54 protein-coding genes and 2 riboswitches (1 of these 56 only partly in view) are annotated in these 57,671 nt (G+C 31.5%); of the genes, 2 read left to right on the top strand and 52 right to left on the bottom strand.

Going from position 1 to position 57,671, the window contains the following annotated elements; genetic code table 11:
• The 37 genes from B5D41_RS06910 to B5D41_RS06730 all read right to left on the bottom strand — a co-directional run.
• Window positions 1-1,480, bottom strand: partial view of a flagellar hook-length control protein FliK gene (locus B5D41_RS06910; protein ID WP_078809893.1) — the 5' portion only. It extends 107 nt beyond the left edge of the window; 1,480 of the gene's 1,587 nt are visible here — the first part of the coding sequence; it begins with the start codon at window positions 1,478-1,480; its stop codon lies beyond the left edge, outside the window.
• A 32-nt stretch (window positions 1,481-1,512) separates the two neighbouring features.
• A complete protein-coding gene (locus tag B5D41_RS06905; RefSeq protein ID WP_078809892.1) occupies window positions 1,513-2,046 on the bottom strand; it encodes a MotE family protein in 534 nt (177 codons plus the stop codon).
• Window positions 2,047-2,064: 18 nt separating this feature from the next.
• Window positions 2,065-2,529: a flagellar export protein FliJ gene (gene fliJ / locus B5D41_RS06900; RefSeq protein ID WP_078809891.1), complete on the bottom strand. Its 465-nt coding sequence runs from the start codon at window positions 2,527-2,529 to the stop codon at window positions 2,065-2,067.
• A 30-nt stretch (window positions 2,530-2,559) separates the two neighbouring features.
• Window positions 2,560-3,876: a flagellar protein export ATPase FliI gene (gene fliI, locus B5D41_RS06895; protein WP_078809890.1), complete on the bottom strand. Its 1,317-nt coding sequence runs from the start codon at window positions 3,874-3,876 to the stop codon at window positions 2,560-2,562.
• Window positions 3,869-4,645 carry a FliH/SctL family protein gene (locus B5D41_RS06890; RefSeq protein WP_078809889.1) on the bottom strand — a complete coding sequence of 259 codons (777 nt, stop codon included), beginning with the start codon at window positions 4,643-4,645 and terminating at the stop codon, window positions 3,869-3,871. Before B5D41_RS06890 ends, fliI begins: the two co-directional genes overlap by 8 nt.
• Window positions 4,638-5,648, bottom strand: a complete 1,011-nt coding sequence (gene fliG / locus B5D41_RS06885) for a flagellar motor switch protein FliG (RefSeq protein WP_078809888.1) — start codon at window positions 5,646-5,648, stop codon at window positions 4,638-4,640. The genes B5D41_RS06890 and fliG overlap by 8 nt, the downstream gene beginning before the upstream one ends.
• A 22-nt stretch (window positions 5,649-5,670) precedes the next feature.
• The gene (fliF, locus tag B5D41_RS06880; protein ID WP_078809887.1) at window positions 5,671-7,224 is read right to left on the bottom strand and encodes a flagellar basal-body MS-ring/collar protein FliF; all 1,554 of its coding nucleotides are present in this window, start codon (window positions 7,222-7,224) and stop codon (window positions 5,671-5,673) included.
• 28 nt (window positions 7,225-7,252) lie between these two features.
• Window positions 7,253-7,549: a flagellar hook-basal body complex protein FliE gene (gene fliE / locus B5D41_RS06875; RefSeq protein ID WP_078809886.1), complete on the bottom strand. Its 297-nt coding sequence runs from the start codon at window positions 7,547-7,549 to the stop codon at window positions 7,253-7,255.
• 17 nt (window positions 7,550-7,566) lie between these two features.
• Complete coding sequence (gene flgC, locus B5D41_RS06870; RefSeq protein ID WP_078809885.1) at window positions 7,567-8,004, bottom strand: flagellar basal body rod protein FlgC; 438 nt, start codon at window positions 8,002-8,004, stop codon at window positions 7,567-7,569.
• A gap of 20 nt (window positions 8,005-8,024) precedes the next feature.
• The gene (flgB, locus tag B5D41_RS06865; RefSeq protein ID WP_078809884.1) at window positions 8,025-8,438 is read right to left on the bottom strand and encodes a flagellar basal body rod protein FlgB; all 414 of its coding nucleotides are present in this window, start codon (window positions 8,436-8,438) and stop codon (window positions 8,025-8,027) included.
• A gap of 342 nt (window positions 8,439-8,780) precedes the next feature.
• A riboswitch (cyclic di-GMP riboswitch) is annotated at window positions 8,781-8,870 on the bottom strand.
• A gap of 209 nt (window positions 8,871-9,079) precedes the next feature.
• Entirely contained in the window at window positions 9,080-9,865 is a 786-nt protein-coding gene (gene codY, locus B5D41_RS06860) for a GTP-sensing pleiotropic transcriptional regulator CodY (RefSeq protein WP_078809883.1), read from the bottom strand.
• A gap of 206 nt (window positions 9,866-10,071) precedes the next feature.
• Complete coding sequence (gene hslU / locus B5D41_RS06855; RefSeq protein WP_078809882.1) at window positions 10,072-11,475, bottom strand: ATP-dependent protease ATPase subunit HslU; 1,404 nt, start codon at window positions 11,473-11,475, stop codon at window positions 10,072-10,074.
• 23 nt (window positions 11,476-11,498) lie between these two features.
• Window positions 11,499-12,026, bottom strand: coding sequence for an ATP-dependent protease subunit HslV (hslV, locus tag B5D41_RS06850; RefSeq protein WP_078809881.1), 528 nt, complete (start codon window positions 12,024-12,026; stop codon window positions 11,499-11,501).
• A gap of 146 nt (window positions 12,027-12,172) precedes the next feature.
• Window positions 12,173-14,257 carry a type I DNA topoisomerase gene (gene topA / locus B5D41_RS06845; RefSeq protein ID WP_078809880.1) on the bottom strand — a complete coding sequence of 695 codons (2,085 nt, stop codon included), beginning with the start codon at window positions 14,255-14,257 and terminating at the stop codon, window positions 12,173-12,175.
• 24 nt (window positions 14,258-14,281) lie between these two features.
• The gene (locus B5D41_RS06840; RefSeq protein WP_078809879.1) at window positions 14,282-14,767 is read right to left on the bottom strand and encodes a DUF494 family protein; all 486 of its coding nucleotides are present in this window, start codon (window positions 14,765-14,767) and stop codon (window positions 14,282-14,284) included.
• Between the two features lie 159 nt (window positions 14,768-14,926).
• Entirely contained in the window at window positions 14,927-16,030 is a 1,104-nt protein-coding gene (dprA, locus tag B5D41_RS06835) for a DNA-processing protein DprA (RefSeq protein ID WP_078809878.1), read from the bottom strand.
• Window positions 16,031-16,152: 122 nt separating this feature from the next.
• On the bottom strand, window positions 16,153-17,682 hold the full coding sequence (locus B5D41_RS06830; protein WP_078809877.1) for a YifB family Mg chelatase-like AAA ATPase: 1,530 nt from the start codon (window positions 17,680-17,682) through the stop codon (window positions 16,153-16,155).
• Window positions 17,683-17,714: 32 nt separating this feature from the next.
• Entirely contained in the window at window positions 17,715-18,083 is a 369-nt protein-coding gene (locus tag B5D41_RS06825; protein ID WP_078809876.1) for a YraN family protein, read from the bottom strand.
• A gap of 54 nt (window positions 18,084-18,137) precedes the next feature.
• The gene (locus B5D41_RS06820; protein ID WP_159442913.1) at window positions 18,138-19,277 is read right to left on the bottom strand and encodes an LptF/LptG family permease; all 1,140 of its coding nucleotides are present in this window, start codon (window positions 19,275-19,277) and stop codon (window positions 18,138-18,140) included.
• A 148-nt stretch (window positions 19,278-19,425) separates the two neighbouring features.
• Window positions 19,426-19,662: a hypothetical protein gene (locus B5D41_RS06815; protein ID WP_078809874.1), complete on the bottom strand. Its 237-nt coding sequence runs from the start codon at window positions 19,660-19,662 to the stop codon at window positions 19,426-19,428.
• A 5-nt stretch (window positions 19,663-19,667) separates the two neighbouring features.
• Window positions 19,668-20,615, bottom strand: coding sequence for a ribonuclease HII (locus B5D41_RS06810; protein ID WP_078809873.1), 948 nt, complete (start codon window positions 20,613-20,615; stop codon window positions 19,668-19,670).
• A gap of 13 nt (window positions 20,616-20,628) precedes the next feature.
• Complete coding sequence (gene ylqF / locus B5D41_RS06805) at window positions 20,629-21,474, bottom strand: ribosome biogenesis GTPase YlqF (RefSeq protein WP_078809872.1); 846 nt, start codon at window positions 21,472-21,474, stop codon at window positions 20,629-20,631.
• A 24-nt stretch (window positions 21,475-21,498) separates the two neighbouring features.
• Complete coding sequence (lepB, locus tag B5D41_RS06800; RefSeq protein WP_078809871.1) at window positions 21,499-22,014, bottom strand: signal peptidase I; 516 nt, start codon at window positions 22,012-22,014, stop codon at window positions 21,499-21,501.
• 90 nt (window positions 22,015-22,104) lie between these two features.
• On the bottom strand, window positions 22,105-22,455 hold the full coding sequence (rplS, locus tag B5D41_RS06795) for a 50S ribosomal protein L19 (RefSeq protein WP_078809870.1): 351 nt from the start codon (window positions 22,453-22,455) through the stop codon (window positions 22,105-22,107).
• A gap of 118 nt (window positions 22,456-22,573) precedes the next feature.
• Window positions 22,574-23,143: an RNA methyltransferase gene (locus tag B5D41_RS06790; protein ID WP_078809869.1), complete on the bottom strand. Its 570-nt coding sequence runs from the start codon at window positions 23,141-23,143 to the stop codon at window positions 22,574-22,576.
• 18 nt (window positions 23,144-23,161) lie between these two features.
• Window positions 23,162-23,893: a tRNA (guanosine(37)-N1)-methyltransferase TrmD gene (gene trmD / locus B5D41_RS06785; protein WP_078809939.1), complete on the bottom strand. Its 732-nt coding sequence runs from the start codon at window positions 23,891-23,893 to the stop codon at window positions 23,162-23,164.
• Window positions 23,894-23,907: 14 nt separating this feature from the next.
• Window positions 23,908-24,414 (bottom strand): ribosome maturation factor RimM, encoded by a 507-nt coding sequence (gene rimM, locus B5D41_RS06780; protein ID WP_078809868.1) that lies wholly within the window; start codon window positions 24,412-24,414, stop codon window positions 23,908-23,910.
• A 127-nt stretch (window positions 24,415-24,541) separates the two neighbouring features.
• Window positions 24,542-24,772: a KH domain-containing protein gene (locus B5D41_RS06775; RefSeq protein WP_078809867.1), complete on the bottom strand. Its 231-nt coding sequence runs from the start codon at window positions 24,770-24,772 to the stop codon at window positions 24,542-24,544.
• Between the two features lie 34 nt (window positions 24,773-24,806).
• On the bottom strand, window positions 24,807-25,076 hold the full coding sequence (gene rpsP, locus B5D41_RS06770; protein ID WP_078809866.1) for a 30S ribosomal protein S16: 270 nt from the start codon (window positions 25,074-25,076) through the stop codon (window positions 24,807-24,809).
• Between the two features lie 75 nt (window positions 25,077-25,151).
• Window positions 25,152-26,498 carry a signal recognition particle protein gene (ffh, locus tag B5D41_RS06765; protein ID WP_078809865.1) on the bottom strand — a complete coding sequence of 449 codons (1,347 nt, stop codon included), beginning with the start codon at window positions 26,496-26,498 and terminating at the stop codon, window positions 25,152-25,154.
• Between the two features lie 25 nt (window positions 26,499-26,523).
• Entirely contained in the window at window positions 26,524-26,865 is a 342-nt protein-coding gene (ylxM, locus tag B5D41_RS06760) for a YlxM family DNA-binding protein (protein WP_078809864.1), read from the bottom strand.
• A gap of 92 nt (window positions 26,866-26,957) precedes the next feature.
• Window positions 26,958-28,067, bottom strand: coding sequence for a signal recognition particle-docking protein FtsY (gene ftsY, locus B5D41_RS06755; RefSeq protein WP_078809863.1), 1,110 nt, complete (start codon window positions 28,065-28,067; stop codon window positions 26,958-26,960).
• Window positions 28,068-28,091: 24 nt separating this feature from the next.
• Window positions 28,092-29,225, bottom strand: a complete 1,134-nt coding sequence (locus tag B5D41_RS06750; protein WP_078809862.1) for a peptidase S7 — start codon at window positions 29,223-29,225, stop codon at window positions 28,092-28,094.
• Between the two features lie 83 nt (window positions 29,226-29,308).
• The gene (smc, locus tag B5D41_RS06745; RefSeq protein ID WP_078809861.1) at window positions 29,309-32,875 is read right to left on the bottom strand and encodes a chromosome segregation protein SMC; all 3,567 of its coding nucleotides are present in this window, start codon (window positions 32,873-32,875) and stop codon (window positions 29,309-29,311) included.
• A gap of 238 nt (window positions 32,876-33,113) precedes the next feature.
• Window positions 33,114-33,374 carry a stage V sporulation protein S gene (locus tag B5D41_RS06740; RefSeq protein ID WP_078809860.1) on the bottom strand — a complete coding sequence of 87 codons (261 nt, stop codon included), beginning with the start codon at window positions 33,372-33,374 and terminating at the stop codon, window positions 33,114-33,116.
• Between the two features lie 308 nt (window positions 33,375-33,682).
• Window positions 33,683-34,717 (bottom strand): elongator complex protein 3, encoded by a 1,035-nt coding sequence (locus B5D41_RS06735; RefSeq protein WP_078809859.1) that lies wholly within the window; start codon window positions 34,715-34,717, stop codon window positions 33,683-33,685.
• The gene (locus tag B5D41_RS06730; protein ID WP_078809858.1) at window positions 34,707-35,441 is read right to left on the bottom strand and encodes a pseudouridine synthase; all 735 of its coding nucleotides are present in this window, start codon (window positions 35,439-35,441) and stop codon (window positions 34,707-34,709) included. Before B5D41_RS06730 ends, B5D41_RS06735 begins: the two co-directional genes overlap by 11 nt.
• Before the next feature lie 185 nt (window positions 35,442-35,626).
• On the opposite strand from B5D41_RS06730, the gene B5D41_RS06725 reads away from it, so the two are divergent.
• Window positions 35,627-36,322: a 4Fe-4S binding protein gene (locus B5D41_RS06725; RefSeq protein WP_078809857.1), complete on the top strand. Its 696-nt coding sequence runs from the start codon at window positions 35,627-35,629 to the stop codon at window positions 36,320-36,322.
• On the opposite strand, the gene B5D41_RS06720 is transcribed toward B5D41_RS06725, so the two are convergent.
• From B5D41_RS06720 to B5D41_RS06660, 13 genes are all read right to left on the bottom strand, one after another.
• Window positions 36,309-37,433, bottom strand: coding sequence for a D-alanyl-D-alanine carboxypeptidase family protein (locus B5D41_RS06720; protein WP_078809856.1), 1,125 nt, complete (start codon window positions 37,431-37,433; stop codon window positions 36,309-36,311). The genes B5D41_RS06725 and B5D41_RS06720 overlap by 14 nt on opposite strands.
• Before the next feature lie 57 nt (window positions 37,434-37,490).
• Window positions 37,491-37,895, bottom strand: a complete 405-nt coding sequence (gene ytfJ / locus B5D41_RS06715) for a GerW family sporulation protein (protein ID WP_078809855.1) — start codon at window positions 37,893-37,895, stop codon at window positions 37,491-37,493.
• Complete coding sequence (locus B5D41_RS06710) at window positions 37,868-38,635, bottom strand: DUF2953 domain-containing protein (RefSeq protein ID WP_078809854.1); 768 nt, start codon at window positions 38,633-38,635, stop codon at window positions 37,868-37,870. The genes ytfJ and B5D41_RS06710 overlap by 28 nt, the downstream gene beginning before the upstream one ends.
• A gap of 110 nt (window positions 38,636-38,745) precedes the next feature.
• A complete protein-coding gene (gene scpB, locus B5D41_RS06705; RefSeq protein ID WP_078809853.1) occupies window positions 38,746-39,315 on the bottom strand; it encodes an SMC-Scp complex subunit ScpB in 570 nt (189 codons plus the stop codon).
• Window positions 39,316-39,329: 14 nt separating this feature from the next.
• On the bottom strand, window positions 39,330-40,091 hold the full coding sequence (locus B5D41_RS06700) for a segregation and condensation protein A (protein WP_078809852.1): 762 nt from the start codon (window positions 40,089-40,091) through the stop codon (window positions 39,330-39,332).
• 18 nt (window positions 40,092-40,109) lie between these two features.
• Window positions 40,110-41,093, bottom strand: coding sequence for a tryptophan--tRNA ligase (trpS, locus tag B5D41_RS06695; RefSeq protein WP_078809851.1), 984 nt, complete (start codon window positions 41,091-41,093; stop codon window positions 40,110-40,112).
• 67 nt (window positions 41,094-41,160) lie between these two features.
• Window positions 41,161-41,766 (bottom strand): site-2 protease family protein, encoded by a 606-nt coding sequence (locus B5D41_RS06690; protein ID WP_234983908.1) that lies wholly within the window; start codon window positions 41,764-41,766, stop codon window positions 41,161-41,163.
• Complete coding sequence (locus B5D41_RS06685) at window positions 41,767-44,436, bottom strand: CBS domain-containing protein (protein WP_078809850.1); 2,670 nt, start codon at window positions 44,434-44,436, stop codon at window positions 41,767-41,769.
• 84 nt (window positions 44,437-44,520) lie between these two features.
• Window positions 44,521-45,210, bottom strand: a complete 690-nt coding sequence (locus tag B5D41_RS06680; protein ID WP_078809849.1) for a Crp/Fnr family transcriptional regulator — start codon at window positions 45,208-45,210, stop codon at window positions 44,521-44,523.
• 131 nt (window positions 45,211-45,341) lie between these two features.
• Entirely contained in the window at window positions 45,342-45,557 is a 216-nt protein-coding gene (locus B5D41_RS06675) for a cation transporter (RefSeq protein ID WP_078809848.1), read from the bottom strand.
• Between the two features lie 24 nt (window positions 45,558-45,581).
• A complete protein-coding gene (locus B5D41_RS06670; protein ID WP_078809847.1) occupies window positions 45,582-47,414 on the bottom strand; it encodes a heavy metal translocating P-type ATPase in 1,833 nt (610 codons plus the stop codon).
• Between the two features lie 179 nt (window positions 47,415-47,593).
• Entirely contained in the window at window positions 47,594-48,913 is a 1,320-nt protein-coding gene (gene lysA / locus B5D41_RS06665) for a diaminopimelate decarboxylase (protein ID WP_078809846.1), read from the bottom strand.
• A 125-nt stretch (window positions 48,914-49,038) separates the two neighbouring features.
• Window positions 49,039-49,212: riboswitch (Lysine riboswitch) on the bottom strand.
• Between the two features lie 113 nt (window positions 49,213-49,325).
• Window positions 49,326-50,273, bottom strand: a complete 948-nt coding sequence (locus B5D41_RS06660; protein ID WP_234983907.1) for a DMT family transporter — start codon at window positions 50,271-50,273, stop codon at window positions 49,326-49,328.
• A 387-nt stretch (window positions 50,274-50,660) separates the two neighbouring features.
• On the opposite strand from B5D41_RS06660, the gene B5D41_RS06655 reads away from it, so the two are divergent.
• Window positions 50,661-52,022 (top strand): tetrathionate reductase family octaheme c-type cytochrome, encoded by a 1,362-nt coding sequence (locus B5D41_RS06655; RefSeq protein WP_078809845.1) that lies wholly within the window; start codon window positions 50,661-50,663, stop codon window positions 52,020-52,022.
• A 64-nt stretch (window positions 52,023-52,086) separates the two neighbouring features.
• Here the strand turns inward: B5D41_RS06655 and B5D41_RS06650 are convergent, their stop codons facing one another.
• Both B5D41_RS06650 and B5D41_RS06645 read right to left on the bottom strand, forming a co-directional pair.
• Window positions 52,087-55,860 carry a DUF4280 domain-containing protein gene (locus tag B5D41_RS06650; RefSeq protein ID WP_078809844.1) on the bottom strand — a complete coding sequence of 1,258 codons (3,774 nt, stop codon included), beginning with the start codon at window positions 55,858-55,860 and terminating at the stop codon, window positions 52,087-52,089.
• Window positions 55,860-56,978 (bottom strand): hypothetical protein, encoded by a 1,119-nt coding sequence (locus B5D41_RS06645; RefSeq protein ID WP_078809843.1) that lies wholly within the window; start codon window positions 56,976-56,978, stop codon window positions 55,860-55,862. The genes B5D41_RS06650 and B5D41_RS06645 overlap by 1 nt, the downstream gene beginning before the upstream one ends.
• Window positions 56,979-57,671 lie beyond the last annotated feature (693 nt).

The following is a 57,671-nucleotide window of genomic DNA, read 5'->3' as shown; positions in this document are numbered from 1 at the left end:
GTTGATTCCCATTATTCCCTTTAGAAAAATTTCTCTCATTAAAGTAATTACTATTCTGTGAATTGCTAAAATCATCTTCTGTTCCTACATCTACCACTACTTCCCCTAGTTCAATATTCTTGGCTGATAATTCATTTCTCAGCCGTGGCAATTGAGCTTCAATTATCTTCTTTACTTGATAATTCTCTGCCATTAATTTAGTTGTCATTATTCCATCTTCCATTGCCATTTTAAGATTTAATTTCCCTAAAAATTCTGGCTCTAATTTTAATGTCAATTCATTTTTGCCTAATGACTTTAACTGCTCTAATTGCTCGTTGATTTGATTAATAATTTTAGTTTGATCCACTCGATTAACCATATCATTATTAGTACTCATAGACATTCTATTAAGTTTACTACTCTTAATTCCAATCTGCTCCTCAATATTAACTCTATTATCGTTTGAAGACTCTAATTCAGAATCTATTTTCATTTTCAGATTAAGTCCTTCTTTACCTAATTTAAATTCAGAGCTATCTTTTGGAACTAAATTTTGATTAAAATCTACAGTTTGATTCTTAAACTGCTGATTAGATTTTATATTTTGGCTCGTAGATGCCTGTTGTGGATCATTAAATTGTATATTAGTACTAGTCTTATTAGTATTAGTAGTACTAGTCTTATTACTAACTTGAGCCTTTAACTTTTTATTTGAACTGGAACTAGAATTACCTTTAGCATTCTGTTCTTTTGCTATATTTTCTTTATTTTTAAATAAAATTTTCCCATCATGTTTTTTTTGCTTAGTAAACTTAATTTGTTCCTTAGTAATTCCGTGTTTTTGAAGTAATTTACTTAATTTTTGACTTGTTTCTTTAAAGTTATTACTTAACTTAGAATTAGTTTTTAATATTTGATCTAGTTTTTCTTTATCTAAATTATTAAGAATCTCTTTTAAATCAACTAACTTAGACATTAAATCACTTATTTGACTTTTAGTTTGCTTGTGTTGTGAAGCTAGAGAATTAGTTTCTTTAATATCACCGAAATTTTTAATTAAATTAGATAGTTTTGTCTTAATAGCCTCAAATTTATTATAATTAGTTGTCGATTCAAATGATACTTCATTAACTTCTAAATTAACTAACTGTTGGTACATATCTCCTATAGAAGCTAATAATTCTTCTATTTCTGTAGTAGATAAATCAAACCCAGACTGAGTCAAAAATTTCTTTAATTTTTCAATCTCTTCTTTCTTTAAATTCAAGTTTATACTTTCATCTGTTATTTTATTACCAGGTAACTCTTTAGAAATTGATTTGTTATTTGAATTCTTATTCTTTCCAGCAACCACTTGCTTTAACTTTGTCAAAAATAATTCATTACTTACTTTGTCTTTGCTTCCATCAATGGTGTAATCATTATTCTCAAATGTATTGTTTTTTCTGTTACTAGCTTCTAAAATATTATTTGATTGTATAAATGATGCTTGTAACACCTATTACCTCACCTCCTTTCTAAGAATATTATTTATTTTGATAAAATTTTTGTATACTCAGCAGACTTTTTAGGGTCAAGCTGACTTAAAATTTCTCCTGCTTTCACTGAATCTAATCTTACTAAAATTTGAACTGCCAAATCATCATCTAATTCAGCAATCACTGGTGCAGCCTTTCTAGCTTCCATAGCTTCATAAATTCCAGCTAGCTGCTTAACTCTATTTTCCTGTTTCTTCTTCTGACTTTTTAACTTAGTGAGCTCCTTTTTTAAATCTTCTATTTTTTGAGAGCGAACCTTTAATTCTTCTTCTCGACGTTCAAATTTAGCTTGAAGATCTTCTTTTTGATTTTTTAATTTATTTATAGCTGACTCTTTCTTGCTAAGCTTGTCTTTTAAACCTTTTTGAATCTCCTGACTAGCTACTACATCTTTGACTACTGGCATTCTTTTAACCTTATTAAAAACCAAAGTTTTCAAATCTAGAATACCAAATGTCTGTAATCCAAACCCTACAGCAACTACTATTATAATTAATATTACTATCGCTAAATATAATTTCTTCACCTGAAAACTCCTCCTGATCTAAATAACTGCTTCTATCTCTTCTCTCTGACGATTAAAGTTATTAGTAGCTAATTCATCAATCTGTTTCTGCTCTTTTCTTAAAAATCCCTTTTGATATTCTGAAATTTTTCTCTCTTTTAGCTTAGTTAGCATTTTACACTCTTTACGCTTCTCTAATAACTTCCGTCTACACTTAGTAGATCTTTCCCTAATCTCTGTAACAGTTTGCTGCTGGTTTGTAATCTTCACCTTTAAAGTCTCAATATAATTCCTATACACCATAGCTTGTTGGACATCAATCCCTTTTATTTCCTTTTCTTTTAATTCAGCCTGGTTTTGCTTTTTATTATTAACTAAATTATTTAATTGAGTTTCTGCCTTATTTAATTCTTCTTTTATTTTAGCTAATTTTTGCTGAATCATATCTTCCTCTTGCTGACGATAATCTAAAATTTTTTCTAACTTAAATTTAAACTTTTTCATTTTTTATCAACCCCTCAATTTAGAAGGACACTAATTAAATATTGATACCAATCGCTGAACAGTTTCTTGATATTGATCCCTATCTTCAATACCCTGTTGCAAAAAGTCATGTGCTTCGTTTAATTTATTAAGAGCATAATCTAATTGTGTATTAGCTCCCTCTTCATAAGCACCAATGTTAACTAAATCTTTAGATTCTTCATATGTCGCCAATACCTCTCTTAATTGTTTCGCGGCTTCCTTATGTTCTTCCCCAACAATATCATTCATTACACGACTGACACTTTCTAAAACATCAATAGCTGGATAATGATTTTGAGCAGCCAAATCTCGACTTAAAGTAATATGTCCATCTAAAATACCTCTTACAGCATCTGCTATGGGTTCATTCATATCATCACCTTCAACCAAAACTGTATAGAGTCCAGTAATTGTTCCTACTTCATTATTCCCTGCTCTTTCTAATAACTTTGGTAAGATAGCAAAAACCGATGGAGTATAACCTCTTGTTGCTGGAGGTTCTCCTACAGCTAAACCAACTTCTCTTTGAGCCATAGCAAATCTAGTTACCGAATCCATCATTAACATTACATCTTTTCCTTGATCCCGAAAGTACTCTGCAATAGCTGTTGCTACTAAAGCTCCTTTTAATCTAACTAATGCTGGTTGATCTGAAGTAGCTACTACTACTACTGAACGTTTTAAGCCTTCTGGCCCCAAATCTCTTTCAATAAATTCTCTAACTTCTCTTCCTCTTTCTCCAATTAAACCAATTACATTTATATCAGCTGCAGTATTTCGAGCTATCATCCCTAAAAGTGTACTCTTTCCAACACCACTCCCAGCAAAGATACCTAACCTTTGTCCACGGCCACAGGTTAATAACCCATCTATACTCCTAACACCAACTGACAAAGGTTCAGTAATCCGTTTTCTGGTCAAAGGATTTGGTGGAGTATTATGTACCGCATATTCTCGACCTAATTGATTTAACTCTAAATCTGTTAAAGGATTTCCTAATCCATCTAAGACATGTCCTAATAAATCTTCACCGACTTTGACTTTAAGAGAAGTACCCGTAGCCTCTACTCTACAACCCGGCCCAATGCCTTCCATTTCTCCTAAAGGCATTAGTAGTACCTTATTATCTTTAAAGCCGACTACTTCTGCCTGGATTGGCTTAGAACTTGTTTGAGATTTAATCAAACATATTTCACCTAAAGTAACGTTAGGACCTTCAGATTCAATAATCAAACCTACTACTTGTCTTATTTTACCAAAGTTAGTGATCGGCGACATTGAATCCAACTTAGCCGCTAACTTCGTTCCATCTAAAATCTCACTCATTCTTATTCACTTCCAATAATTTATCGGCTATTTTCTCTAATTGAGAGGTAACTGTAGCATCTAACCCACCAAAATCTGCCTCTACTATGCAACCTCCAATCTCTATTTCATCATCCATAATAAATTTAATATTATTTAAATTAGAATTCAAATCTAAGAACCTTTCTTTATATCCTCTAACAACGTCTAAATCACGCAAGTTAACTCTAACAACTACTTCGTCTTCACCATTTAATAACTGTAAAGCATCTTCAATCAAACTATAAATTACGGTTTGATCAGACTTTAATTCCTGCTTAATTATCTTTTTAACGATGGCTATGGTCAATTCTAAAACTTCATTATTCAATTCAGCCAGTTTTTCTTCATAGTCTTGATTCAAGCCAGTTATAGACTGGTTTAATCTATCTATTACAGTCTCAACTTCTTGCCAACCTTTATCCTTAATTTCACTTTTACCTTGAGCTAGTCCTGTCTGATATGCCTCTTCTTTTATCTCTTCTGCCTCTTGCCTAGCTGACTCTTTGATCTGTTCTGATTCTTGCTGAGCATTGGTAATTATCTTTTCTGCTTCTACTTTAGCTTCAGTTAGTATCTTTGATTTTATCTTTGATACTTTATCTGTTTTTTGTTTAGATCTCTCTCTTTGTTCAGAAATATCGTTAGAATTTTTTTGATTATTATCTTCCTGCTTAATTTCTTTGTCCTTATTAAATAATTCAACCGTCTTTTTTTGATTAACCTGGAAAGATTTGATTACATTAGACAATTAACTCATCCTCCCCACCACGATCAATCACAATATCACCCATATCTTCTAACCTTCTAATCTCGGAAACTATTCGCTGTTGAGCTTCTTCTACATCACGAATTCTAACAGGTCCCATGAATTCCATATCTTCTTTTAACATGTCAGCTGCTCGATTGGATAAATTACTGAATATCTTTTCACTTACTTCATCATTAACTGTCTTTAAAGCTAATCCTAAATCCTCCATATCTATTTCTCTTAATACCATCTGAATTGCTTGATCTGTAAGTAAAACTATATCTTCAAATACAAACATTCGCTGCTTAATATCTTCGGCTAATTCTGGATCATCTTCATCTAAGTCCTCTAGAATAGTCTTCTCAGTTCCACGATCTACTAAATTCAAGATATCAACTATTGAATCTAATCCTCCAGCAGAAGAATATTCATTAGTCATTAATGAAGCTAATTTCTGTTCTAAGACTTTTTCAACCTCCTTAATTACTTCTGGAGATGTACGGTCCATAATAGCAATTCTTTTAGCTACTTCGCTTTGTTGTTCTGGTGAAAGTGCTGAAAGAATACTAGATGCTTGTTCAGGATTAAGATAAGCCATAATTAAAGCAATAGTTTGTGGATGCTCATTCTGAATAAAATTTAAAAGCTGAGCTGGATCTGTTTTCCGCAACTGATCAAAAGGTCTCACCTGTAAGGATGCAGTTAAACGATTAATTACACTATCTGCTTGTTGTTTCCCTAAAGCTTTTTCTAATACTTCTTTGGCATAACCAATTCCACCTTGATTTAAATAATCATATGCTACACACATTTGATGGAATTCATCTAAGATATCATCTTTAACATCAGAGGAAACTTTATTTAAATTAGCAATTTCTAAAGTTAATTCTTCAATATCTTCCTCATCTAAATGTTTCATTACTTCTGCGGAAAGATCAGGCCCCATTGAAACTAATAAAACTGCCGCTTTCTTCTTCCCAGATAATTTATTAACCTGTGCCAAGGCCAATTCCCTCCCTTTTAGATCAATCCTCAGTTAACCATGTCTTTAATAACCTAGCTACTTCTTCAGGCTGATTCCTAATTAACTGAGACACTTCATCTTTCATTTCTTTTCTCATCTCTTCTTCTGGAGATAATTCCTCTTTAGTTGCTGCTGCTTCTCCTGTGTCATCATCAACTACTACGTCTAAGCCCGGTTCTTCAACAGATTCAGAATCACTCATAATTCTACGTATGATTAAACCACCAATAATAATTATTAATAAAGTTATAATTCCTGCTATTATCCATTTCTTCTGTCTAGCTGCTTTCTCAGACGCCATTTTTGAATTTATCTCTTTTTCTAAACTTTTATCAAATTTAAAGCTACTAATGGTAATCTGGTCACCACGTGATTGATCGTATCCGACTGTTGCTGCTACAGATTGTCGAATTGAGTCTTTTTCATTCGATGATAAATCTTTATTAACCATAACTGCTACCGAAACTTTTTCTACATCTCCAGCAGCTTGGATATAATTTTCTACTTTCTTATTAATTTCATAATTAGTAGTAACTTCTTTCTGACTATAATTTGATGCTTGATCTTCACTGGATTGATATTGAGGAATATTTGACTCTGTACCAGGTATTCCCTGAGGAGATTCACCATTAGACTGATAATTAACTTTCTTAGATTGCTCACTCCTCACAATTCCTTCATCATCAGTAATAGGTTCATAAATTTCACTCTGAATCTTTCTTTGATCAAAATTAAGTTTAGCATTAACCCTCACAACTACATTATCAGGCCCTAATACCCTAGATAACATGGTATTTAAAGTCATCTGTAAATCATTCTCAAATTCCTCTTCAACCTCTAACTGTTTTGGGTTAAATTCTGTAGTTCCTAGGTTGTCCTTTTTATTAAGTTTAGCAGTTAATAGATTCCCTTTAGTATCTACTACAGTTACATTCTTTGCTGACAACCCTTCTACACTACTAGCAACTAAATTAGTAATCGCTTTCACCTGTTTTAAACCTAAATCTGCATATGGCTTTATTTTAAGTAATACAGACGCCTTAGCCACTTTTGCTTTATCGACATATAAGCTCTCTCTTGGAGCACTAATTTGGACTTTAGCAAACTCAACATCTTGCAACTGCATAATAGTTCTAGTTAATTCTCCAGAAAGTGCTCGATAAAAATTAACTTGTTGCTCAAAATCAGTACTGCCTATGCGAGTTTTATCAAATAATTCAAACCCTACTGTTCCTCCCTTAGGCAAACCTTCACTAGCTAAATTTAGTCTAACTTGATGAACGTCTTTAGCAGGCACTAGAATCCTAGTACCATCATTAGCTAACTTATAATCAATCTGTTTTTCTTTTAATTGATTAGTAATTGCACTAGCATCCTTAACTGTTAAATTATTAAATAAAGTAACATAATTAGGTTGACTAGCCCAATTAGTAAGCAATAATAGAGCAATTATTGACACTACTGCTGAAGAAATAATTATTATCCTAGCTTTAGTGTCTAAACTTTCCCACAATTTTTCTCCTTGCTCTCTAATTTGCATTAAATTTTCAATCATATTCACACCTCAATTTCCCAACAAAATATCAGATCTGCATTCTCATTATATCTTTATATGCTTCTACAACTTTATTTCTTACCTCTAATGTTAAATCCAAAGAAAGTTTAGCCTTTGTAGAAGCAATCATCACTTCATGAATATTATCGGCTTCTCCTACTGCTAATTTTTCAGCCATCAAATCTGCATCTTTCTGTAAATTATTAACTTTATGTAATGAATTGCTAAGCAAATCCTTAAATGATTCCTTGCTCTTTCCTTCACTAACACTGTCAGTTTTATAACTTTGAGCTAACTTATTTAACTGTAGAGTATCTATTTTCATCTATTAAACATCCTCCTTTATCCTTCAATCTTTAAAGCACTTTTAAACATCTTCTTAGAAGCATTTAAAGCTGTAACATTTGCTTCATACGCTCTACTAGCTGAAATCATATTAACCATTTCAGAAGCTATATCTATATTAGGCATCTTAACATATCCTTCTTGATTAGCATCAGGATGATTAGGATTATAGACTAATCTCGGTGGCTTATTACTCTCTTTAATAGAGGTTACTTCTACACCTTGTCCCATTTGTCCCTTATTAGAAGCAACATCAGGTAAACTAAATTTAGCTTGACCTTTAGCTTTGAAAACTGGCGATTTTTTCTTATAAGGCCCACCATCTTCAGTCCTAGTTGTATTTATATTAGCGATATTATTAGAAATTAAATCCATTCTTAACCGTTGAGCTGTCATTCCTGAAGCACTAATGTTCATCCCACCAAATAACCCCATATATTAAATCCTCCTTAATCTTATTTTATCCTATTAATTACATTACCAACTTTCTTAAATTTAGTTGATAACAATTTAGTAACAGATTGATATTTTAATGTGTTTTTAGCTAAAGCTGTCATCTCATAATCTATATCAACATTATTCTTATCATTTCTCATACTAGTATTATTGTCAGATCTAATTTTTGGTGCAAAAGCTTGATGTTTACCATTTATAGAGAAGTGTTCATTATCTGTTCTACTTAAATTAATACTCTGTCTTTTATAATTATATCTAGCTTGTTGTAATTGGGATTCGAAATTTACATCCTTACGTTTGTAATTAGGGGTATCTACATTTGCAATATTATTAGAAATTGCTTGCTTTCTTAGACTTAATCCATCTAGAGCACTACTTAATATTGATGTAGTCTGATCACCTAAAAAGGCCACTATAAATTTACCTCCTTTACTTTTTATCAATAATATTAGTTTTATTTTCAATACTTAACTGAATCATTAATATTCTATTTTATTATAATTTTATTCCCATTTGGTTATCACTTTTTATATTTCTGTCTATTATCCTCTAACTCCTCCTTAAATCATAAAAAAACATAAAATAAACCATATAATCCTATTTCCAGCCTTAACCTTTATTCGACAAAATCAGCATGTTTTCCTGCCTTACTTGAGTAATTTACCTTATTAAGCAAAAAAACTCCTAATCCCTCAAAATCATAAAGGAACTGGAGTTGATTATATTGACAAATATCTGCTATAATTAATTGTTTAGTAGGTAGCCTAGCAATCATAGTATACTTGTATACCATAGACCTAGTAGCTTTGCGTCCCTGCCTTTCGACAAGTTTGCCTTTATCGAGAGATGACATAAATATTCAGTTTTTGAATTTTCTTTACCTATTTTAAATATTCGTTAATTATTAGTTGTTCTCCTTTATTTTTTTTGAGTAATTTGTAAAAAAGACTTAAAAAATAAAACTTTTTATATTTATATAATATATAATTAATAAAACTAAAAAAACTAACCCACAAAAACATTTTTGTGGGTTAGTTTCTAAAGGTTTAATTTTTTAAGTCTTTAATTTTTCTAATTCTTCTAATAGCCTCTCATTTAATATTTTAATATATGTACCTTTCATCCCTAATGAACGTGATTCGATTACTCCAGCACTTTCAAATTTGCGTAATGCATTAACGATTACTGAACGAGTAATTCCTACTCTATCTGCTACTTTACTTGCTACTAATAACCCTTCTATACCATCTAATTCTTCAAAAATATGCTCTATAGCTTCTAATTCAGAATAAGATAATGTTTCTAATGCTACATGAACAGCTGCTTTCTTACGGGCTTCTGCTTCTATCTTATCACTTCTTGATCGTAAAATTTCCATTCCTACAACTGTAGCTCCATATTCTCCTAAGATGAGATCATTAGAAGTAAATTCTTCGTCAAATCTAGCAACAATTAATGTCCCTAATCTCTCACCACCACCATTAATAGGTATGATAGTAGTCAATTTTTGAGTAAACATACATTCTTCATCATCTATTGTAAAGACACATTGGCCATCCTTCTGCTCATAATTAGCCCGAGTTTCATTAATATCTAATATCCACTCATTATAATCTTGTGGAAACCAACCTTCATTTATTACTTCGTCAATCATAAGATCACATTCAAATTTATTAATTAATTGATAACCTAAAATCTTTCCTTTTCTACTAACTACATATATATTGGCCTTAATTGCACTACTTAATACTTTAGCCATTTCTGTAAAATCTACTGGATGTCCTGCAGACTTTTGTAATAGTCTATTAATCTTGCGTGTCTCTTCCAATAATGCTTTCATTATAGTATCCTCCCTTTAAGCTTTTACTTACTTTTTAAGATATTATTTTCAAAATAAATTTTAGATTAGTTTGTACATTTATTATAACCAAAGATATCTGGCTTTACTATTTTTCTATAAAAAATTCCCATAATTTTTAATGAGAAATACTTCACAATTATTTAAAATACATGTATCACATATAATATGCACATGTCAAACATGATTTAAAGTATATACTTACTTAAATCTTTATCTTCTACTACATCATCTAACTTCTCTCTTACATAATCAATACTAATTTCAAAATAATCCTCCGACATATCTGGAGCTTCAAAAGAAATATCTTCTAACAACTTCTCTAAAACAGTATGTAATCTTCGTGCTCCAATATTCTCAGTCTCTTCATTAACTTTAAAAGCTATTCTAGCTAGTTCTTTAATAGCATTTTCAGCAAACTCTATCTCTAGGCCTTCAGTCTTTAATAAAGCTTCATATTGCTTTGTTAACGCATTTTCTGGTTCAGTTAAAATAGCATTAAAGTTCTCTTCTGTTAAACTTTCTAATTCTACTCGAATTGGGAAACGACCTTGCAGTTCAGGAATTAAATCAGTTGGCTTCGAAACATGAAAAGCACCAGCAGCAATAAAGAAAATATAATCAGTCTTAACTGGCCCATACTTAGTCATGATAGTTGAACCTTCAACAATAGGTAAAATGTCTCTTTGTACACCCTCCCTAGAAACCTCTGGGCTAGAATTAGCATTATTACCTGCAATTTTATCAATTTCATCTAAAAAGATGATTCCTGATTCTTCAACTCGCTCAATAGCTTCTGAAGAAACCTCATCCATATCTATTAGTTTCTGTGCTTCTTGTTGTTTTAAAATTTCTCTAGCTTCTTTTATAGTTGCTTTTCTTTCTTTCTTTTGGTTAGGAAGAACCCCACCAAATATATCTTGGAAATTAATTCCCATTTCCTCAACTCCAGAACCGGAAAAAATTTCAATCATCTGAGAATTGTTCTCCTCAACCTCAATTTCAATCATTCTATCCTCAAGTTCACCTGCTCTTAACTCTTCTCTTAATTGTTCACGTCTATTCTTTAATCTCTTTAAATGTTGCTTATCCTCTTCTAATTCTACTTCTTCTTCCTCTTGCGCTCCAAAACTTCCAAATAAAGCTCCTAAAGGATTATTACTACTATCCTTATTAGGCATAGGCAATAATTTATCTAATATCCTATCTTCTACTAATTTTCCTGCTTTATCTTCAACTTCTTTTATCTTTTCTTTCTTTACCATACGAATAGCAGTCTCAACTAAATCACGAATCATAGACTCTACATCACGACCTACATATCCCACTTCTGTAAATTTAGTAACCTCTATTTTAATGAAAGGAGCTTTAGCTAACTTTGCTAACCTTCTAGCAATCTCAGTCTTTCCAACTCCAGTCGGACCCATCATCAAAATGTTTTTTGGCATAATTTCTTCTCTAAAATCATCGGGAAGCTGCCGTCTACGATATCTATTCCTTAAAGCTACTGCTACTGACTTTTTGGCTTCATTCTGACCAATAATATATTTGTCTAACTCCTTTACTATCCTTTTAGGAGTTAATTTTTTCATTAAAATCTAACCCCCTTTAAAGACTAAACTTCCTCTACAGTAATTTGATCATTGGTATAGATACAAATATCCGAAGCAATACTTAAAGCTTCTTTAACAATCTCTGTCAATTCTAATTCGGAATATTTCATCAATGCTTTAGCAGCTGCTAAAGCATATGACCCTCCTGAACCTATAGCAATAATGTCATCATCTGGCTCTATTACATCTCCAGTACCAGAAATGACCAATAAATGTTCTTCATTAGCAACAATTAGTAAAGCTTCTAACTTCCTTAAAATTTTATCTGTTCGCCACTCTTTAGCTAATTCTACTGCAGCTCTTTGTAAATTACCATGAAACTCTTCAATTTTGGCTTCAAATTTTTCAAATAAAGTGAATCCATCAGCAGCAGAACCAGCAAAACCTACTAATACTTTATCATCATATAACCTTCTAATTTTTTTAGCTCCATGTTTCATTACAGTATGCTGCATAGTAACCTGCCCATCACCGGCAATTGCTACTTTATTATCTTTCTTTACAGCAATTACTGTTGTAGCCTCGAACATCTAATTCCTCCTCTCCAACTCTAATCTATCTCAAATTTACTTAACACTTATTCGCTTGATAATATATATTATCATATACTTAAACTTTATGCAAGACTGCTAATAAATTGCTAGATTATTAAATATTATTTAATAAAAAGAGAGTTCTAATCATTTTCTAAATCTTCGGGAGTAGTTTTAAAATCACACTCTTTATTAGCACATAAATACTCAGTTCCTCGTTTCTTAGTTGTCTTTTCCATTAAAAATGCATCACAATCAGGACATTCATGTTCTGTTGGCTTATTCCAAATCATGAACTCACAATCTGGATAATTACTGCAACCATAAAAAGTCCTACCTTTTTTACTCTTTCTTTGTACCATTTCTCCTTCTTCACACTCTAAACAATCCACTCCTGTCTTAATCAAATAAGGTTTAGTATTTTTACAATCTGGGAATCCAGGGCAAGCTAAAAACTTCCCATACCTTCCATGTTTAACTATCATGTTTTTACCACATTCTTCACACACTTCATCGGTTACTTCTTCTTCTAGTTGAACTTTTTCCATATCATCATAGGCTATATCTAATTTTTCTGCAAATGGGAAATAAAAATCTTTTAAAACTTTCTTCCAACTTACCTTCCCAGTTACAATGCTATCTAATTCTTCTTCCAAATTAGCTGTAAATTCAGTATCTGTTACATCAGGGAAATGTTCACTTAAGAGTTGATTAACTATTTTACCTAAATCTGTTGGTTCAAACCTCTTACCTTCTTTTTGAACATAACCTCGATTTTGAATAGTACCAACTATTGGAGCATAAGTACTTGGACGACCAATACCTTTCTCTTCTAAAGTCTTAACTAACTTGGCTTCAGTATACCTAGCTGGCGGTTTAGTAAAGTGTTGGTCTGGATTTAACTTAACTAACTTAACTTCTTCACCTTCTTTTAATTCCGGTAATTCTGTGTCCTCTTTACTACTTTTAAATGTATCAACTGCTAGAAAACCTTTAAATAAAGTCTGTGACCCTTTAGCTCTAAATAAATACTTTCCAGCTTGAATATCAACACTTAAAGTTTTATAAATAGCTGGATTCATTTGACTAGCAACAAATCTTTCCCAAAGCATTTTATAAAGTCGGTATTGATCATTATTTAAATATTTTTTTACTTTTTTAGGCTCTCTTAAGACCGAAGTCGGTCTAATAGCTTCATGAGCATCCTGTGCTCCAGATTTAGTCTTATATTTCTTTGGAGTTTTTGGGCAATATTTATCACCATAATTCTTCTTAATATAACCTCTAGCTTCTTTTTGAGCTTCTTTAGAAATTCGTGTAGAATCAGTTCTAATATAGGTGATTAATCCTATAGTACCTTCTGCACCTATATCTAAACCTTCATATAGTTGTTGAGCTATATACATAGTCTTCTTAGCACTAAAATTCAGACTATTAGCTGCTTTCTGCTGTAAACTACTTGTAGTAAAAGGTGGTGAAGGATTTCTTCTTCTCTTTCTTTCTTTTAATTCTTTAATATTAAATTGATTCTGCTTTATTTCTGAAACTGCTTGATTAACTTCTTTTTCATTTTTTATTTTAAATTTATTATTATTAATCCGATGCAATTTTGCTTCAAAAGGCTGATTCTCACTCTCTAAATTTACATCTATTGTCCAATATTCCTCTGGTTCAAATGCTTCTATCTCTTCTTCACGCTCACATATAATCTTAACTGCCACTGATTGTACTCGCCCAGCACTCAGTCCTCTTCTCACCTTTTTCCACAACAATGGACTTAATTTATAACCTACTAATCTATCTAATAGTCTTCTAGCTTGCTGAGCATCTACTCGATTTTGATCTATTTGTCTTGGATCTTTAATGGCATTTTTGATAGCTTGTTTAGTGATTTCATTAAATTCAATTCGGCATTTAGAAGTATCATCTAATTTTAAAGCTCTACTTAAATGCCAAGAAATTGCTTCTCCTTCTCTATCAGGGTCAGTTGCCAAGAAGACATTATCACTCTTCTTAGTTGCTTTACGTAACTTCTTTAAAACATCACCTTTCCCTCGAATAGTTATATACTTAGGTTCAAAGTTTTCTTCTACATTAACTCCCAATTGACTCTTAGGTAAGTCAATCACATGCCCCATAGATGCTTCTACTTTAAAAGATTTACCTAAGAACTTACTAATAGTTTTTGCCTTTGCTGGGGATTCCACAATTACTAAATTTTTAGCCATACTCCCACCTCCAAAACTAACTATTTAATTAATATATCGTTTATGTTCTTCATTAATCGATTTAAACTCTGGAGAATTTTCAATTATCAATGATAATCTAGCTGGATTATTAATAACCTTTTGTAATACTTTCCAGAAATGTTTCAAACCAATCTCTGATTCTCTAAAGTGTAACGATTTTTCTAAAATATTTTCTACCTCAGTATTACTAATTAAACTTAAAGCTGATAATCTAATCAAAGCCCCTTGTACTGGTAAAGATAATTTAAACTTTTCTTTAAAATCTAATACCCTTCGAGCATCATCAAATTTTAATTCATCTTCGCTTTCTTTCTCAGCAGAAGACATACTAGAAGTAAAGATTAACTCAAATGCCATATCTATGTCATCAACTTCATAGCCCTGATCGATTAAATTTTTAATTAATTTTTTCTCATTTTCAACTATATTTTCATTATGCATAATCCTTTTTACTAAATAGCTTACGATTTCAATTACATTTTCATTCATTAGAAGCCTAGTAATAGCTAAAAATCAGCTATTCTAGTCCCTCCTTTCTATTTTGAGATGCTTTTAACTCTAAATTTAAGCATAAATTTATTCCCATACTTATTATATTATATGAGTTTCTAGTTTATTTGTAAAATAGATTATGCTAATTCTTTATTATTAATCATTTAAAACAAATCTATTACCTGCAAGCTGCGTAATTAACCCTTTCACCTCTAATTTTAATAAAGTTGAGTTTAATTGTCCAGCAGATATGTCAATCATTTTTAAGATTTCATTAAATTCCTGCGACGTAGAACTTATTTTATTATATACTTTAGACTCTAAATCCGATAATTCAATATCCACCTCTTTCTTCTTAAGACTATCTTCTACCCCAATTAGTTCAAGCCAATCTTCTAAAGGTAATTCTGATATAATATCATCTATCTCTTGTATTAACTTTGCACCTTTCTGGATTAAATTATTAGTTCCAAAACTTTGTTTTTTAGTAATATCACCTGGAATGGCAAATACTTCCCTTCCTTGATTTAAAGCATAATTAGCTGTAATTAAAGAACCACTTTTCTTGGTAGCTTCTACTACTATAGTTCCCAAAGTTAAACCACTAATAATCCTATTTCTTTTAGGAAAATTACCACCATGAGGTGGTGTAGCTAAAGGAAATGAAGAAATAACTGCTCCTTGTTGAGTAATATTAGACATCAACTCCTCATTCTCTGGTGGATAAATAACATCAAGTCCAGAACCTAAAACTGCCATAGTTCTTCCTGCCTCTAATGCTCCTTGATGACTAACAGTATCTATTCCTCTGGCTAATCCACTAACTATAGTAAAACCTCGTTTAGCAAGAACCTTAGCCAACCTTTTTGCTATCTTTTGACCATAATTAGTACATTTTCGAGAACCTACAATCGATAAACTGATTATATCTTCTAATTTTATGTCCCCTTTATAGAATAATACTGGAGGTGGATCATGAATATTCTTAAGTAAATAAGGATATTCCTCATCATTTAATGTTAAATAATTAATTTGGTGATTCTTTAACCTCTGCACTTCAAAATTCAAATCAATACTCTCTCTGTCTTTAATTATCTGTTGACTTCTCTTTTTACCAATTAATGGTACTTGACAAAGTTTCTGTTGACTTGCCATCCATATATCCTTTGCATCTCCAAAATACTCTAATAAATTTTTAATCAACTTAGGTCCTAAGTTATGCAATTTAATTAAACCTAGCCAATATTTACGATTATTCATAATAGATTATCACCATTTATAATTTATTAATATAAGTTATTAATAAAACTTATATATATACTCTTCATTCTATAGTTGTCTGAAAATTCCTGCATTTGTTTCATTACTTTTGATTTCTATCATCAATTTGCGAAAAATTTTCTATCTAAATCTCTATATTGAACTGCTTCAGCTATATACTCTTCTTGTATTTTGTTAGCTCCTGCTAAATCAGCTATAGTTCGGCTTAATTTTAAAATACGATCATAAGCTCTAGCACTTAAATTTAACCTCTTTATAGCTGTCTTTAATAATTCTTTGCCTTCTATAGTCAATTCACAATATTCTTCTAGCAACCTACCATTCATTTCAGAATTACAATTAATCTCTTCATCTTTAAATCTTTTATATTGAATTTGACGTGCTTTATTAACCCGTGCTCTAATCTGAGCTGAACTTTCACCATCAGGTGAGCTTGAAATAACCTCTGCTTCTAATCTTGGTACTTCAATATGTATATCTATCCTATCTAATAATGGGCCTGAAACTTTATTTAAATATCGTTCCACCTCATAATGACTACAACTACAATTCTGCTTTGAATCTCCATGGAATCCACACGGACACGGATTCATAGCAGCAATTAACATAATATTTGCTGGATAAGTCAAAGTAGTTAGTGAACGAGAAATCGTTACTTCTCTTTCTTCCAATGGCTGTCTAAGAACTTCTAATACATTACGATTAAACTCCGGCAGTTCATCTAAAAATAATACTCCATAATGAGCTAGACTAACTTCTCCTGGTTGAGGAATCCTACCTCCACCAATCATTCCAGCATTAGACGTAGTATGATGAGGACTTCTAAAAGGACGTGTAGTAATTAAAGGTTCATCAGTAGGTAATAAACCTAAGATACTATATATTTTCGTTAATTCAACTGCTTCATCTAAAGATAAATCTGGTAAGATAGTAGGTAATCTTCTGGATAACATGGTTTTGCCGGAACCAGGAGGTCCAATCATAATTACATTATGTCCACCAGCTGCAGCTATCTCTAAAGCGCGCTTAGCTGCTTGTTGCCCCTTTACTTCAGCAAAATCCACTTTATAATCTGATGTTAGATTTAACTTATAATCTACTTCTACTGCATTTTCAAGCATTCTTGTATTTAGAAAATCGACTGTTTCTAATAAAGAGTTAACTGGTATAATTTCAATCCCTTCCACTACTGCTGCCTCTGAAGCATTAATAGCAGGTAAAATCATACCCTTCTTGCCTTCAGTTTTAGCTTGAATAGCCATTGGCAAAGCACCATTAATCCTTCTTAAATCACCGGTTAAGGATAATTCTCCAACTACTAAGTAATCATCTAAATCTTGTGAATCTATTAACCCTTGAGCTGCTAAAATCCCAATAGCTATAGGCAAATCATAAGCAGCTCCCTCTTTTTTTATATCAGCTGGGGCTAAATTAACAGTTATCCTCTTAACCGGAAATTGAAAACCAGTATTTTTAATCGCAGCCCTAACACGTTCTCTAGATTCTTTAACAGCTGCATCTGGTAATCCAACTAAATTAAAACTAGGTAAACCCTGTGCTAAATCTATTTCCACATCAACTAAATAGGCCTCTATCCCTAATACTGCACTACTTTTTACTTTAGAAATCATCTATATCCCTCTCTTAATAAGAAAATTTATGGTTAAACAACAGAGAATGCATTCCTTAAGTGAGATAATTGATAATCATCATCTCCCTGATATAAGATAGCTATTACATCAAAACGAAAATCAACATTTAAATCTGGATTCTGACTAATATAATAACGAGCAACCTGTTGAATCTTTTGCTGTTTACGGAAATCAACCTCTTCTTGTGGTAGACCAAAGTTTTGATTCTGTTTAGCCTTAACTTCTACAAAGATAAAATAATTATCTTTATATGCTATAATATCTATCTCCCCCAACCTACAACGATAATTCTGCTCTATAATTTGATATTCTTTCTTTAATAGATATTTACTGGCTAATTTTTCTCCTAATCTTCCTAATTCTTGCTTGCTAAGCATCATTTTTCACCTCTATATGTTATAACATTCTATATAATACATTATTTTCCTGGAAGATTATGAAGAAAATAAGTTGAATTTAGATAATAATTTATAAAATTCTTCTTTCCAAATTAACAATATTAATCCTATTAATCCAAAGATAATATTTGGTAGCCATGCAGCCATTAAAGTTGGTAAGAATTCATTTCTACCTAATGAACGAACCAATGATAAAGTAATATAATATAAAAACATTATGATAACAGTTAATACAGTATTTAAAGCTCGATTACTTTTAGTGATTAAGCTTAATGGAGTACCAATTAAAATAAAAATGAGAGCGATAAATGGTTTAGCTAACTTTAAATGATAATCTACTAATAACGAATCCACTTGCAAACCACTATCCTTCAATATATTAATTTCTTTCTTTAATTCAGCCCGGTTCATCTCTGATGGAGTTTTTTGGTCTGTAAAGCTATTATCCATTTGATTAGACTGAACTATTTTTATATCCATTCTATTAAATTCTCTTTCTGACACTGAATGACCATTTTTATTATATATATGAATAATACCATTCCTTAACTGCCAACCAGTCTTAGTTATAGTACCAGTCTCTGCTGTAATCATTTTAGGATAAATCTTTGTACTAGCATAATCTAAGATAACTATTTTCTTTAAAATTGAACTATGTTTGCTATAATGCTTAACATAAAAAAGCCTGTTATCATTAGGGCCCTTAAAAAAGACATTATCTTTAATCTCTGGTACAGTTGTCTCCAAAATAGATTGTTGAATAATATTTTCAGCTCTACGATTAGACCAGGGAACTATTTGTTCATTAAAATAATAAGTCATTATACTAATCAAAATCCCTAAGATAAGCAAAGGCACAATGAAACGATAAAGACTAACCCCACCCATTCTTATGGCGACAAACTCATTATCACTACTTAACCTCCCCATTCCCACCATAACTGCAAATAATATAGCAATAGGAAAAGTTTGAACAACAGTTTCCGGCAATTTATAATATAATAACTTTAAAACTACTATTTTGGAGACATCTTCCACTACAATCATATCAGCTAATTGAAATAAAAAATTACTTAACATAATTACCACAATGACTGCTACTCCAGCTATAAATAAACCAAAAAACTCCTTCATTATGTATCTATCAATAATCTTTATAGATAAGTATTTTTTCATAAGATTTGAATGAAACCTCTCTTTCATTAAGTATAAATATAAATTACAATTCAATTGATTAAAACTTCAATAAACTATTTTAATCTCCTTGTTTATTATAAAACTAAACAAAAAAGCTATATCCATTCCCTACAGAATAGATATAACCTCAGACTCGTACATCAATTGAATTTTTTCCAATTCCTTTACGAATATCTCGATCTAACACTTTCAAAACAACAGTATTCTTATATGTACCTTTAACCTCAACTCTTACTTTCTCTTCTACCTCTAAATCAGTTAAAACTTTAGCTTCTAAAGCATAATTACCAAAATTAATTACCGCTGTCTTCTCCTTAACCTCCAAGACAATCCCAGTTAAAACATCTCCAGTTTTTAATCGCATCTATCTCACCCTATTTTTCTCTTCTGCTTTATAAATATATTACGCAGCTCATCTAACTCAATTTGAGATAAGATCTTTTCACATTCTTTAATAGTATTAGCAATGACTTCTATCTCTTCTATAGACTTTGCTTTCTCTAAGCCTTCTTTGAACAAATAATAATCTTCTCCTAAAGCAGCTTCTCTTACTTTACTAAATGTATATCTATGTATCTTACAAGGTCCATGTTCATTTAAAGCAGCAATATGTTCTGCTGTACCATAACCTTTATGTCCTGCAAACCCATATTCTGGATATTCTTGGTCATACTCCACTAACATTCTATCTCGAGTTACCTTAGCAAGAATTGAAGCTGCTGCTATGGAAATACTTCTAGCATCACCATCAATGATCTTTTTCTGATCAATATCTAAATTAGGAATCTCTTCTCCATCAACTAATAAATAATCAGGAGTTTTCTCTAATTTAGCAATTGCCTGCTTCATAGCTTCATAATTTGCATTTAAAATATTAATTTCATCTATCCGATTAGAATCAATAATACCTACTCCATAATCTATAGCTTCCTCTTTAATAATATCGAATAATTCTTCTCTCTTTGATTCAGATAACTGCTTAGAATCATTTAGTCCAGGAATATATATTTTCTTAGGTAAAATAACAACTGACGCAGCTACTGGACCAGCCAGTGGACCTCTTCCTGCTTCATCGATTCCACCAATTAATTTATATCCTTTAGCATAACAACTATTTTCAATCTCCTGCATCTTATGAAATCTAATTCTTTCTTCACTAGCTCGTTGCTTTTTCCGACGATATTGCTTAGCTAGTTTTTGAACCCCTTTTCTAGAATCAGATTCTAACTCCATAATTAGCTCTTCAGAGACAGCTTCTAACTCCATCTCTTTTAATTCAGATTTAATTTCTTTAATTGATAGTTCTTCTAATTCCATTTTAAAACCTCACTTAAGATTGACTAGGAATTTCTAAACTGATCCGTCCTAAGTCTCCTTTTCTAAACTCATACAAGATTATATCTGCAGTTCTTTCTCTATCTACTTTACCACCTGACATCAAACAACCCCTCTTGCGACCTATATCTTCCATTAACTCTAAAGTGTCAGCACTAACATAATCCAGATTGAACCTCTCTTGAAGAGTATCAGGGATAACATCTTTCAAAAATTTTAATAATTTGTAAGCAACTGTTTCATTATCATAAATATCTGATTTAATAGCACCAGTAGCTGCTAATCTAAAAGCCACTTCTTCACTTTCAAACTTAGGCCATAGAATCCCAGGAGTATCTAATAACTCAAATCCCTTTTTAATTTTAACCCATTGTTGTCCCCGGGTTACTCCTGGACGGTCTCCAGTTCGAGTACTACCTCGATTGCATAATTGATTAATTAATTGAGACTTCCCAACATTAGGAACCCCTACAATCATTAAACGAATATTTCGCTTCTTTCTACCTTTTCTAACTAATTTATTTAACTTATCAGCCATTAAGTTCTTAGCATGATTAGTAATTAAATTAATTCGTTGACCATTTAATGAATTAACAGCTATAGCAGGATCCTCTTGAGCTAATTTCTTCTTCCAAGCTTTAGTAATTGCTTTATCAGCTAAATCCATTTTATTAAGAACAATAATCCTTTTTTTATCTTGTAAAATTTCATCAATATTTGGATTTCTACTACTTACTGGAATACGAGCATCTAATAATTCAACTACTACATCTATTAATTGTAATCTTTCCTGCAATTTTTTCTTTGCCTTAGCCATATGTCCTGGGTACCAATTAATCATGGTCTCACCTACTTTATATATTATTTAATTAATTAAACCAATTCTACTTAACGGCCAAAACCTAACTAATGCCTTACCAATTACATTCTTTCTAGGCACAAATCCCCAAAATCTACTATCCTCACTATTATTACGATTATCACCTAATACAAAGTAATGTTTAGGTGGTACCTCAACCTCTTGGTAATTACTATATCCTACATCTAAGGTATAATTCTCTTTAAGCGGTCGATCATTAACATAAACTGTCCCATTATCAATGCTCACTGTATCTCCAGGTAATCCAATCACCCTTTTAATAAATTTCTTTCTAGGGTTAACCGGATACTTAAAGACAATTATATCAAAACGTTCAGGGTTCTTAAATCTATAAATAAACTTATTTACAAAAATCCTATCTCCAGGCTCTAAAGTAGGTCGCATAGATCCAGAAGGAATATAGAATGCTTGAATAATAAAAGTAATTATTATAAATGATAATATAACTGCTATGACTACAGCCTCTAAATATTCCTTTATTTCTGCCTTTGAAATTCCCATTATGTTCCCGTCCTTTCGCAAAATAACCAATTCACTAAATATATACAAAAGAGGACAGGCTTAGTGCCAGTCCCCTCCATTAAAGACATCTTAAAGTTCTTTCTTTTCTCTAACTCTAGCTGCTTTACCTCTACGTTCACGAAGATAGAATAACTTAGAACGTTTTACATCTCCTCGTTTAACAACTTCTATCTTAGCAATTTTAGGAGAATGAACCGGGAATATTCTTTCTACACCGATTCCATGAGAAATTTTACGAACCGTAAATGATTCTCTAACTCCTCCACCTTTACGTTGAAGAACAATACCTTCAAAAACCTGAATTCTTTCTTTACCACCTTCGACAACTCTTACATGAACTTCAACTGTGTCTCCAGCTCTAAATTCAGGTATACTATCTTTCATATTATCCTGTTCTACAGCTTGAAGTAAATCTTCCATGATATTTCCTCCTTCCTCTAAGACGTTCATATTTAATAAGTAAATAGAGGACCGCCTGTGATCATACAGACTACATTATAACATAAATAAATAATGATTACAAGCAATAATTCTTAAGTTATTCCCACCAGGTTTCACCTAATAATCTATCTAAAATAATTGACGCTGCACTTCGAACAGAGAGATGATTATATTTACCAGGGCCATAGATTGGCTCTAAAATATAATCAACAGATTTCATCATCTCTTCAGTCAATCCCCAACCAGTACCAAGCAGCATTAAATAAGGGTTATCCTCATTATGAATCTTATCTCTTAATTCTTGATAACCAATTGTATTTTCATATTTACGCGCATCAGTAGAGACTAAAACAGGGGTTTTGCCTGTCTCATCTTTAATTTCTTTAATTACATCGTCTAAATTAGATTTAATATCTAAAATACTAAAAGCTTCTTGGCGATCAGGATTATACTTTGCTCCAAAATCACTTCCCCAATATTCTTGCATTTTTTTAACTAATTCTTGCTGAGATTTAAGATGATTTACTATATAATATTTATTAATATTATAAGTCCTGCTAGCTCGAGCAATATCATGTAAATCAAGATTAGTAACTGTAGTAGTAATAACCTTATTATTCTTATTATAGACAGGATTATGAATTAAACTTAAATATAAATTAGGAATACTCTCTCACCCCCTAAATTATTCTATCTCTAATTCATCCTTTAATTCATTTAAAATACTTCTTTCTCCCTCTGTTAATTCAACATTTTTAAATAAATCCGGTCTTCTAAGTAAAGTACGTTTTAATGATTTCTTCTTTCGCCACTGAGCTATTTTTTGATGGTTACCACTTAATAAAACCTTTGGAACTTCTAAAGAACGAAAAACACTAGGTCTTGTATAATGAGGATAATCTAAAATCCCATTATAAAAAGAATCTTCAATCGCTGATGCTTTAGTTCCTAAAACACTAGGAACCATTCTGGCAATAGCATCAACTAAAACCATAGCCGGAAATTCGCCTCCAGTTAAAACATAATCTCCAATAGAAACTTCTTCATCTATTAATTCTTGTCTAATTCTTTCATCTATTCCTTCATATCTACCACATAGAATAATTAAATGCTCTTTTGTAGCAAGTTTTTTAGCCATTTCTTGATCAAAAGTCTTACCTTGGGGAGACATAAAGAGTACCTTGGCTTTATCTGTCTGCACCGCTTCTACAGCTCTAAAGATAGGTCCAGGCTTCATTACCATACCTGCACCTCCACCGTAAGGATAATCATCAACATTACAATGTTTATCTAAAGAATAATCACGAATATTAGTAACCTCTATATTTATTAACTCTTGCTCTTGGGCTTTCTTTAAAATGCTTTCGTCTAAAGCATTAAAAATTTCTGGGAAAATAGTCAATATATCAAATTTAATCATTATGTACCACCTTAAAGTAATCCTTTAATCGGCTTAATAATCATCTGGCCATTTTCTAAGTCAACCTCTTTTACTACCTCTTTTAAAGCAGGAATTAATCGTTCTTTCTCGTTAGATTTGACTACATAAACATCATTACTACCTGTTTCTAAAATATCAGTAATTACCCCCAATTCTATTCCATCAACAGTAACTACTTCTAAATCCAGGATATCATGTAAATAGTAGCTCTCTTCTGGTAATACAATCGCTTCACTTTCAGAAATCTTAACTAAAAAATCTTTATATTCAATAGCAGATCCTATATCATCAATTTCAGCAAATTTTAAAATTATAAACTTTTTATGATATCTTAGTCCTTCAATATTTAATCTCTCTTGTTTACTTCCTTTCTCTACAATTACCTGATCTAATAATTCAAAACGACCGGGATAATCAGTTAAGGGAAGTACTCGAACTTCTCCTTTATTTCCTTGGTGTTTAGTTATCTTACCGATAGTAATTAGCTCTTCTGTCATTACTAACACCTCTTTATATTAATTACATTATAATCTTTATTCTAAACAATTATAAAAAAAATATAAATATTTCCCATAATTAAGATAAGAGCTAGAGTTTTAACCCTAGCTCTTTTAAGAACATAAACTATTGAATAATCTCAACTATTACTCTTTTTCCTTCTTTAGTAGCCGCTGCTTTTACTACTGTTCTCATTGCTTTAGCTATTCTACCTTGTTTCCCGATAACTTTTCCCATATCTTCTTCAGCAACTTGAAGTTCTAAAATTACAGATTTAGCACCTTCAATTTTGTTTACTTTTACTTCCTCTGGGTTATCAACAATAGAACGAGCAATTATTTCTACTAATTCATTCAAAATACTAGACACCTCCTAAGTAAATAGATGATGCCTACTTATTTTTCAGCTCATCAAACTTCTTCATAATACCCTTACGACCGAATAATGTTTTAATAGTGTCTGAAGGTTGAGCTCCTTTTTGTAACCAATCTAGAGCTTTCTCTTCATCAACTTTAATAGTCTCAGGCTCCGTTGTCGGATTATAGTGACCTAATTCCTCAATAAATCTACCATCACGTGGTTTACGAGAGTCAGCAACTACTAATCTATAAGAAGGATTTCTGTTAGCACCCATTCTTTTTAATCTAATCTTAACTGCCATATCTATCACCTCCTTAAAATGATATTAAAACCTATGATAATATATAGGATAAATTAAAATTTATAATAATAAGCTTTATAAGAAAGGGAATTTGCCTTTTAGTCCACCTTTCCCCACTCCTTTTTGCATATCTCCAACCTGCTTCATCATCTTCTTAGTCTGTTTAAATTGCTTTAATAATCTATTTATATCCTGTACTTCTGTTCCACTACCCTGAGCTATTCTCCTACGACGACTACCGTTAATAATATCAGGATTTCTTCTTTCTTCTAAAGTCATAGAATTAATAATAGCTTCGATTCTATCTAAATGATTTTCATCCATATTTACACCTTTAAGCTTTTTGATATCTCCCATCCCTGGAAGCATATCCATAATCTGATCTAACGGCCCCATATTCCTTACTTGGTCCATTTGATCTAGAAAATCTTCTAAAGTAAATTCTTCTTTACGTAATTTTTCCTCTAAGGCTTTAGCTTTTTCAGCATCTATATTCTGTTCTGCTTTTTCAATTAAGCTTAAGACATCACCCATACCTAAAATTCTAGAAGCCATACGATCAGGATGGAATGGTTCTAGATCATCTAACTTTTCCCCAATACCAGAAAATTTTATTGGTTTACCAGTTACTTCTCGAATAGATAAAGCTGCTCCACCACGAGCATCACCATCTAACTTAGTTAAAACAACTCCATCAACGCCTAAGGCATCATCAAAATTTTCAGCTACATTAACTGCATCTTGACCTGTCATAGAGTCAACTACTAATAAGATTTCGTGAGGCTTTACAGCTTTTTTGATATTCTTTAACTCACCCATTAATTTTTCATCTATATGAAGTCTACCAGCAGTATCTATAATTACTACATCTCGACCGTTGGACTCAGCATGACTAACCCCAGCTTTAGCTATATCAACAGGATCTTGCTTATCCCCCATTGTGAAAACAGGTTGTTCTAATCTTTCACCTAATACTTGTAATTGTTTAATAGCTGCAGGACGATAAATATCTGCTGCAACTAATAAAGGACGTCTACCTTTATTATGAAGGTTTTTAGCTAGTTTACCAACTGTTGTAGTCTTACCTGCTCCCTGTAGTCCTACTAACATAATAACAGTTGGAGGATTTGAAGCTAAAGTTAATTTGCTTTGAGTTCCACCCATTAATTCTGTTAGCTCTTCATTAACTATCTTAACTACTTGTTGTCCAGGTGTTAAACTTTCTAATACTTCTTGACCAATAGCACGTTCTTCAATATCTTTAATAAAATTCTTTACAACTCGAAAGTTAACATCGGCTTCTAATAAGGCTAATTTAACCTCTCTTAAGGCAGCCTTAACATCTTCTTCAGATAATTTTCCTTTACCTCGTAACTTATCAAAGGTACCCTGTAATTTTTCGGCCAAGCCTTCAAATATCACTTTCTAAATTCCCTCCTTAACTTTATTAATCAGCTAATTTATCAGCAATCTCTTGTAAAATTCGTAATTCCTCTTTAGAAATCTGCTCAGAAATTTTATTAATCATTTCTTTTAAATTATCAACTTGTTCTTGCATCTCTTTATGTCTTTTTACCAAACTTAAATTTGCTTCATAATCTTCTAATGCTTCTTCAGCACGCTTTAAATTATCATAAACAGCCTGTCGACTAATTTCATATTCTTCAGCAATCTCTCCTAGAGATAAATCATGATAAAAATAGAGTTTCACTATCTGTTGTTGTTTGTCTGTCAATAAATCTCCATAAAAATCAAATAAATTACCTATTTTAATAGTTCTCTCTAACAAAAAATATCACCTGCAATGTGTGTTAAGTAAAAATACTTTACAGGTGATAGTATAACATAGTGCTTATGTGCTGTCAAGGTTTAAGTTTAATCTTAATCAAATAATGCATCTATGAAAGTTTCAGGTTCAAAATCCTGTAAATCTTTTATCCCTTCCCCTACTCCTATTAATTTAATCGGAATCCCTAACTCTTCTTTAACCGCAAGAATAACTCCACCTTTTGCAGTTCCATCAAGTTTGGTTAACGCTATACCATCTACTTTAACGTCTTTATTAAATGTCTTAGCCTGAGAAATGGCATTCTGTCCAGTAGTAGCATCTAAAATTAATAATACTTCTACTCTTGCCCCGTCTGATTCACGTCCGACAATTCTACGAACTTTCTTTAATTCTTTCATTAAATTATCTTGAGTATGTAATCTCCCAGCAGTATCAACTATTAATAAATCCACATCTCTAGATTTAGCAGCTTGAACTGCATCATAAGCTACCGCTGCTGAATCTGAACCTTTTTGATGAGAAATAACATCTACTCCTACTCTATTGCTCCATTCTTCTAACTGCTCAATTGCTGCTGCTCTAAAAGTATCACCTGCAGCTAAAAGTACATCTTGGTTATTCCCTTTCGCTCTTTGAGCTATCTTCCCAATAGTTGTAGTTTTACCTGCTCCATTAACACCTACTACCATTAAGATTGTTAATTGATGCTCATCATAAACATCATCTACCCCTCCACTTAAAATATCACTCAATTGTTCTTTAAAAATATCATGTAATTCAGCTGGCTTTTTCACTCCTTGATCCTTAGCCTTCTCTCTTAATTCATCTACTAATTTCATAGTAGTATTAACACCTACATCAGCTTGAATCAAGATTTCTTCTAAGTCCTCATATAATTCATCATCTATTTTACTGCGACCAGTAAATAAATTCTGAACCTGTGAGGCAAAAGAATTTCTAGTTTTAGATAATCCATTCTTTAACCGAGAAAAGAATCCTTCTTCCTCTTCTTCTTTCTCTTCTATTTCAACCTTATCAGGATCATGAGTCTTAAATTTAGAAAATACTCCTCCAGTACCTTCTTGAGTCTCTTCTGTATTTTTCTCTTCCTCTGGCTTTTCTTCTTTAAATTCTATTTCTTCTTGTTCTTGTTCCTCTTCCTTTTTTTTCTTTTTTCCTCTACCAAATAATTTCTTAAACATCATCTTCCCCCCAAAAATCATTTACTACTTAATTTTAATAGGCTTACATAAATCAGTATATTCTTGAGCAATCCCAAATCTCCTCTTTCTAATTTTAGCTTCTTCCTCTGGAGTTTCAGCATCATAGAAATTTTGACCTACTTCTTCATATTCATCAGCTAATTCAGCTACTTTATTCTGTAGCTCAATAACTGTAGCACCTTTAACTTTTCCCTCCTTATCATGACCAATAGCAATTATTGGTCTTCCCCATGTCCCAGGTCCAGCCATAGCATCTCCCATATGCATAACTCCGGTTCCGCCAGGATGAGTATGAACAATAATTACATTATTAGGAATAAATTTACTATATGCTTCTCTTAAAGAAATTCCATTCACATCAGTAAAGCTAGAGGCTAACATTCTCGAAGGAACATATCCCATTCCTCCAACTACTAATTTACCTTTTCTAACTACATGACCATCTTCAATAACACCTATGGCAGCAACCTCTCTACCTTTCTCTACTTCAATGGATTTCTGTACTAAGTCATTTACAAATTCTTCATCTATTGAATTTACTTCAACTCGAGGTATTTGCCAATCTTCTTCTGACATAGAAGCAACCTCTAATTTCTCCTCTTTTACATCCGTAACATTTAATTCTTCACTAACATCTAAATACTTAAGTCTTAACTTAGAGGATTCCTTTAAAATCTCTCTCTCTTCATCCATATCCCTAGCAGCTAATCGTTTAATCTGAATATTTTCTGATTTAGTAGCAAGATTAAAATATTCATCTTTAGGATACACAATTCCTACGCCAGCTTCTTCTGAATGCTTAACCCCGATACTAACCACTGGTAAATTAAAAATATTAATTCCTCCAGTATCAACAATTAAACCAGTCTTTCCAGGATTAGTAGTAATAATGACAGCATTATCTGGTAATTGATTAATTCCTTCCAATAATGACCTACCATCTATATCAGTAATTTTACCTAACATCATCCGATAAGGCAAACCAGAAATACCACCATCTACAATTTCAGATATAGTATCTACATATCCTTCACCATTTAAAAAACCTATAGTACCTGCAGATCTACCTTGACTTAATTCTACACTTTTATCTACTAATTTTTGAACTATACCTTTAGCAATACCTTCAATCGTCATATTTTCTCCTCCTTAAAATTGCTTAAAAACTATCATTATATTTTCCCAATTTCAATTGACTAATATGTAATGATAGCTCACAATTAACTTGCCACTTCTGTTAATTTCAGGGAAACCATTTTTGAAATTCCAGACTCCTGCATAGTTACTCCATAAAGAGCATCAGCTATTTTCATAGTACCCTTTCTATGTGTAATTAATACAAATTGGGCAATTGACGATAACTCATTTAGATATTCAGCAAAACGATCTACATTAGCATCATCTAATGGAGCATCTATCTCATCTAAAATATAAAACGGACTTGGCTTTACTTTTAATAAAGAAAAGATTAAAGCTGTGGCAGTTAATGCCTTTTCCCCACCAGACATCAAAGATAATTTTTGCAACTTCTTTCCTGGTGGCTGAGCATTAATTTCAACACCTGTTTTTAACAAGTCATCAGGATTATCTAAAATCAATTCAGCTTTACCACCATTGAAAAGCTCAATAAATATTTTTTCAAATTCTACTTTAACCTGATCAAATGTTTTCTTGAATTTATCCTGCATAGTCTCATCTATTTCAGAAATTACTTTACTTAAAGAATCCTTAGCTTCTATTAAATCAGCATGTTGTTCTTTCATAAAGTCAAAACGTTCTTTTAAAGTTTCATACTCTTCTATTGCTCCTAAGTTAACATGTCCTAATTTATTAATACTCTTCTTTAATTCTTTAATACGCGTCTCTATCTTATCATGGTTATCAATCGGTTCTCGATTATCGATTCTTTCTTCAATATTCACTTCATAATTGTCAATTAATTTCTCTCCTATATTTTCTAATTTAACTTCTAATTGAGCTTCCTGAACTTCATAGTCATTTAGACTTTTTTGTACTTTATTTAGTTTCTTTCTAATACCTTGTGAATCCTGCTGAAGTTCATTAATTCTTTCGGAAATATCTCTTCTTTCTTCTTGAATATTCTTTAACTCACTCTTTAAATTCTCCTTTTCTTCATAAAGATTCTCTTTAGTTTTAAGAAGACTACTTTTCTGTTCTGATTGTCTTTCTTTTTTCTTATTTATTCTATCAATCTCATCTTCTTTAGTCTTAATATTAACTTTCGCCTTTTGAATATTATCTTTTAATCTTTTTTGTTCTTGTTCTAAATTAATTCTTTCCTGTTTAATCGAAGCCATTTTTACTTTTAGATTAGTTATTTCTTCATTATAATCTTCTTTTTTATCTTCAATCTGCTTAATTTTATTCTCAATAGAAGAAATAGCTCCTTCAATATTCTGATTACCATCAGTTAAAATTTCAATCTCTTTAGATACACTCTGCTTTTCATCTCTTAAAGATTCTAATTCTTTACTTAAAGCAGTTGAATAATTATTTAATTGCTCCTTGTTAGTTTCTAATCTATCGATTTCTTTTTCTAACTGTTGATAATCTTTCCTTTTACCAGTTAAATCTAAATCCAATTGATGAATTAAATTCTTTTTCTTTTTAATCTCTTTTTCAAGATTAACTATCTGATCGCGAAACTCAAGCCCTTTGTTACCGATTTCCTCTAATCTTTCATCTAAACTCTTGACTTTTTTATTTAACTCATCTATTTGACGACCCCTACTTAACAAATTAGCATTCTTATTATAAGAACTTCCTCCAGTCATAGAACCACCTGGATTAATAGTTTCACCATCTAAAGTAACTACTTTTACCTTTTGGTTTGCTTGTTTAGAAATTTTTACTGCCGCATCCATGTCTTTAGCTATGATTATTCTACCTAATAAATTTTTAACTACTGGTGTGAATTTATCCTTATAGTCTACTATATTGGCTGCTACTCCTAAAGCTCCTGAAATTTTCAATGTCTTTTCCTCTTTATGATATAAACTTCTAGGTTTAACTAAATTCAAAGGTAAGAAAGTAGCTCGTCCAGCTTTATTCTTCTTCAAATAATTAATAGCTGTTTTAGCATCTCGATCTTTATCTACAATAATATTCTGTAACCTACTGCCCAACGCCGTTTCTATAGCTGTTTCAAATTTTTTCGGTACCGTTAATAATTCAGCTACTACCCCATATATTTTAGCAAAATCAGGATTACTCTTTCGATAACGCAGTATACTCTTAACCCCTCTATAATACCCTTGATATTTTTCCTGCATTCCTTCTAAAACTTCTAGTTTTGACTGATAATTATTCTGTTTTGACTTATAGTCTTCATACTCATCTTGTAATACTTGCAACTTATCTTGTAATTTAATTTTATATTCTTCTTTTTCTTTTACTTCACGCTGCTGATCTTTAAACTGTCGTTTAGTAGTTAAGATATCCTCCTCAACTTCTGTTAAATCTTCTTTCAAACCTTTTAAAAGATCCTCATTCTTTTCTTTATCTTCTTCTTTTTCAATTATCTCTTCTTCTATATCAACAATCTGCCTTTTAACATTATCTAATTGATTCCGTTTCTTATTTATTTGATTTAAATGTTCAATCATACTTTCTTTAGCATTATCCTTGCTACCTTCTTTTTCTTTTAAATCATTAATCATTTTATCTAATTCTTCTTCTTTAATCTGTAAATAATTTTTATGTTCATTTAATTCTTGATTTACCTGCTTTAAATTACTTTGATTATTTTCTAGTTCTTCTCCTAAGCCTGAAATTTCTTCTTTTAGTTCTTTAATTTCTTGTACTAATTGTTCTAAACGATAATCTGCGTTATTTCGCTTTTCTTTTAATATTTGAATCTTATTATTGATTCTTTCTATACGATTCTCTATCTGATATCTGTTATCTTTTTTTAATGAAATTTTCTCAGTTATTTGGTCTAATTTTAAATTCAACTCTTCTTTCTTTGAATCATATTTAGCTACTTTCGTTTGAATCTGATTAGTCTCTTTATCTAATTCTTTACGTTTCTTAATAACCTCAGTTAAGTTGTTATCCAGTTCACTATATCTATTTAATAATAAATTAACTTCTAAAAATTCTAATTCAGTATAATATTCATTATATTTTTCAGCCTTCTTAGCGTCTTCTTTTAAAGGCCCAACTTGTTTTTCTAATTCGCCTATAATATCAGTAATTCTCTGTAAATTATGTTCCGTATCTTCTAATTTCTTAGATGCTTTATCTTTACGTTTCTTATGCTTTGTAATCCCAGCAGCTTCTTCAAATATCCCTCTACGATCACTAGACTTATTACTTAAAATAGAGTCTATTTTACCTTGTCCAATAATTGAATAAGCTTCTTTTCCCATTCCAGTACCCATAATTAATTCTTCAACATCTTTTAAGCGACAAACTGAATTATTAATTAAGTAATCACTTTCACCAGACCTAGAGACTCTTCTTCCAATAGTTACTTCATTATAATCTATAGGTAAACTACCATCACTATTATCCAAAGTCAGAGTTACTTCTGCAATTCCTAAGGGCCTTCTTTGGTCACTACCTGCAAAAATAACATCTTCCATCTTGCTACCACGCAATGATTTAGCACTCTGTTCTCCTAAAACCCAGCGAATAGCATCAGATATGTTACTCTTCCCACTACCATTAGGACCTATAATAGCTGTAATATTTGGTTCAAACTCTAATTTTACTTCATCAGCAAAAGATTTAAAACCATGCATCTCAATCTTTTTTAGATACAAAACCAAGCCCTCCCTACCAAGTTAATTCCTTAGTGCATTTTTGCACTAAATATAATTCTATCATAATTTAAAGAAAAATGAAATAGATGGCTCCACCCCATTACTTTAAAATACTATTTAATATAACGTGTTAATAATATATTACACCATATTTTTCCTTTTATCCTGCTTAAACCAAAACAAAACCTACCTAGACTTAAGTCTAGGTAGGTTTTGTAAAAAAATAAATTATTAATTTCTATCTAGGTTCTACAAATACTTTAATAGCTGTGCGCTCTTCTCCATCAATTTCTATTTCAGCAAATGCTGGAATAGCCACTAAATCTACCCCACTTGGTGCTACAAAACCTCTTGCAATAGCAACAGCCTTCACTGCTTGATTAACCGCTCCTGCTCCTATAGCCTGTAATTCTGCCTTACCCTCTTCTCTTAATACTGCTGCTATAGCTCCTGCAACTGACTTAGGTTGTGATTTGGATGCTATCTTCAATACTTCCATGTTGTTTCCTCCTTTTTGGTTTTGATTTAAGTTTACCTCTTACTGTTATGTATAGTGCATTTGATACTTATATTATTCATGAAAAGTAAAAAAAATCCTTCATTAACAAAGATTTAAATTAAATTTAATAAATAGTATAAGATATATTTCTAAATTGGATTACTTCCTCAACTGCTAATAGATTAATAATTCAAAGATTTAATTCTATCCATATTTATACCTCCTTATTAGTAGTCTTACCTACTTAATAAGAAGATAATATCTTTAAGCTTTAATTATTGAATTTTTTTATCAATAACTATAACTATTTATATTCTTAACTTCTTTCCATTAATAATTATCTCTCCAACCTTCAATTTCTCGTCTAATTCTATTTGTACTTTTAAGCCATATCTATTTTTAAATTCTTTGAGATTACTATTTTTTTGACCTCTAACTGTAGAATTAAATCTAGGATTTATTCTAAGAATTAAATTATTCTGATTAATCTGTTTAATCTGTTCATTTAAAAATTGCTTTATCTTATCTAAAACTAATCTTGATTCAACCAATTGTCGAAAAGCTGGATGAAAAGGTCCAGCAATTACTGATTCCTTATTAACCCCATCAGAAGGCTGTAAACCTATTCTAATTACAGGAATATTATTCTTTTTAAATAATGATAATTCTTCTTTACATATATTAACTGCTTCATCTATACTTATGGGAACAAATTTGTCTTGTGAATATAATTTAGCCAAATATGTGTCTTTAATTACTAATGTCGGGTAAATTCTAACAAGATCTGGAGCTAATTTTACTGTCTGTTGAGCACTATATAGCATACTTTTTTGGTCTGCTTGAGGTAGCCCAGGCATTAACTGTATTCCTAATTTAAAATTTGATTCTTTAATTAATTTAGTAGCCTTAATTACATCATCTGCAGTATGTCCCCGTTTAGCAGCTTTTAAAACTCTTTCTACTAAGGATTGTACTCCTAACTCAATTACTTCTACATTATATTTAGCTAAATTATCTAAAATCTCTTGATCAATATAATCAGGTCTAGTAGATAGCCGCAAATTATCTACTAGACCTTTTTTACAATACTTATATGCTACTCTTAATAGTTCAGTCTGTCTATTGATATCTAAACCAGTAAAACTACCTCCATAAAAAGCTATCTCAACTTTACTTCTCTCTTGGCTTATAGTACTAAGATATTCTTGAATTATTCTCTCAGCCTTATTAGAAGTCATACCTTCTTGTACCCCAGTAATCTCTCGTTGATTACAGAAAACACAATCATGTGGGCACCCTGCATGAGGAACAAAGATAGGAATTATATAATGTTTACTTTTCATTAGCTTTTATCTTCTTTTCAATTTCTTTTAATTCTTCTACTTCTACTTCATTTAAGTATCTGTAACGTCCTGTAGGTACTTTTTCTAAATCTAAAGGTCCAAAAGTATTCCGCTTTAATTCTTTTACTTCATGACCTACTGCTTTCCACATTCTTTTAACTTGATGTTTTCTTCCTTCATGAATTACTAGAGAAACTATAGATTCATCTTCTAAATCTGCTACTAATTTAGCTTCAGCTGGAGCTGTCCAACCATCCTTTAACTCAATTCCCCGCTCTAAAGCTGCTAATGTCCCTTGATTGGGAACACCTTTAACTGTAGCTAAATAGGTTTTATCTACTTCATGACTAGGATGGGTCAAAGCATATGTTAAATCTCCGTCATTAGTTAATAATAATAACCCTTCTGTATCCCTATCTAATCTACCTACTGGGTGTACAGACTCCTTTACCCGGCTTATCAAATCCATTACCGTGTGTCGATTCCGCGGATCATTTACTGTAGTTATGTAACCTTTTGGTTTATTTAAAAGAATATAAACTAATTTTTCTCTTTCAATTCCTTTCCCATCTACCTCAATGGTATCTTTTTGTGGGTCAACCTTCACTCCTAATTCAGTTACTACCTTACCATTAACTTTTACTCTACCTTCTTCAATAATCTCTTCACTCTTTCTTCTGGAAGCAATTCCTGCGCTAGCCATTAATTTTTGTAACCTTTCCATAATTATCACCTCAAGTACTAGTATTGACTTCTTCTCTATTCTAATTCCTTAACTATAACTAAACTCCTTCTTATAAATTTATTGATTTTTCAAGCTAAATTTAATAGAATAGACTTAGCGGTGTTAGTTGTTGGGGGTTGGGTGTTAGTAATTAGGTAGTATTTTATAAATGGGGAGTGATTATTATGAAAAAATTATTAACTAAATTCAAGAAAAAGTTTAGTAATTATATGATAAGTAGAATGATCAAAAGAGCTGGCTTTGATAAAGATAAAATGTATCACATAGAATTATGTCGTGGTAAAAAAAGATGTAATCGAAATGTGATAGATGTAGGTAAAACAGAAGAATTAGTCATCAAAAATTTAGAAAATAATCAAATTGCAACTAGATTACATACTAAATTGGTTAATGAAGACCTAATTTTACCACACCATATGTTCAAAATAGCCATTTCTGGATGTGTTAATGGTTGTTCTAAACCACAAATTAAAGACTTTGCTATTATTGGGCAATTAAAACCTAAAGTTAATCAACAAGTTTGTATTCAATGTGGCAAATGTGTTAGAAAATGTTCTGAAGGAGCCATTAAGCTTTCTGATTCAGAGATCAAAATTAATTTTGATCAGTGTATTTACTGTGGTGATTGTATTGATATTTGTCCTACTAATGGCATCACTAAAGATAAAGAAGGATATCAAATCCAAGCTGGAGGACATCTAGGTAGACATCCCCGTTTGGCTGATATGATAACTAATCTAAGTGGCTCAAAAGAAACAAATAGTTTACTTACTAAAGCAATTAATATCTTTGTTGAAAAAGGGGAAGGCCATGAAAGATTAGGTACTACTGTAGATAAATTAGACATTAACCTAAAGTAGTTAACCACTGCCAAAACTTATCTAATCTTGATTCAGGTACTATAGCTTCTTTAGCTAATAATGGAATCGTTCCTTTCTTTTCTCCATCTATATAAAAGGCAACCTTACCTACTTGTTCATTTTGAGCAATAGGCAATTTAAGATTTCTTTTGATGCTAATTTCTTTTTTAAGAGTAATTTCATCATTATTAAAAGCTACAACAACAAACTTTTGTGCTACCTTTAATTTTAGTTCTCGATTGTCAATCTCTTCTAAGTTTAGAGAATAAATCTCTTCACCTTGATTTACTACCTCTATTCTTCTAAAATTATCTAATCCATAATTTAGTAGTTTCATTGAATCGTGCCACATCTGAGCACTCTTTAATACAACAGAAATTACCTGTCTACCGTTTCTAGTTGCTGAAGAGACTAAACATCTTCCAGCTGCTCTAGTATAACCAGTCTTAACACCATCTACTTCATCAAAACGCCTTAACAGCCGGTTAGTATTTAATAGAGAGCGACCATGCTTACGTTCTTGCCACGAAATCTTTTTTCGAGTAGTATCTACTATTCTAGCAAAAGTTTCATTCTGAAGTGCATAGCGAGCTATCATAGCTAAATCATAAGCCGTAGTTAAATGTCCTTTTTGGGGGAGTCCATTAGGATTCTGAAAAGTTGTATCTAAAGCGCCTATTTCTTTAGCTTTTCGATTCATCATATGTGCAAATTTTTCTACACTACCACCAATATGTTCAGCAATTGCTACTGCTGCATCATTGCCTGAATTTAACAATAATCCATATAATAGATCCTCTAAAATCAATACTTCTCCCTCTGCTAACCAAATTGATGAACCACCTTCATAAGCTGCCCGTCTACTGGCCTTTACCTCCCCATTTAAATTACCATTTTCAATTCCTAAAATTCCGGTCATAATTTTGGTTGTACTGGCTGGAGCTCGCTTCTGATGAGGATTTTTAGCATATAATACCTCCCCTGTTTCGGCATCGATTAAGATTGCTGCTCTAGCTGTTACACTTGGTTTAGCTAAAGCTACATTATTCACCATTAAGATGGCTAATATAATTAACAATGCCGAAAGTTTCTGCCTCTGAATTAACTTCATATCTTTCCTTCCTTCCCATTTAAAACTTATCTAAAATATACCTCATCTATATCTTATTTAATTATCACCACTTTTAGAATTGTTTTTAGCCATCGATTTAAATTCTTTAAGTAATTCTGGTGCAACATTAATTAATCGTTCTATAACCGCATTATTATTTACTGGTAATAACCTAACTTGATCTTCACCAACCACTAAAAAAGCAACCGGTTGCAACATTACTCCGGCTCCACTACCACCACCAAAGGGCTTCTTTTCTTCTTTCTTTTTATCACCATTCTCATTCGGACTTGTATACTCACTACCTCCAGCAGCAAACCCAAAACTGACTTTAGAAATAGGGACTATCACACTCCCATCAGCAGTTTCAACTGGGTCACCAACTATTGTGTTTACATCTACCATTCCTTTAATATTCTCCATAGCCGTATCCATTAATGCTTCAATTGGATGGTCTGCCATTTATTCGAAAACCTCCTCTTATATCTATTAAAAATTATCTTTAATCCTGTGATAATAATATTTCCTAACCATAAGCTAAATATACTCTCAAATTTAATTTCTAATTCATTAACTTGATTAAAATTAGGCTTTACTTCAAAATCTGGTTGAGCCATACTTTTAGATTTTTGATTAAGAAAAGAATAAATTATTCCCTTAATAGCCCATACAAACCCTGTCATCATCCCTGTTATAGCTGGATCTTTAATCCCAAACTTAGTCTTCCAAACAAGCTTCTTACATCTTCCTGTAATACTTAAGACTAAAGTCCCGATAATTCTTAATAAAATCGGATTACGCAGTGTTAATTCATCCAAACGGTGTAACTCATCTTTAAATGTATCTAAACCTCTCTCTATAGCTTCAAACTTATCTGCTAATCCCTTTATAAAATCTACCTGCTCTTTTAATTCTGCAAAATCTATTTCGTCAAATGATAATGTTTTTTCTTTTTCAAACTTCATCTTTGGTGAACCAGTCGCTTCTATTTCCGCTTTAAATTTTAATAAAGGGCGACGAAGAACTTTCTTGATCTCTAAATAAGGAATATGTAATTTATAAGTTATTAACCCAAATAAAACTTGCATCCAAATCTTCAAGTCATCATTTCCATCTTCTCGCTTATATTCTATAAATACATCAATAGGAATTATTAAAACCAATGATAAAATTATTATTAATGTTAACAAAATTAAAGTCATATTCCTTCACCCTTCAGTTTGCTTGCTTTTGACACATTGGTTATTTTTCCCGATAATTAAAATGTTATACATTATTATAAAAATATAAAAAAAGAGTCATAACATTAATGTTATGACTCTACTTCATCTACTAATTCTTTATTTTCTCGTAATATCTCATCCTTATTTTGTGCGAACTCTTCCGGTTCAGGTAATTCACTTAGATCATTTAAACCTAAATACTCTAAAAATTTATCACTAGTACCATATATAATTGGATTTCCTATTGTCTCTTTTCTACCTAATTCAACTATTAGACCACGTTTTTGTAAAGTTTTAAGAGGCTTTTCTACATTAACTCCTCTAACATCCTCAACCTCTGCTCTAGTTACTGGTTGTTTATAAGCTACAATAGTTAAGGTCTCTAAAGAAGCTTGTGTTAATTTGTTATCCACTTCTGGTTGATGTAAATCATTAATATAAGATTCATACTCTGGTTTAGTCCTTAACTGATAACCATTATTTAATTTTAATAATTGAATTCCTCGATCAGACTGACTATATTCTTCTTTGAGTTTTTTAAGTTTATTTTTAATTTGACCTGAACTCAATTCAGTTACCCGCTTAAGCTCCTTTACCTGTAAAGGCTCTGTTGCCGTAAAGAGTAAAGCTTCTATTAAAGCTCTTTGACTTTTATCCATTATTGACAACTCCTTTAATCAACCAAATAGACAATAATTTCTCTAAAAACATCGCTTTGTTTAATTCTGACTTTATGCTGTTTCATTAATTCTAGTAAGGCCATAAAAGTAACCACAATTTCTAGTTTAGTACAGCCTTGCGAAAATAATTCAATAAAATTTACTTCTTTTTCTTTATTCATTCTTTTGGCTAAATCTTCAATCTTATCTTGTATAGATATCTCTTCTCTATTTAAGTATGATAATTTATCCTTAGACTCATTTTTTTTATCTTTTACCTTATCTTTTTGTTGTAATCTCTTTACAACTACTTCTTCAAAAGTAGACACAAACTCATTAAGAGACATATTCTCTAACGGATTTACCTCTGGCTCTTCAGAGTCAATCTCCGCTAAAATACTTTCTATATTTCTAGTATATCTTTTATGTTGTGTGTCTTCATAATCTCTTAAGCAGTCAGCCAATTCTTTATACTTTTTATATTCTAATAACCTTCTAATCAACTGTTGTCTTGGGTCTATTTCATCCTCTTCTTCCTCTTTATCTTCATCTGGTAATAACATACCAGATTTAAGTTCAATTAAGTTAGCAGCCATTATTAAAAATTCACTGGCAATTTCCAAATTTAACTCTTGCATCGCTGCTATATAATTTAAATACTGTTTTGTAATTTCAGAAATAGAAATATCGTAAATCTCTACCTCATCATTCTTAATTAAATGGAGCAAAAGAGGAATGGGACCTTCAAAGGCATCTATCTTTACCTCATAGCTCACTTTACACTTTCACCTCAATTATAGATTCATTGCGCTTCTGACTTCCTTCATAGTCGCTTGAGCTACCTTTTTAGCCTTTTTAGCTCCAGCAGCTAAGATCTCATCGATTCGTTCGGGATTCTTCTCTAACTCTTTTCTTTTAGCTCTAATCTCTGCTAATTCATCTACTAAAACATCTCTTAAGTTACCTTTGCAATTCATGCATCCAATTCCAGCATTACGACAACCTTCTGCCAATTCATCAGTCTTCTCTGATTCATTAAAAATAGTATGGAAATTATAGACTGAACAGACATCAGGGTCTCCTGGATCTTTAAGTCTAATTCTCTGTGGATCTGTTACCATCTGTTTGACTTTTTCTTCTACTTCATCTTTACTATCTGCTAAGAAAATAGCATTCCCATAACTCTTACTCATCTTACGCCCATCAGTACCTAATAACTTAGGTACTTTAGTCAATTTAGGCTCTGGTTCTGGAAAAATTTCTTCATAAAGATAATTAAATCTACGCCCAATCTCTCTAGTCAATTCTAAATGGGGTAACTGATCCTTACCAACAGGAACTGTGTCTCCTTTATATAATAGGATATCTGCTGCTTGTAAAACAGGATAACCTAATAATCCATAAGGTACAGAATTTCCTAACCCTAACTCTTCAATCTGCTCTTTATAAGTCGGCACTCTCTCTAATCTACTAACTGAAGTAATCATCGAGAATAACAGATGTAACTCTGCATCTTCTTTAACATCTGATTGAAGAAAGATAACACTCTTCTCTGGATCAATCCCTGCACTAATCCAATCTATAACTAATTCTCGAATATTATCTTTTATATCTTCAGTCTGATCATATTTAGTAGTTAAAGCATGCCAATCTGCTATCATGAAATAACAATCATACTCATCCTGAAATTTAATCCAATTATCTAAAACTCCTACTAAATGTCCTACATGTAGTCTTCCAGTAGGCCGCATACCACTTAAAATTCTTCCTTTTGACATAATTAAATCCTCCTTAATTAACTAGTCTTAAAAATAGTTTATATAAATTCAATATAAATCAATTCTATTATAAGAGTAATGCATAAAAGAAATTAACGATAGGTCCTAAAATCCCCTGTAATAATCCTGTAAAAACTAAAAATAAAAGAATAAAAGGACCATACGCCTCTATTTCATTTAAAGTTTTATCAAACCTTCTAGGTAGTAAACCTTTTAATATTTTAGAGCCATCCAGTGGAGGCAATGGTAGTAAGTTAAATGTAGCTAAGCCTATATTTAATATAACCCCTGTTAAAAAAAATGTACTAATAATCCTCATATCAAAAAAGTTAACCAAAGTCATTCCAAAAACCTTAAAAATAACAGCTAATATTATTGCTAAAGCAATATTTGCTGCCGGTCCGGCCATACCAACATACATCATTCCTTTTCGTGGATTAGAAAAATGTCTAGGGTTAACTTTTACCGGTTTTGCCCAACCAAATCTTCGAGTAATTAATAAAACTAATGTCCCCATTAAATCTAGATGAGCTAAAGGATTAAGTGTTAATCTACCAGTCATTTCCGGTGTAGGATCACCTAATAAGTCAGCCATTTTACCATGAGCATACTCATGAAAAGATAAAGATAATAGTAATAACGGAATCAAAAGTATAATTTCAAAAATCTGCACTTAATTCTTACCTCCTTTTTCTAGTCGCTTTAAACATTCTTTAAGATATTTATATTCATCATCATAAGAATCTAATTCTCCATTCAATTTTTTATCTTTAACCTTAGATAAGACCCTTCTAAAACAAGGTCCGGGATCATGACCTAACTCAATAATATCTTTGCCTGTCACCTCTAATTCTATCCTTCTTAACTTTACTAAATAATCTTTAATCCACTCTTTAACTTCTGGTTGATCAGTTATTAAAGCTAAGTAAGCCATCTCTTCAATGCTAAGATCATTTAGTTTATGGTAAACTATAGTTGACTGTAATCTAGATTGTAAGAGTAAATTCAAAATTTCTTTAACTTCTTCTTTAACAAAAATAGCCTTTGATACTAAATCATTAGGAAATTTAAATTTTAATAAGAAGTCCCTAATATCATCTTTATCTAAACTTCTAACTAGGATCATTAAGTATAAATAACAATTATCTACTTCTTCTTCAATTCCTAACCCTTCTAACCATTCTTTAATATTAGTAACTTTTAAAGCTAAATTATATTCTTTTTCTGTCCAAGTCAAATCTGGATGAAAATATTTTAATAGATTAAATCTATTTAGATCAAGTAATATCTCAGGTGCCACTTTTTCCATTAAAATTAACGCTAATTCATTTCCTAACCTTCCTGTTGTTAACCCTTTAATCACATCCTGGTCAATAGCATGTTCAATTAATTCTCTAGTCAAACTTTCTATTTCAAAATCATATCGATTACTAAATTTTAATGCTCTTAAAATCCGAGAAGGATCATCAATGAAACTAAAATTATGTAAGACTCGAATCAAACCGGAATCTAAATCTTCTTGACCACCAAAATAATCAATTAACTTACCAAATTTTTTAGAATTCAATTGAATAGCTAAAGCATTAGTTGTAAAATCCCTTCTAAATAAATCTTCTTTCAAAGATGCCGCTTCTACTTGTGGTGGGGCAGCTGGATATTCATAATACTCAATTCGAGAACTTGCTATATCTAACTTTAATCCATTATTTAAATTAACTATGGCTGTACCAAAATCTTGATGGGATTCCTTTATTTCTCCATCTAATTCTGTAACTAATTTTTGAGCAAACTCAATCCCATCACCTTCTACTACTAAATCTATATCTAAATTCTCTACTCCCAAAATTAAATCTCTAACAAAGCCACCAACAATATATAGATTAAGGCCTGAATCATCAGCTACTTTACCAACTTCTACTAATAGATTGAATAAACCTTCATCTAACTCTTCCAAAAGATCTCCCACATTAGAACTTGCTTCTGAAATTTTAACCATACTTCTTCCGTAACGATTCTGCTGACCTTTAATATAATCTGCTTGTCCATATAACACTTTCAAAATATCACTACGGGTTACAATTCCTGATAGATTTCCTTTCTCATCTAATACTGGCAGTCTTCCGATATCATGTTCAACCATCTTATGTTGAATTTGTTTAAATGTAGTATCTTCATCAATAGTAATTACTTGCCGCGACATATATCCTTTAACTGGTGCATGCATTAAATCATAATTTCTTACTTTATCAACGTCTCTCCGAGAAATTACTCCTAATATCTCATCATCTTGAACAACTACTAATCCAGAATGACCATATCGGAGCATAATCTTCTCTGCTTCACCAATGGATTCATCAGGCCCGACAATCATAACTGGTCTAGACATAATATCCTTAGCTAATATTGATGGTTTCATCTTTTTTTCCACAGAATCAACCAATTCATTTTCTAATTCAGCTAAATTTACATCTTGATCTTTAATCATGGCTGAAGCAGCTTTTGTATGGCCCCCTCCACCATATTCCATTACAATTTCAGCTACATCAACTGTATCTACATTACTTCTAGCCACTACCAATACTTTTGTTTCCAGTCTAACTAAAGTAAAGATCACATCAGCTCTATTTAAATCATCTAACTTATGAGTTAAATAGGCTATACCACCTATATATTCTTTAACTTCCGCTTTATAAACAGTAATTTTTAATCCATTTAATTTATATACATTTAAGGAATTCAATAATTGAGTAAATAATTCCTGCTGAGCTTGACTTAAAGGCCGGTCAATAAACTGATCTATAACTGATAAATTAGCCCCTTTATCTAATAAGAAGGCAACTGCCTTTGCATCAATAGAAGTAGTAGATGGAAAAGTTAAAGAGCCAGTGTCTTCATAGATTCCTAAAGTAAATAAAGTCGCTTCGAAGGGAGTAATATCAATTCCTTTTTCTTTAATCTCTTGGCAAAGTAAACTAGTAGTTGCACCGACTGGCTTTACTAATTCCCAGTCTGCATCTAATTCACCATCTAATTCTGGATGATGATCATAAATAACCAAATCAACTACTGAATGATTTGCTAATTTAGATAATTCACCTATTCGACTACTAATTCTCGTATCAACTACTATTAACTTACTTATGTTCTCTTCTTCTATATCTCCCTGAATCTGATTAGGCCGCTTAATAATAATCCTATCTTTATATAAAGACATAAAGTCTTTAACATTTTGACTTAATCTACCTGAAAAGACCATAGTAGCCTCTGGATATAACTTCTTCGCTGCAACCATAGCTGCTAAGGAATCAAAATCTGTTCCTTGATGACTGGTTATTACTTTCATTCTATCACCCCTTATACCTCTTAAGCATTAACTTTTATTATACCATAGCTGAAAGTATTTAGAAAGGTAGATAGCAAAGAGACATTAACTGTTCTTTAATAATTCTTTTTTTCTTATTATAACTTTTTTTTGCCCATGAATAGTAATAATGCCTTCTGTTTGTAAATTAGATAATTTTCTACTCAAAGTCTCCTGAGTCATTGCTAACAAATTAGCCAATCCTTCTCTACTGAGTGGTAACTCAATTACTAGACCTTCTTTAGTTTCAACTCCACTTTCTTGTGCTAAATCTACTAATAATCTGATAGTCTTTTGACGCGCATCTTCTAAAGCCAAAGATTCAAGCATCTGCTCTGCTTCTTTTAAACGACTAGTAATAGCAGATAATAAGCGATAAACTATATTAGAATTTTCCTTTAATAACCGCTCTAAGTCTTTTTTATTAATTTCACAAATAATACAATCAGTAATTGCCTGAGCACTAGTATCTAATGAATCTTCTTTAAATAAAACCATTTCTCCAAAAAAATCATTTTCTTTTAAAAGACGTAAAATATGTTCTTTCCCATCCCTAGATGTTTTATAGATCTTAGCCTGACCTGAATTTAAAATATATATTTTTTTACCCAATTGTCCTTGCAGAAATATTATTTCTCCCTTTTTATATTCTTTCCTATTAACCAACTTGTTAACTTCTTCTAATTTATCTAAGCTTAGCTCGGTAAAAATAGGAACCTTACTAGCACAAAGTTCATTTTTCTGACAACAATCCATCTGCTTTTCCCCCTTTAATATTTAATTTTATCATATTACTCTCCAAAAACAAATTAAATAATTATAAAAATCACAAACTTAAAGGTATTAATCCATCAAGATGGATTAATACCTTTAAGTAATAGTTTAAGTTATGAAACTCTTTCCACCTCATAACCCGTAGTAGCTACTGCTTTTTTAAGTTCATCAATTGTTATTTCGTCTTCGTTAAATTCCACCTTAGCTTTACTAGTAGTGTAATGAACTTTTGCTTCTCTTACACCAGTCTGTTTGTTTAATATTTTTTCAACTTTTTGGGCACAATCTGGACAAGCGAGATCTTTTAAGTAAAGTTTTTTATTTTTCACTAAGACCACCTCCTTGCTTAATAATTATACTTCATATCGTAATAAGCGCATGGCATTGAGAATCACCATTATTACACTTGCTTCATGAACTAACATACCAGAAGCAAGGAAAACTTTTTGGCCTAACACTCCAGCTAAAAGAGTAAAAACAACTAAAACAGCAAAGATTACATTTTGTTTAATGTTTTTATTTGCAGCCTTACTTAATCCTATAGCAAAAGGTAATTTATCAAGTTTATCTGCCATTAAAGTTATATCAGCAGTTTCAATAGCAGCATCAGTTCCTGCACCTCCCATTGCAATTCCAATATCCGCTGTTGCTAATGAAGGAGCATCATTAATACCATCACCTACCATAGCTACAGTATAACCCGCCTTTTGTAATTCATTGATAGCTTCAACTTTATTATCTGGCAATAATTCTGCTCGATAATCGTCTACCCCCAGTTCTTCAGAAATACTTTGAGCAATCCTTTCGTTATCTCCAGTCAACATTTCAACTTTTTTAATCCCTAATTTCTTCAACTTATTTATTGTTTCTTTAGCCTGTTTTCTAGGAGCATCGGCAATAGCTATTAGTCCTAAAATATTATTGTTTTTCACAACAAAAACTACTGTTTTACCCATTACCTCTAATGCTTCCTTTTCTTCAATTAATTCTGTAGTAGTTTCAATATTATTTTCACTAAGCAACTTTGTATTCCCTACCAAAACTTCATCCTTATCTGTTCTAGCAATAATCCCTTTACCAGTTATCACAGAAAACTCATCTACTTTACTTAATCTATTTTCATCATCAACTTTATCTATTATTGCCTGAGCTAAATGATGTTCTGATCCTAATTCTGCATTTGCTGCAGTAATTAACAAATCCTCTTCTGTCCCTGATAAGGCGACAAGATCAGTGACAACTGCTTCTCCTTTAGTTAAAGTTCCAGTCTTATCAAAAGCAACTAAATCTATTTCACCAGCTTTTTCTAAATGTTCTCCTCCTTTAATTAAGACTCCATTTTGAGCTGCATTTCCTATCCCTGAAACAATAGAAATCGGTGTAGAGATAACTAAAGCTCCAGGACAACCAATTACTAATAATGTTAAAGCTAATCTTACATTCTGAGTAATCATGAAGATAATTATAGCTAATATAATTATCCCTGGAGTATAATAACGAGAAAACTTCTCCATAAATTTCTGAGTTGGTGCTTTTTGTTCCTGAGCTTCCTCCACTAACTGAATAATCCTAGCAAATGTTGTATCTTCACCTACTTTTTGAGCTTTAATTTCTAAGTAACCGTTTTTATTAATTGTTCCACTATATACTTCATCTTTTGTTGATTTTTCTATTGGCTTAGATTCTCCTGTAATTGAAGCCTGATTGACTGTACTCTTTCCTTTTATTACTTCACCATCAACTGGGATTTTTTCGCCTGGTCGAACTATTACTTTTTCTCCAACTTCTACTTCTCTAGCTGAAATTTCTTCTTCCTCATTATTCCTAATAACATTTGCAGTATTAGGAGAAAGATCCATCAACCCTCTAATAGCATTTCTAGTCTTATTCATTGTCTTAACTTCTAAATAATTTCCAAAGACAAATAGAAAGGTTACAGCTGCTGCTTCCCAATATTCACCAATAATTAAGGCTCCGATAGCAGCAATAGTTACTAGAGTATTAATACTTAATACTCCCATCTTTAAAGTATTAAAAGCATTAATAGCAATTTGATAACCAGCTACAATACTTGCTAAAATCATAATAATATTAAAGAAAACAGGATTAAGATTTAAAAAATGAGTTAACCAAGCAGATAAGATTAAACCTCCAGATATAATTACAACTTTTAATTTTTTATTCATCTTTATTACCTCCCTCATCACTTCTTGTAACCATCCTATCGTATAAAAGAATATATAACTATGATTTAAATCAAATTTTAAAATTCATTAAAATAATAAGGTTAAAATTAAAAAAGCTAGATTCTACTGATTAAGTAAAATCTAGCTTAAATAATCATATATTAATTAGAAAGTAAAATTTAATTACTTTTTAATCGTTTAGGAATTTCTTCTTTAGCTACTAAATCTTCATAAGTTTCACTTCTAATAACCTCTTCAACCTGACCATCATTAACCAAAACTACCCCGGGTTTAGGTAAACTATTATAGTTATTAGCCATTGAATACCCATAAGCGCCTGTACAACTGACCAATAAAATATCTCCACTTTCTAATTTAGGTAACTCAATATCCCAAATCAACATGTCTCCTGATTCGCAACATTTACCAGTAATGGAGACTACTTCATCTGGGCTTTGATCTGCTTTATTGGCTATAATAGCCTCATATTCAGCTTCATAAAGAGCTGGTCGAATATTATCCGGCATTCCCCCATCTACTGCTACATACTTTCTAATATCAGGGATTGCTTTAATAGAACCTACAGTATAAATTGTAGAACCTGCTGTCCCAATAATAGAACGTCCCGGCTCATTAATTACCTTTGGTAGAGGGATCCCTAATTCTTCGCACTTCTCTTCAATAGCATTAGATACTATCTTAGCATATTCTTCAATATCTACAGTCAGGTCTTCTTCAGTATATTTAATACCAATCCCACCGCCTAGATTTAATTCTTCCATAACTAAATCTACTTCATCTTTAACAGTTTCTACGAAATCTAGCATCACATCTACTGCTAATCCAAAAGATTCTAAATTAAAAATCTGAGAACCAATATGGCAATGTATTCCTTTAACCGATAAATTATCTAAATTAACCGCTCTTTTAATTGTTTCTAAAGCTAAACCATTTTGAATTCCAACTCCGAATTTAGAATCTGTCTGTCCTGTTTGAATATAACTATGAGTATGAGCCTCTACTCCTGGAGTTACTCGAATTAAAATATCTACTACTTCATCTCTTTCACCTGCTATGCTATTTAATAAATCTAATTCATAATTATTATCTACTACAATTCTACCAATTCCAGCCTCTAAAGCCATTTCTAATTCTTCTGGTGTTTTATTATTTCCATGGAAATAAATCTTATTTACTGGAAAATTGGCTTCTAAAGCAGTATGCAATTCTCCACCAGAAACCACATCTAAACCTAAACCTTCTTCTTCAATAATTCGACACATAGTCATCGACATAAAAGCCTTACTTGCATAAATAGTTTCTGACTTAGGATACCATTCCTCAAAAGCTTGTCGATACGCCCGACAATTATCTCTAATTTCCTTTTCATCAAGGATATATAACGGCGTTCCATATTCTTCAGCTATTTTTGTTACTTCACAACCACCAATTTCTAAATTTGCCTTTTCATTAATTTCCATTGTACCATGTAATATCATACTTACTACTCCTTCCTCCATTCTCTTTTTTATAAATATTTTATGAATGATTTATATATTTATATGCTGATATTAAAAAAACGGTTATGATATTATCTCATAACCGTTAAAATCTCATTCACAGTATATAAGATAGCACTTCACTCATTCAGTGACAGTTCTATAACTATTAATTATAGATCCAACCCTAAAAATTAGTGCAATTTTTAAAGCTTCGGCAATAACTCCTTTCATTCTAAGTCATAGTTTACACTTAACTCCTTAGAAGTACTCTTAGTCACTGCGCCTCTATCTTCAACTATTCTCATGTAAATATTCTCTTAAATAGGATAACATAATTATTAATCACTGTCAACAAATTTTTTATTTATTATACTCTCCTAATACTTTAACTAAAAACTAATATTTAAAATTAAGTTTTATAAGTTCTAGATACAACTTTTTTGGGCTCATAATTACCATAATAATTAGTACCCCAGACTCCTAATAAGATTAAACCTCCTCCTATAATATGAAACCAATAAAAAGGTTCATCTCTAAATACTACTCCAGCAATTATTGAAATAACTGTTGTTAAATTTGTAAATACTGCTGAACGAGAAGCTTCTATCTTTGATAACATGAAATTCAATAAGAAGAATGCTAGGACTGAAGACAGAACTCCTAAATAAATAATAGCAATTAAAGCATTTAAATTCTCTAATGGTTGAAAATACTGCTTGAGCATTCCTGCTCCTATATGTTGAATGATAGATATTCCATTAAACACTACAGCACCTATTACCATCATGATATAAGTAATCTCCACTGGTTTAAATTTTAATGATAATTTTCTAGACAATATATTAAAAATTCCACCGGAAATAACAGCACCTAACAGAATGAATAATCCTTTTAATTGTCCTTTTACATCTAAATTTCCTTTCATTACTATTATAAATAATACCCCTACCACTGAAATAGTAATAAAAATAACTTGCTGCTTACTAGGGATTTCTTTAAGAAAAACAGCAGCCAATATAGTTACAAAAATAGGAATTAAAGCAATCATCATCCCAGCTTCCGAAGAAGACGTTATCTGCACTCCTAAAGTTTCAAATATAAAGTAAGCCACTGGCTGAAATGTAGTTAAAAGTAATAATACTCCTAGTTTTTTACCTCTAAAATTGACTTTAATTATCCCTAATATCTTTAATACCGTTAATATTATGGCCGCTATTGCAAATCTAAAGCCTAATAGATGAAAAGGAGCTAACACCTCTAAACCTTCCTTAGTAAATAAAAATGAAAATCCAAATATAGTTGCTACAAATAATCCTGCTAATATAGGTAGTAGTTCATCTGTTATTTTATTAAACACTTCTTGTCACATCCCTTTTTATAATAAATTATCTATATTAAATACTCTATTATAATTAAAACATATTTAAGAAAGTATCACAATGATATTTAAAAATTTATTTAAAATTCCTGATTTTATTAGATAATATATAATATACATTCTATCCAACTTAAAATTTAATATAACCATCCCCTCCTACCCCCGGTCATACACTCTTCCTAGTGTTCACATTTTGTTCAAATTATTATTTAGTATTGCAGGATATATTTTCTTATTGTCGAATATATCTAATAAATGGCATAATTGATAAATATCATTTTATTTTTTAAAAGGGAGGTGAATAATCATACTTAAAATAATTTAATTAATTTCAAGTAGAATACTATATAAAAAGGGGAGAAAATAATGGGTAAGAAATTAACATTAGGTATTGTATTTATTTTAACATTATTTGTAGTTTCAAGCACCGTAATGGCTATGGATCATTCAATGTTTATTAAAGGTCCATTTGATAGCGGAAAAGATGTAACTAAAAAATGTATTTCTTGTCATTCAGAAGAAGCTGAAGATGTTCAACATTCAATCCACTATCAATGGGAAGGAAAAACTTCCACTATTAAAGGAAATAAAAATAAGAGTTTAGGAAAGAAAGATGACATTAATGGTTTCTGTATCTCTACTCCAGCAAATGAACAAAGATGTGCCCAATGTCACGCCGGTTATGGTTATGGAACTGAAGAATTCAGTTTTGAAGACCAAACTAATATAGACTGTCTTGTCTGCCACGCTGACTTATCAAAGTATAAGAAAGCTAAGAAAGATTGGGGTAGACCAGATAAGAGTGTAGATTTAGTTAAAGCAGCTCAAAGTGTTGGACAACCTACACGTGAAAACTGCTTATCTTGTCATGCTTATGCTGGTGGCGGTAATAACGTTAAAGAAGGAGACATTGAAAAAGAACTAATCCATACTAATAGAGAATATGATGTTCATATGGGTACTGATGGAGCTGATATGAGTTGTCAGTCTTGTCACGTTACTAAGGATCATAAAATCCCTGGTAGAAGTATTCATGTATTAGGCAGTGAAGGTACAGTAACTTGTGCTCAATGTCATACAGACAAGCCTCATAATAGCAGTAATATTTCTAAGAAAGCTAATGCTACTCTTAATGAACATGCTCAAACTGTTGCCTGTCAGACTTGTCACATCCCAGAATTCTCTAAAAAGTCTAAGACTAAAATGGAATGGGATTGGTCAGCAGCAGGTAGTAAAGATGCAGATTCTAAGTTAAAAGGTAATTTCGTGAAAAGGAAGAATGTTAAACCTACATATTTATGGTATAACGGAATGAGTGAAAATTACTTAGTTGGGGATAAGATCAATCCAGATGGTCCAACTATTCTTGCTAAACCAGTAGGTAGTATTGAAGATAAAAAGTCTAAAATTTACCCATTCAAAGAGTTTACTAGTAAGCAACCTGCAGATGCTAAGTATAATCAATTAATTACACCACATCTGTTCAAAGGCTTCTGGGGACATTTTGATTGGGATAAAGCCCTTAAAGCTGGTGCAGAAGCTGGTGGATTAAAGTATAGCGGTGAATATACATTTGAAACTACTAAGACATTCATCGGTATTAGTCACGAAGTAGTACCAAAAGAAAAAGCTCTAAACTGTGGTTCTTGCCACTTAGGCGGAGATAGAATTGACTTCGAAGCTCTTGGCTATGAAGGCGATCCTATGGTTAAAGGCGGTAGAAATTAAATAAACAATGCTTTAAATCCCTAATGCGTATGATAGCATTAGGGACTTTTTATTTTAATCTCTTTTACTCCCTTACTAAACTCTGTCCTGGATTAGTAATCTTAATAGAACCTCCATAACCACATTTTATTGTAGATGTTTCAAGTAATGTAGGTATATCATGAATAGTAACGTCATTTTTACCACCTTGCCAAGAACCAGTTGGCTTAGGAGTACAAGGCGGTGTTGGGTCACTAGATCTCTTACATTTACTACCGAATTTACTCATGCTAGTATCTTTAATAGTAGCCATAGGCTTACTTTGAATATAAACTTGATATTTATCTGCAACACTTAGAGTACTCGGTCCTGTCCCTAAACTACACTTCAGCTTTGCTCCATTACAGACATATAATCTTTCTGAACCACTACCTCGTGCAATAGAAGAAGTATCTTCACCCTCTTGCTCTTGCTGTTCTTCTTTTTTCTTATCTTTCTTATTCTCCTCTCCACTTGTTGTGGAGGCTGTTGCTGCTTTGGAAGACTTTTGAGAGTCACTATTCTCTTGACTCTCTTCTTTTTCATCTGGGAATATTATCGTGTCCTCGGGATATATCCAAAGGAAGTTATCTTTAATTCGCTCTTCCTCTTCTAGAAATTTGTTTTCTTCTATGGCAAGTATTTCAGATTTAGAAGCCTCTTTACCATTTTTACTAACTATCTTATTTCCATCTAAGTAATAAGGGGCTTTCTCTTCTACCCATAAGCCATAATCGCCTTCTTGGAAACCTTCAATACATAGAGTCTTTGTTTCTTGCTTGTCATCAAAATAATTGATATATATATTATCTCTATTATCCTTAACATAATTATTCTTAGTTTCATCTTGATGACCTGTAACTTCCGAAAGCTGGTTTGGGATATAGACTTTTGAACCAACTTTTAACTTCTTAGCTTCTTCTTCAGTAAAATTACTACCATCCTCTTTTTCTAACTCTCGCCAACGATTTGCTTCTCCTAAATACTCCTCTGCTATCTCTCTTAACATATCGCTTTCCATTACCTTATAGACTAGTCTTGGCTTTTTATTTCTTAATACCTCTAAATTTTTCCCCTTAATATACTTATCATTTAATCTTAACTTACCCCTTGCTTTATCTGTAACCCCTTCTAAGCTAAGTGAACTATTACTTAAAGCTTTATTATAATCATATTTCCTATTATGATTTAACCCCGGAAGACTATAACCCTTATCCGGTAAGTCTATATTATAATCTAAATCATCAAACTCTCTAATCATCAATACATTCCATGAGCTGTTACTGTTATTGTTACTTTGATCTTTATATTTAACCCTATATTTGATTTTTAAAGTATTCTTTTTTAAAATTTTAAAGAAATGTTCAAATGAGGTATAATAATAAATTACTTCTAAAATTCTGCTGTTATCTTGTTTAAAACTTTCTACATATTCCTGATACTTAACTTGATCTCCTAGAGTCAGATATTCGTTTTCTAATCTTCTTTTTAAATTACTACCTATCTGCTCGCCATTAATTATTATCTTACTCTTTTTTATCACGTCTTTAGTGTATTCTTCTTCTTTATAGTAATTTATCATTCCTATACCTGTCCATAATTTAATATCATTTGTCTTATCTTCCTTCATACCAGATTTATTATCAACCCTAGTACTATTTTGTGATTTATCAGTTTCTAAGTTAATACTACCGGATATTGAATTTCTACCTACTTTAAAAAAATCATGATTCTTATTATCAATATAATCCGCTGGATTTCTTGATTGGATCTCTTTTTCAAAGATAATATAATTATAATCTAAGCTACTATCTATTGTATTTCCCACCCAATTACTTCTAATAAATTTCTTATTAAATAATTCATCTAATATTATCTTATATGATAAAGGGTCGTTACTTAAGTCTAAACCAAACTTCTTTGCTTCTTGATCTATTATATCTATACTCTTGACTGTAAGTATATTTGGAGACATATCTGCTGAACCATTAGTTATTACTATTATTGTCTCTTCTTTAAGTAATCTTTTAGCATACTCTTCTCCAAAATAGTTACTTAAGTCATCTAAATATCTATTAATTTTATTATTGTTATTAGGTACTATTACATTTTTGATATTTTTAGATTGCTTTTCTGAATTAAGCTTCCTATCTATTCGGGCAGTATCATAATATTTTAAATTCTCAGTTGACACTTTCGTAGGATCACCATTAAAGACTTCATCTAAAATCTCTTTAATCTTCTTATCCCCTTGCTGATTAAAGTTATAGTAGGCAGTAAACTCTATATCTTCCTCTTCTTTTATCTGTTCTTGATAAAAATGACCTATCTGCTCTACCACTCCTATATAGTTAGTGCTTCCATTCTTAATTTCAAATTTGGCTAAGTTTTGAGAGTTTTGCTTAACAAGTTTACTATAATCTATGGAAATATCCTTATTTGTTATCTTATTAGTAACTGCACTAAGATTATTTGAATTAAACAAAGTCGTATTATCTAATTGAACTGCTAAAGAATTTAAGCTATCCTCTGCTAAGAATGCCTTCATTCCCTCAAATACCCCCGGGGCATCTATTTCTTTTTCTACTATTATGTAATTTATATCCTGATTTGGATTATATCCTTTAGTTTCATAAGGAAATGTAAAGTGCATTCTACTAGCCCCAACATACTTTTTTAGATCTAATAGATTATCCTTTGTTACTTCTAATCCTAACGAAATTATCTTCTTCCATGATATATCTACATTCTTATTTTTATCTTCGTCTTTAGTTTCATCTTCTTTCTGCTTAAGATATTCACCATAGGCTGCTTTCACTCCATTCGAAATAGATTGAGCCGAATGAACAATTAATAGTCCTAACATTCCATAGACTACCTTATCTAATATATTCTTGCATGTCATGCCTACTTTTAATAAGATTATTCCTAAGGATGATAACCAGCCCATTGCCTTAGCTGCGAACATATTACATCTAGCTTCAAAGATAATTCTATTTTTTATTTCAGTTTTTATTTCTTGTTCTCGCACTGGATGTTTCCTTATTTCTTTCCAATTCATATTTCGGTATTTAGGATCATACATCACCGTTATAACTGCGGGAGCCCAAATAGCAAAATATTCACTAATAATCTCTTTCCCTTTTTGAGAAGCTTTATTTTTTAGACTCTCTAGCTTCGTATCGTCTTTATTAATCTGTTCCTCTAACCTTTTACTTAAATCCTTGACTTTTGTATCATTTCCAGCTTTACCAGCCTCTTTTACTTTCTCTGCTAATTGCTTTTCAAGGGACATTCCTCTTTTTAATTCTACTAAATCCTTAGTAGTTGAAAATAATTCATAAGTATTCTTTGCTTGCTTTGATTTCTGATAGGTTTCCATAAATCTTTGTGGATTTCGCGTAGTTGAATCACCTTCTTTTACTCCAACCTTTGTTATAAATTCACCATCTAAAGACTCAGGCATCTGCTTAGATAAGTAATCAAACATAGCAACTGAACTACCTGTTATAAGTCCTTTATATTCCTCTTTCATACCACTTAAATCTCCAAATAATGATTGCATTGAATCGTCTTTAGATGAAAAGAATGTAACTATTACATCACTTGCAGATAAGAAAGCCTGTTTAGCTTCGCCTTCGGCTATCCATTCGGCGTTGTTTAGGGCGTTGGTGTAAGATGTTGCTAAATTATCAATGGCATCTTTTGCTGTTTCTGGATATGGACATTCTGCCCAGGGTTTACCTTCTTCAATATCTTGCCAATCTTCTCTTACATAGTACTCTCCAGCTTTTTCATAATATTCAACTATCTTAGCCATTAAATTTCCCCCTCACTTTTTAATTTTTGATAATTAAAGTGCATAATTACACCAGATTCTCCATTTTTATTCTTAAAAATATCTTTAACCAATCTGCCCTTTTCATTATATTTACTTTCAATCCAAAATGTTATCCAAAATTCACCATTATCTTTTCTTGCCCTTCTGAAATCCTCTATTTTATTTCCATTTTTATCATATTTGTTTTTTCTAATTCTCTTTATAGTTCCATTACTATCTCTAGACACAAATTTTATCTCATTGCCATTTTCATCATACTCTCGCTGAAACCAAGTATCAATTTTACCATTTATTCTTTCTATATATTCTTTACTCTCACCAAATCTATTATAATATGTAGTAATCTCTGCCTTCTTCTTCCCAAACTGCCCATCTATATTCCTTATCTCCGTCTCTTTTATCAATCTGCCTTGCTCATCATACTCTCTTTTAAAATGAGAAACAGCATGCAATTCAAAGATACCATCAACATCATCTATTACTTTCGTTTTTTCTCCTTTTTTATTGTAATAGAACTTTTTTTCTCGGCTTCGATACTGATCATTAGTATATTTATACTTTAAATTACCATTTTCATAGTAATTGTAAATACCTTTTCCACACTTAACTCCCCATTCATTCTTTGCTATATATCCCGTCTTCTTACTCTGGTCATTATAACTATAATCCTTAGTAATTCCCATTATACCTCCGCCTAACATTGATCTGCTTCTGGTTTCTTCTAATAATTTATCATTATCACCATATTTATATCTTTCATAACTAGTTACTTCGCCTTTTTCATTCTTATCAATTTCATTCAATAGTCTATCGTACTTATCATACTTTTCTATTCTTGTTACATACTTTTCTCCGGAATCTACATCTTCTCTTATAATTTTAACGACTAAGTGCACCTTCTGTTGTTGCTCTTTTGATAATTTATAATATGGCTCTTGTTCACTCTTATCCTGCTTACTATTTGCTTCTTTACTCTTAGCCTGTACTTTTTGCGTTTCTTGCTCATTTTGCTTAGCATTACTACGATCTTCTGTACAAGCAGTTAATGTTAAAATGAGTGCTAAAAGTAATATTAATACTCTGCTAAATTTTTTCAATCTTTCATCCCCCCTGTTTAGTGTCAGTAGTCAATGTAAGTGTCAATTGTTATCTGTGTCAGTCTGTAGTTGATAATTCTCTTATTTTGACACTAGACTTACACCAGACTATCCACTAAACTTTTAAAATCCTTTAAGTCATTAATTATTATCTCTTAATTGTTTTTAGTCTGTGTTTGGTCTGTGGTAGTCTGTATCTAATAATCATTTCCCCCTTTCTAATCTTATAACTTACTGAAAACTGACAACTAATTATAACATACGATTCTCAAAAAATTCTCAAATAACCATGATTATCCACTACTTTTTCAAAAACAATTTCCGATAAATTCTTATAGGTATCGCCAAACCTTGAAGTATTATGATCCTATTTGGGATAATTAATGATATTTGTGCATGCTTTTTATAAATTAATTCTACTTTTTTTAGATTTTATTTTGAAAAATTTAAATAAGCCCTACCTAAAAGAGCGTCCTAGTTAACTAGGACGCTCTTTTGATCTTACAATCTGTTCTCAAATATTTATTTAAAATTTATATTAGGCTTGTCCAGCCTACAAGTCAACCATTCAGTCTACACATCAAGACTGATTGTGTAAACTGCTGGTCATAAGCCTATGGAAACTTCTACTTTTGAATTCGATAACTCCTGCCGGGCTTGTCCAGCCTACAAGTCAAGGCTGGTCATAAGCCT

This window comes from Selenihalanaerobacter shriftii (genome assembly GCF_900167185.1).
GTDB lineage: Bacteria > Bacillota > Halanaerobiia > Halobacteroidales > Acetohalobiaceae > Selenihalanaerobacter > Selenihalanaerobacter shriftii.
Note: the sequence above shows the minus strand (reverse complement) of the source record. Positions and strands in the feature narration are given on the sequence as shown.

Coding starts and splice junctions, on each gene's coding strand:
- fliJ (WP_078809891.1), bottom strand. CDS start 2,529: ATGAAAAAGTTTAAATTTAAGTTAGAAAAAATTTTAGATTATCGTCAG.
- fliI (WP_078809890.1), bottom strand. CDS start 3,876: ATGAGTGAGATTTTAGATGGAACGAAGTTAGCGGCTAAGTTGGATTCA.
- fliF (WP_078809887.1), bottom strand. CDS start 7,224: ATGATTGAAAATTTAATGCAAATTAGAGAGCAAGGAGAAAAATTGTGG.
- fliE (WP_078809886.1), bottom strand. CDS start 7,549: ATGAAAATAGATACTCTACAGTTAAATAAGTTAGCTCAAAGTTATAAA.
- flgC (WP_078809885.1), bottom strand. CDS start 8,004: ATGGGGTTATTTGGTGGGATGAACATTAGTGCTTCAGGAATGACAGCT.
- codY (WP_078809883.1), bottom strand. CDS start 9,865: ATGAAAGCATTATTGGAAGAGACACGCAAGATTAATAGACTATTACAA.
- hslU (WP_078809882.1), bottom strand. CDS start 11,475: ATGAAAAAATTAACTCCTAAAAGGATAGTAAAGGAGTTAGACAAATAT.
- hslV (WP_078809881.1), bottom strand. CDS start 12,026: ATGTTCGAGGCTACAACAGTAATTGCTGTAAAGAAAGATAATAAAGTA.
- topA (WP_078809880.1), bottom strand. CDS start 14,257: ATGGCTAAAAATTTAGTAATTGTGGAATCCCCAGCAAAGGCAAAAACT.
- B5D41_RS06840 (WP_078809879.1), bottom strand. CDS start 14,767: ATGAATGAAAATGTAATTGAAATCGTAAGCTATTTAGTAAAAAGGATT.
- dprA (WP_078809878.1), bottom strand. CDS start 16,030: ATGAATAATCGTAAATATTGGCTAGGTTTAATTAAATTGCATAACTTA.
- B5D41_RS06830 (WP_078809877.1), bottom strand. CDS start 17,682: ATGATTTCTAAAGTAAAAAGTAGTGCAGTATTAGGGATAGAGGCCTAT.
- B5D41_RS06825 (WP_078809876.1), bottom strand. CDS start 18,083: ATGATGCTTAGCAAGCAAGAATTAGGAAGATTAGGAGAAAAATTAGCC.
- B5D41_RS06820 (WP_159442913.1), bottom strand. CDS start 19,277: ATGAAAAAATACTTATCTATAAAGATTATTGATAGATACATAATGAAG.
- B5D41_RS06815 (WP_078809874.1), bottom strand. CDS start 19,662: ATGCGATTAAAAACTGGAGATGTTTTAACTGGGATTGTCTTGGAGGTT.
- B5D41_RS06810 (WP_078809873.1), bottom strand. CDS start 20,615: ATGGAATTAGAAGAACTATCAATTAAAGAAATTAAATCTGAATTAAAA.
- ylqF (WP_078809872.1), bottom strand. CDS start 21,474: ATGATTAATTGGTACCCAGGACATATGGCTAAGGCAAAGAAAAAATTG.
- lepB (WP_078809871.1), bottom strand. CDS start 22,014: ATGGGAATTTCAAAGGCAGAAATAAAGGAATATTTAGAGGCTGTAGTC.
- rplS (WP_078809870.1), bottom strand. CDS start 22,455: ATGGAAGATTTACTTCAAGCTGTAGAACAGGATAATATGAAAGATAGT.
- rimM (WP_078809868.1), bottom strand. CDS start 24,414: ATGACAGAAGAGCTAATTACTATCGGTAAGATAACTAAACACCAAGGA.
- rpsP (WP_078809866.1), bottom strand. CDS start 25,076: ATGGCAGTTAAGATTAGATTAAAAAGAATGGGTGCTAACAGAAATCCT.
- ftsY (WP_078809863.1), bottom strand. CDS start 28,067: ATGTTTAAGAAATTATTTGGTAGAGGAAAAAAGAAAAAAAAGGAAGAG.
- B5D41_RS06750 (WP_078809862.1), bottom strand. CDS start 29,225: ATGACGATTGAAGGTATTGCTAAAGGTATAGTTCAAAAATTAGTAGAT.
- B5D41_RS06740 (WP_078809860.1), bottom strand. CDS start 33,374: ATGGAAGTATTGAAGATAGCATCCAAATCACAACCTAAGTCAGTTGCA.
- B5D41_RS06735 (WP_078809859.1), bottom strand. CDS start 34,717: ATGAAAAGTAAACATTATATAATTCCTATCTTTGTTCCTCATGCAGGG.
- B5D41_RS06730 (WP_078809858.1), bottom strand. CDS start 35,441: ATGGAAAGGTTACAAAAATTAATGGCTAGCGCAGGAATTGCTTCCAGA.
- B5D41_RS06725 (WP_078809857.1), top strand. CDS start 35,627: ATGAAAAAATTATTAACTAAATTCAAGAAAAAGTTTAGTAATTATATG.
- B5D41_RS06720 (WP_078809856.1), bottom strand. CDS start 37,433: ATGAAGTTAATTCAGAGGCAGAAACTTTCGGCATTGTTAATTATATTA.
- ytfJ (WP_078809855.1), bottom strand. CDS start 37,895: ATGGCAGACCATCCAATTGAAGCATTAATGGATACGGCTATGGAGAAT.
- B5D41_RS06710 (WP_078809854.1), bottom strand. CDS start 38,635: ATGACTTTAATTTTGTTAACATTAATAATAATTTTATCATTGGTTTTA.
- scpB (WP_078809853.1), bottom strand. CDS start 39,315: ATGGATAAAAGTCAAAGAGCTTTAATAGAAGCTTTACTCTTTACGGCA.
- trpS (WP_078809851.1), bottom strand. CDS start 41,093: ATGTCAAAAGGAAGAATTTTAAGTGGTATGCGGCCTACTGGAAGACTA.
- B5D41_RS06685 (WP_078809850.1), bottom strand. CDS start 44,436: ATGAAAGTAATAACCAGTCATCAAGGAACAGATTTTGATTCCTTAGCA.
- B5D41_RS06680 (WP_078809849.1), bottom strand. CDS start 45,210: ATGGATTGTTGTCAGAAAAATGAACTTTGTGCTAGTAAGGTTCCTATT.
- B5D41_RS06670 (WP_078809847.1), bottom strand. CDS start 47,414: ATGAATAAAAAATTAAAAGTTGTAATTATATCTGGAGGTTTAATCTTA.
- lysA (WP_078809846.1), bottom strand. CDS start 48,913: ATGATATTACATGGTACAATGGAAATTAATGAAAAGGCAAATTTAGAA.
- B5D41_RS06655 (WP_078809845.1), top strand. CDS start 50,661: ATGGGTAAGAAATTAACATTAGGTATTGTATTTATTTTAACATTATTT.
- B5D41_RS06650 (WP_078809844.1), bottom strand. CDS start 55,860: ATGGCTAAGATAGTTGAATATTATGAAAAAGCTGGAGAGTACTATGTA.